General features: G+C 68.6%; 53 protein-coding genes (2 of these 53 running past the window's edge). 18 read left to right on the top strand and 35 right to left on the bottom strand.

The window, feature by feature from the left end; translation table 11 throughout:
* Together NY1_RS11665 and ligA are read right to left on the bottom strand one after the other, a co-directional pair.
* Positions 1-273: the 5' portion of a GNAT family N-acetyltransferase gene (locus tag NY1_RS11665; protein ID WP_067711081.1), read on the bottom strand. The gene continues 225 nt to the left of window position 1, outside the view; 273 of the gene's 498 nt are visible here — the first part of the coding sequence; it begins with the start codon at positions 271-273; its stop codon lies off the left edge, out of view.
* 79 nt (positions 274-352) lie between these two features.
* A complete protein-coding gene (gene ligA / locus NY1_RS11660; protein ID WP_067711078.1) occupies positions 353-2,476 on the bottom strand; it encodes an NAD-dependent DNA ligase LigA in 2,124 nt (707 codons plus the stop codon).
* Positions 2,477-2,624: 148 nt separating this feature from the next.
* Here ligA and NY1_RS11655 point away from each other — a divergent pair, with 148 nt between their 5' ends.
* Positions 2,625-3,044, top strand: coding sequence for a PPOX class F420-dependent oxidoreductase (locus tag NY1_RS11655; RefSeq protein ID WP_067711076.1), 420 nt, complete (start codon positions 2,625-2,627; stop codon positions 3,042-3,044).
* Between the two features lies 1 nt (position 3,045).
* Here the strand turns inward: NY1_RS11655 and NY1_RS11650 are convergent, their stop codons facing one another.
* Entirely contained in the window at positions 3,046-3,837 is a 792-nt protein-coding gene (locus tag NY1_RS11650) for an ArsR/SmtB family transcription factor (RefSeq protein ID WP_067711074.1), read from the bottom strand.
* 165 nt (positions 3,838-4,002) lie between these two features.
* Between NY1_RS11650 and NY1_RS11645 the strand changes: the two genes are divergently transcribed.
* On the top strand, positions 4,003-5,247 hold the full coding sequence (locus NY1_RS11645; RefSeq protein ID WP_067711511.1) for an AAA family ATPase: 1,245 nt from the start codon (positions 4,003-4,005) through the stop codon (positions 5,245-5,247).
* A 56-nt stretch (positions 5,248-5,303) separates the two neighbouring features.
* On the top strand, positions 5,304-5,675 hold the full coding sequence (locus NY1_RS11640) for a hypothetical protein (protein ID WP_174567175.1): 372 nt from the start codon (positions 5,304-5,306) through the stop codon (positions 5,673-5,675).
* On the opposite strand, the gene NY1_RS11635 is transcribed toward NY1_RS11640, so the two are convergent.
* The 4 genes from NY1_RS11635 to NY1_RS11620 form a co-directional block, all read right to left on the bottom strand.
* Positions 5,676-6,725: a methionine synthase gene (locus NY1_RS11635; RefSeq protein WP_233434288.1), complete on the bottom strand. Its 1,050-nt coding sequence runs from the start codon at positions 6,723-6,725 to the stop codon at positions 5,676-5,678.
* 379 nt (positions 6,726-7,104) lie between these two features.
* Positions 7,105-8,226 carry a tRNA 2-thiouridine(34) synthase MnmA gene (gene mnmA / locus NY1_RS11630; protein WP_067711070.1) on the bottom strand — a complete coding sequence of 374 codons (1,122 nt, stop codon included), beginning with the start codon at positions 8,224-8,226 and terminating at the stop codon, positions 7,105-7,107.
* The gene (locus NY1_RS11625; RefSeq protein ID WP_067711068.1) at positions 8,227-9,447 is read right to left on the bottom strand and encodes a cysteine desulfurase family protein; all 1,221 of its coding nucleotides are present in this window, start codon (positions 9,445-9,447) and stop codon (positions 8,227-8,229) included.
* Positions 9,448-9,607: 160 nt separating this feature from the next.
* The gene (locus NY1_RS11620; RefSeq protein WP_067711066.1) at positions 9,608-10,972 is read right to left on the bottom strand and encodes a flavin monoamine oxidase family protein; all 1,365 of its coding nucleotides are present in this window, start codon (positions 10,970-10,972) and stop codon (positions 9,608-9,610) included.
* Between the two features lie 61 nt (positions 10,973-11,033).
* Between NY1_RS11620 and NY1_RS41905 the strand changes: the two genes are divergently transcribed.
* Both NY1_RS41905 and NY1_RS11610 read left to right on the top strand, forming a co-directional pair.
* Entirely contained in the window at positions 11,034-12,653 is a 1,620-nt protein-coding gene (locus NY1_RS41905; RefSeq protein ID WP_369690432.1) for an alpha/beta fold hydrolase, read from the top strand.
* Positions 12,654-12,836: 183 nt separating this feature from the next.
* Positions 12,837-13,724: an SGNH/GDSL hydrolase family protein gene (locus tag NY1_RS11610; protein WP_169815336.1), complete on the top strand. Its 888-nt coding sequence runs from the start codon at positions 12,837-12,839 to the stop codon at positions 13,722-13,724.
* A 40-nt stretch (positions 13,725-13,764) separates the two neighbouring features.
* Here the strand turns inward: NY1_RS11610 and NY1_RS11605 are convergent, their stop codons facing one another.
* Genes NY1_RS11605 through NY1_RS11575 form a run of 7 tightly spaced genes read right to left on the bottom strand, consistent with a single transcriptional unit; the run spans position 13,765 to position 22,395 of the window.
* Positions 13,765-14,916 (bottom strand): glycosyltransferase, encoded by a 1,152-nt coding sequence (locus tag NY1_RS11605; protein WP_067711064.1) that lies wholly within the window; start codon positions 14,914-14,916, stop codon positions 13,765-13,767.
* A 3-nt stretch (positions 14,917-14,919) separates the two neighbouring features.
* Entirely contained in the window at positions 14,920-16,173 is a 1,254-nt protein-coding gene (locus NY1_RS11600) for a glycosyltransferase (RefSeq protein WP_067711063.1), read from the bottom strand.
* Positions 16,170-17,420 (bottom strand): glycosyltransferase, encoded by a 1,251-nt coding sequence (locus tag NY1_RS11595; RefSeq protein ID WP_067711061.1) that lies wholly within the window; start codon positions 17,418-17,420, stop codon positions 16,170-16,172. Before NY1_RS11595 ends, NY1_RS11600 begins: the two co-directional genes overlap by 4 nt.
* The gene (locus tag NY1_RS11590; RefSeq protein ID WP_067711059.1) at positions 17,417-18,688 is read right to left on the bottom strand and encodes a condensation domain-containing protein; all 1,272 of its coding nucleotides are present in this window, start codon (positions 18,686-18,688) and stop codon (positions 17,417-17,419) included. The genes NY1_RS11595 and NY1_RS11590 overlap by 4 nt, the downstream gene beginning before the upstream one ends.
* Before the next feature lie 31 nt (positions 18,689-18,719).
* Positions 18,720-19,931 (bottom strand): GNAT family N-acetyltransferase, encoded by a 1,212-nt coding sequence (locus NY1_RS11585; RefSeq protein WP_067711057.1) that lies wholly within the window; start codon positions 19,929-19,931, stop codon positions 18,720-18,722.
* The gene (locus NY1_RS11580) at positions 19,928-21,211 is read right to left on the bottom strand and encodes a DegT/DnrJ/EryC1/StrS family aminotransferase (protein WP_067711055.1); all 1,284 of its coding nucleotides are present in this window, start codon (positions 21,209-21,211) and stop codon (positions 19,928-19,930) included. Before NY1_RS11580 ends, NY1_RS11585 begins: the two co-directional genes overlap by 4 nt.
* Positions 21,212-21,216: 5 nt before the next feature.
* Entirely contained in the window at positions 21,217-22,395 is a 1,179-nt protein-coding gene (locus NY1_RS11575; protein WP_067711053.1) for a 2-deoxy-scyllo-inosose synthase, read from the bottom strand.
* Between the two features lie 219 nt (positions 22,396-22,614).
* Here NY1_RS11575 and NY1_RS11570 point away from each other — a divergent pair, with 219 nt between their 5' ends.
* Positions 22,615-23,403 (top strand): helix-turn-helix transcriptional regulator, encoded by a 789-nt coding sequence (locus NY1_RS11570; protein WP_067711051.1) that lies wholly within the window; start codon positions 22,615-22,617, stop codon positions 23,401-23,403.
* Here the strand turns inward: NY1_RS11570 and NY1_RS11565 are convergent.
* From NY1_RS11565 to NY1_RS11545, 5 genes are all read right to left on the bottom strand, one after another.
* Positions 23,392-24,183, bottom strand: a complete 792-nt coding sequence (locus NY1_RS11565) for an alpha/beta fold hydrolase (RefSeq protein ID WP_067711047.1) — start codon at positions 24,181-24,183, stop codon at positions 23,392-23,394. The two genes, NY1_RS11570 and NY1_RS11565, sit on opposite strands and share 12 nt — an antisense overlap.
* Before the next feature lie 83 nt (positions 24,184-24,266).
* Positions 24,267-25,001, bottom strand: coding sequence for a respiratory nitrate reductase subunit gamma (gene narI, locus NY1_RS11560; RefSeq protein WP_067711046.1), 735 nt, complete (start codon positions 24,999-25,001; stop codon positions 24,267-24,269).
* Complete coding sequence (gene narJ, locus NY1_RS11555) at positions 24,998-25,636, bottom strand: nitrate reductase molybdenum cofactor assembly chaperone (RefSeq protein WP_067711045.1); 639 nt, start codon at positions 25,634-25,636, stop codon at positions 24,998-25,000. The genes narI and narJ overlap by 4 nt, the downstream gene beginning before the upstream one ends.
* Positions 25,633-27,291: a nitrate reductase subunit beta gene (gene narH / locus NY1_RS11550; RefSeq protein ID WP_067711043.1), complete on the bottom strand. Its 1,659-nt coding sequence runs from the start codon at positions 27,289-27,291 to the stop codon at positions 25,633-25,635. The genes narJ and narH overlap by 4 nt, the downstream gene beginning before the upstream one ends.
* Positions 27,288-30,980, bottom strand: a complete 3,693-nt coding sequence (locus NY1_RS11545; protein ID WP_067711041.1) for a nitrate reductase subunit alpha — start codon at positions 30,978-30,980, stop codon at positions 27,288-27,290. The genes narH and NY1_RS11545 overlap by 4 nt, the downstream gene beginning before the upstream one ends.
* Before the next feature lie 163 nt (positions 30,981-31,143).
* On the opposite strand from NY1_RS11545, the gene NY1_RS11540 reads away from it, so the two are divergent.
* The gene (locus NY1_RS11540; protein WP_067711039.1) at positions 31,144-32,139 is read left to right on the top strand and encodes an MFS transporter; all 996 of its coding nucleotides are present in this window, start codon (positions 31,144-31,146) and stop codon (positions 32,137-32,139) included.
* Positions 32,140-32,224: 85 nt separating this feature from the next.
* Positions 32,225-33,676 carry a flavin-containing monooxygenase gene (locus tag NY1_RS11535; RefSeq protein ID WP_067711038.1) on the top strand — a complete coding sequence of 484 codons (1,452 nt, stop codon included), beginning with the start codon at positions 32,225-32,227 and terminating at the stop codon, positions 33,674-33,676.
* A 60-nt stretch (positions 33,677-33,736) separates the two neighbouring features.
* On the opposite strand, the gene NY1_RS11530 is transcribed toward NY1_RS11535, so the two are convergent.
* The 8 genes from NY1_RS11530 to NY1_RS11495 all read right to left on the bottom strand — a co-directional run bounded on the left by NY1_RS11530 (position 33,737) and on the right by NY1_RS11495 (position 41,717).
* Positions 33,737-34,687, bottom strand: coding sequence for a lysophospholipid acyltransferase family protein (locus NY1_RS11530; RefSeq protein WP_233434286.1), 951 nt, complete (start codon positions 34,685-34,687; stop codon positions 33,737-33,739).
* A gap of 6 nt (positions 34,688-34,693) precedes the next feature.
* Positions 34,694-35,542: a GNAT family N-acetyltransferase gene (locus NY1_RS11525; protein WP_067711037.1), complete on the bottom strand. Its 849-nt coding sequence runs from the start codon at positions 35,540-35,542 to the stop codon at positions 34,694-34,696.
* Positions 35,543-35,800: 258 nt separating this feature from the next.
* Positions 35,801-36,949 carry an S-adenosylmethionine:tRNA ribosyltransferase-isomerase gene (locus tag NY1_RS11520; protein ID WP_067711035.1) on the bottom strand — a complete coding sequence of 383 codons (1,149 nt, stop codon included), beginning with the start codon at positions 36,947-36,949 and terminating at the stop codon, positions 35,801-35,803.
* 124 nt (positions 36,950-37,073) lie between these two features.
* Entirely contained in the window at positions 37,074-37,760 is a 687-nt protein-coding gene (locus NY1_RS11515) for an SDR family NAD(P)-dependent oxidoreductase (protein ID WP_067711034.1), read from the bottom strand.
* A 104-nt stretch (positions 37,761-37,864) separates the two neighbouring features.
* Positions 37,865-38,623: an ABC transporter permease gene (locus NY1_RS11510; protein ID WP_067711032.1), complete on the bottom strand. Its 759-nt coding sequence runs from the start codon at positions 38,621-38,623 to the stop codon at positions 37,865-37,867.
* Positions 38,620-39,642, bottom strand: coding sequence for an ABC transporter ATP-binding protein (locus NY1_RS11505; RefSeq protein ID WP_084534867.1), 1,023 nt, complete (start codon positions 39,640-39,642; stop codon positions 38,620-38,622). The genes NY1_RS11510 and NY1_RS11505 overlap by 4 nt, the downstream gene beginning before the upstream one ends.
* Positions 39,643-39,698: 56 nt before the next feature.
* Positions 39,699-40,316: a PadR family transcriptional regulator gene (locus NY1_RS11500; RefSeq protein WP_067711025.1), complete on the bottom strand. Its 618-nt coding sequence runs from the start codon at positions 40,314-40,316 to the stop codon at positions 39,699-39,701.
* A gap of 108 nt (positions 40,317-40,424) precedes the next feature.
* Positions 40,425-41,717, bottom strand: a complete 1,293-nt coding sequence (locus NY1_RS11495) for an NAD(P)/FAD-dependent oxidoreductase (RefSeq protein ID WP_067711023.1) — start codon at positions 41,715-41,717, stop codon at positions 40,425-40,427.
* Between the two features lie 113 nt (positions 41,718-41,830).
* Between NY1_RS11495 and NY1_RS11490 the strand changes: the two genes are divergently transcribed.
* Both NY1_RS11490 and NY1_RS11485 read left to right on the top strand, forming a co-directional pair.
* The gene (locus NY1_RS11490) at positions 41,831-42,688 is read left to right on the top strand and encodes a LysR family transcriptional regulator (RefSeq protein WP_067711021.1); all 858 of its coding nucleotides are present in this window, start codon (positions 41,831-41,833) and stop codon (positions 42,686-42,688) included.
* Between the two features lie 64 nt (positions 42,689-42,752).
* The gene (locus NY1_RS11485; protein ID WP_067711017.1) at positions 42,753-43,148 is read left to right on the top strand and encodes a DUF1707 domain-containing protein; all 396 of its coding nucleotides are present in this window, start codon (positions 42,753-42,755) and stop codon (positions 43,146-43,148) included.
* Positions 43,149-43,154: 6 nt separating this feature from the next.
* On the opposite strand, the gene NY1_RS11480 is transcribed toward NY1_RS11485, so the two are convergent.
* From NY1_RS11480 to NY1_RS11465, 4 genes are all read right to left on the bottom strand, one after another.
* Entirely contained in the window at positions 43,155-44,096 is a 942-nt protein-coding gene (locus NY1_RS11480) for an aminoglycoside phosphotransferase family protein (protein ID WP_067711015.1), read from the bottom strand.
* Positions 44,097-44,105: 9 nt separating this feature from the next.
* On the bottom strand, positions 44,106-44,507 hold the full coding sequence (locus NY1_RS11475; protein WP_067711013.1) for a hypothetical protein: 402 nt from the start codon (positions 44,505-44,507) through the stop codon (positions 44,106-44,108).
* Positions 44,508-44,650: 143 nt separating this feature from the next.
* A complete protein-coding gene (locus NY1_RS11470) occupies positions 44,651-45,610 on the bottom strand; it encodes an electron transfer flavoprotein subunit alpha/FixB family protein (protein ID WP_067711011.1) in 960 nt (319 codons plus the stop codon).
* A 36-nt stretch (positions 45,611-45,646) separates the two neighbouring features.
* Entirely contained in the window at positions 45,647-46,432 is a 786-nt protein-coding gene (locus NY1_RS11465) for an electron transfer flavoprotein subunit beta/FixA family protein (RefSeq protein ID WP_067711009.1), read from the bottom strand.
* 191 nt (positions 46,433-46,623) lie between these two features.
* Here NY1_RS11465 and NY1_RS11460 point away from each other — a divergent pair, with 191 nt between their 5' ends.
* The 4 genes from NY1_RS11460 (at position 46,624) to NY1_RS11445 (ending at position 51,422) form a co-directional block, all read left to right on the top strand.
* Positions 46,624-47,406 (top strand): class I SAM-dependent methyltransferase, encoded by a 783-nt coding sequence (locus NY1_RS11460; RefSeq protein ID WP_067711007.1) that lies wholly within the window; start codon positions 46,624-46,626, stop codon positions 47,404-47,406.
* Positions 47,403-48,929 (top strand): 1,4-alpha-glucan branching protein domain-containing protein, encoded by a 1,527-nt coding sequence (locus NY1_RS11455; protein WP_067711005.1) that lies wholly within the window; start codon positions 47,403-47,405, stop codon positions 48,927-48,929. The genes NY1_RS11460 and NY1_RS11455 overlap by 4 nt, the downstream gene beginning before the upstream one ends.
* Entirely contained in the window at positions 48,929-50,191 is a 1,263-nt protein-coding gene (locus NY1_RS11450; protein ID WP_067711003.1) for a glycosyltransferase family 4 protein, read from the top strand. Before NY1_RS11455 ends, NY1_RS11450 begins: the two co-directional genes overlap by 1 nt.
* A gap of 76 nt (positions 50,192-50,267) precedes the next feature.
* Positions 50,268-51,422 carry a serine hydrolase domain-containing protein gene (locus tag NY1_RS11445; RefSeq protein ID WP_067711001.1) on the top strand — a complete coding sequence of 385 codons (1,155 nt, stop codon included), beginning with the start codon at positions 50,268-50,270 and terminating at the stop codon, positions 51,420-51,422.
* A 153-nt stretch (positions 51,423-51,575) separates the two neighbouring features.
* Here the strand turns inward: NY1_RS11445 and NY1_RS11440 are convergent, their stop codons facing one another.
* Positions 51,576-51,905 carry a hypothetical protein gene (locus NY1_RS11440; protein WP_067711000.1) on the bottom strand — a complete coding sequence of 110 codons (330 nt, stop codon included), beginning with the start codon at positions 51,903-51,905 and terminating at the stop codon, positions 51,576-51,578.
* A gap of 163 nt (positions 51,906-52,068) precedes the next feature.
* On the opposite strand from NY1_RS11440, the gene NY1_RS11435 reads away from it, so the two are divergent.
* Both NY1_RS11435 and NY1_RS11430 read left to right on the top strand, forming a co-directional pair.
* Positions 52,069-52,971, top strand: coding sequence for a helix-turn-helix domain-containing protein (locus NY1_RS11435; RefSeq protein WP_084534866.1), 903 nt, complete (start codon positions 52,069-52,071; stop codon positions 52,969-52,971).
* Positions 52,972-52,977: 6 nt separating this feature from the next.
* On the top strand, positions 52,978-53,808 hold the full coding sequence (locus tag NY1_RS11430; protein ID WP_067710998.1) for an SAM-dependent methyltransferase: 831 nt from the start codon (positions 52,978-52,980) through the stop codon (positions 53,806-53,808).
* A gap of 4 nt (positions 53,809-53,812) precedes the next feature.
* Here NY1_RS11430 and NY1_RS11425 read toward each other — a convergent pair whose 3' ends face one another.
* Positions 53,813-54,355 carry a DUF1697 domain-containing protein gene (locus tag NY1_RS11425; RefSeq protein ID WP_084534865.1) on the bottom strand — a complete coding sequence of 181 codons (543 nt, stop codon included), beginning with the start codon at positions 54,353-54,355 and terminating at the stop codon, positions 53,813-53,815.
* A 13-nt stretch (positions 54,356-54,368) separates the two neighbouring features.
* Positions 54,369-55,115: an acyltransferase gene (locus NY1_RS11420; protein WP_067710996.1), complete on the bottom strand. Its 747-nt coding sequence runs from the start codon at positions 55,113-55,115 to the stop codon at positions 54,369-54,371.
* Positions 55,116-55,306: 191 nt separating this feature from the next.
* Here NY1_RS11420 and NY1_RS11415 point away from each other — a divergent pair, with 191 nt between their 5' ends.
* On the top strand, positions 55,307-56,599 hold the full coding sequence (locus tag NY1_RS11415) for an outer membrane protein assembly factor BamB family protein (protein WP_067710994.1): 1,293 nt from the start codon (positions 55,307-55,309) through the stop codon (positions 56,597-56,599).
* Positions 56,600-56,642: 43 nt separating this feature from the next.
* Here NY1_RS11415 and NY1_RS11410 read toward each other — a convergent pair whose 3' ends face one another.
* Positions 56,643-57,077 (bottom strand): MarR family winged helix-turn-helix transcriptional regulator, encoded by a 435-nt coding sequence (locus NY1_RS11410; RefSeq protein WP_067710992.1) that lies wholly within the window; start codon positions 57,075-57,077, stop codon positions 56,643-56,645.
* Between the two features lie 68 nt (positions 57,078-57,145).
* On the opposite strand from NY1_RS11410, the gene NY1_RS11405 reads away from it, so the two are divergent.
* Positions 57,146-57,306, top strand: the 5' portion of a protein-coding gene (locus NY1_RS11405; protein WP_233434285.1) for a MarR family winged helix-turn-helix transcriptional regulator. It continues 307 nt past the right edge of the window; only the first 161 of its 468 coding nucleotides appear in the window; it begins with the start codon at positions 57,146-57,148; its stop codon lies off the right edge, out of view.

Genomic DNA, 57,306 nt, shown 5'->3' with positions numbered 1-57,306 from the left:
CGCCAGCATCCGGAACTCCAGCTCCCCGTCCCGCGCGATATCCGCGAACGGCGTCCCCGGCCGCGCCAGCGTCAACGACCCCAGCACCACCCCGTCCCGCACCGCCACCAGCACCTCCGCCGCAGCCGCCCGCGTAGCGGTATCAGCCAGCTCCGCCCCATACGGACTCTCCGGCGAAACGTGCCCCTCCCCCACATACACCTCGACCGTCAACTCCCCGATCGCCGCGAACTCCTCGGCCCGGGCAGCGCGAATCTCGAACTCCTGAACCACAGCAACCTCCGACTTCCGACCATCGCCAAAAAAACCAAACCCCCATCATTCCCATTCCCCGTGGAACGACCGCGGTCGGCTATTCGCTCGATTCCTCGGCGGTGTCGCCGGACGCCGGTGTGACGGCTTCCGGGCCGCCTTCCAGCAGGAGGCGGAAGCCGTCCTCGTCCAGGATCGGGACGCCGAGTTCTTCAGCCTTGTCGGCTTTGGAGCCGGGTGAGTCGCCGATCACTACGAAAGCTGTTTTCTTGGAGACGGATCCGGCCGCTTTGCCGCCTCGGATGAGGATCGCTTCCTTGGCGCCGTCGCGGGTGAAGGTTTGCAGGGAGCCGGTGACGACGATGGAGAGGCCTTCGAGGTTGCGTTCGATGGATTCGTCGCGTTCGTCTTCCATGCGGACGCCGGCCGCGGCCCATTTGTCGACGATGTCGAGATGCCATGGGACGGTGAACCATTCGGCCAGGGATTCGGCGATGGTGGGGCCGACGCCGTCGACGGCGGCGAGTTCCTCGGCGGATGCGGCGCGGATGGCATCCATGCTGCCCAGGGCGGATGCCAGGGCGCGGGCGGCGGTGGGGCCGACGTGGCGGATGGACAGGCCCACCAGGACGCGCCAGAGGGGGCGGTCCTTGGCGGTTTCGAGGTTCTGGAGCAGGCGGCGGGCGTTCTGGGTGAGCTCGCCCTTCTGGTTGGTGAAGAGGGAGGTGGTGAGGAGTTTGTCCTCGTCGAGGGAGAACAGGTCGCCTTCGTCGCCGATGGCGCCGGACTTGAGCAGGTCGACGGCGGCCTCGTAACCGAGGGCTTCGATATCGAAGGAGCCGCGGCCGGCGACGTGAAAGACGCGCTCCCGCAACTGCGCCGGGCAGTACTGCTGGTTCGGGCAGCGGATGTCGGCGTCGCCTTCCTTGGCGGGGGCGAGTTCGGTGCCGCATTCGGGGCAGTGGGTGGGCATGACGAAGGGGCGTTCGGCGCCGGTGCGCGCGTCCACCACGGGGCCGAGCACTTCGGGAATCACGTCACCGGCCTTGCGGATGGTGACGGTGTCGCCGATCAGCACGCCCTTGCGCCGCACCTCGGACGCGTTGTGCAGGGTCGCCATCGCCACCGTGGAGCCCGCGACGGTGACCGGCTGCATGACCGCGAACGGCGTAACCCGGCCGGTGCGACCGACATTCACCTGGATGTCGAGCAGTTTGGTGGTGGCTTCCTCGGGCGGATACTTGTACGCGATGGCCCAGCGCGGCGCGCGCGAGGTTGCGCCGAGCCGCCGTTGCAGCGAGAACTCGTCGACCTTGACCACCTGGCCGTCGATCTCGTGCTCGATATCGTGCCGGTGCTCGCCCCAGTACTTGACCCGATCCACCACCGCGTCCGCGCCCTGCACCCGCACGGTGTGCGCCGACACCGGCAGCCCCCAGGCCGCCAGCGCCCGGTACGCCTCGTACTGCGATTCCGGGTTGAAGCCTTCCAGCCGCCCGAAACCGTGGCAGATCATCCGCAGGCGGCGGCGCGCGGTCACCGCCGGATCCTTCTGCCGCAGCGAACCGGCCGCGGTATTGCGCGGATTCGCGTACGGCGGTTTGCCTTCCGCGACGATGGACGCGTTCAGCGCTTCGAAATCCTCCAGCGTCATGAACGCCTCGCCGCGCACCTCCAGCAGTTTCGGCACCGGGAAGTCGGCACTGGCGCTGAGCTGATGCGGAATGTCCTCGATGGTGCGGGCATTGAGCGTGACGTCCTCGCCGGTGCGGCCGTCGCCACGGGTGGCGCCGCGCACCAGCTTCCCGTCCTCGTACACCAGGTTCAGCGCGACGCCGTCGATCTTGACCTCGCACACGTAGTGGATATCGGTGCCGGCCTCGGCCTCGACGCGGCTGATCCACTGCCGCATCTCGTCCTCGCTGAACACATTGTCCAGCGAGTACATCCGTTCCAGATGGTCCACGGGCTGGAAGTCGGTGGTGAAACCGCCGCCCACCACCTGGGTCGGGGAATCGGGCGTGCGTAGGTCCGGATGCGCTTCCTCGAGCGCGAGAAGGCGATTGAACAGCTCGTCGAATTCGCCGTCGGTGACGATGGGCGCGTCCCGCACGTAGTAGCGGAACTGGTGGTCGCGCACCTCTTCGGCCAGCCGCTGATACTCGACGCGCTGGTCCCCGCTCGCGGCGGCCTGCCCGTCCCCGTCCGTCTGGGTGATGTCCATGCCCGATTCGCTCACCCCAGGAACACTAGTCGAGCCCACCGACACCTTTGCGCGACATTCGCGCACGTCGCGCCATGAATCGCCGAGATTTTCACGATCGCGCGACGGGTCCGGGAACAGCCCTCGCGCGGGCCGGGTTGCAGCACACATGAACCTGGAGACGGCCGTCGAGTTCGCGCGCTCCCACCCCAAATCCGTCCTCGCGACGATCCGCCGCGACACCCGCCCGCAGCTGTCCAATGTGCTGCACTGGGTCGGCCCGGACGGGGTCGTCCGCATCTCCATCACCGCGGACCGCGCCAAGTATCACAATCTGCGCCGCGAACCCTGGGCGGCGCTGAACATCAGCAGCGACGACTTCTGGTCGTACGTGGTGCTGGAGGGCGAGGCCGAGATCTCGCCCGTCGCACAGGATCCCGCCGATGCCACGGTGGACGAACTGGTCGACTACTACCGGGCGCTCAGCGGCGAGCACGAGGACTGGGACGACTATCGCCGCGCCATGGTGGCCGACCGCCGGGCCGTCGTGCGTCTCACGCCGACCCGGGCCTACGGCCTGCTGCGCTGACTCATTCCGCCGGTTCGGGCAGCACCTCTCCGGTCTCGAGCAGGGTCTTGAGGCTGGAGAGGATGGCGGGCCAGCCTTCGGTGATGCCCGCGAGCATGGCGCTGCCCGGGTCGAAGCCGTTGTGCACCACGGTGAGTTTGACCGTCTCCCCCACCGGTTCCAGTTCGAAGGTGACGATGGAGCGGGATTCGGTGGACAGCTGTGCGAAATCCTCGGCGCTGAAACCGAACTGGTCGGCGAACGCCTGATCGACGGTGTGCCAGGTGTAGGACAGGGTGCGGTACGGGTCGGCGGTGACGACCACCTGTTCCGGATCCTTGCTGACCCAGCCCTGCTGCTCCCAGGTCATGGGTGAGCCCGGCCGCCAATCGGTTTCGAAGGTGGCGCCCCAGTAGCGCTTGGTGAAGGCCGGATCGGTCAGGGCCTGCCACAGCTTCTCGGGGGTGGTGCGGATGTAGGTGGTGTAGACGAATTCCTCGCTCATGGTCGCGCTCTCCAATGCGGATTTGAGGTCGGCGAGGGCGTGTACCCGCGCTCGGTCGTATCGATTGATCCAGCGGTCGGCGATGGCATTGACGGGTTCGGCATTGAGATAGTGCAGTTTCTCGCGGCCGCGGCGCACGGTGGTGACCAGGTTGGCCGCTTCCAGCACGGCCAGGTGCTTGCTCACCGCCTGCCTGGTCATGGCCAGGCCGGTGCAGAGTTCGCGCAGGGTCTGACCATTGCGTTCGTTGAGGGCGTCCAGCAGTCTGCGCCGATTCGGGTCGGCCAGCGCCTTGAACACCTCGTCCACCTGGCACCTCACACCATCGCTATAGGCAACCCTTTGGTTGCGTAATCGAGAATAGGCAACCTTTAGGTTGCATGTCAAGGTTTGCCGACCGGTTTCCGCGCCTCGCGGAACATGACCGAAAAGGGCGAGTCGCAATTCCGTGCGCCGACCGGCATGATTTCGCTTGTGTTGCGCAGTTTTCAGGTGACGAATCATCGATCTCTCGCCGAACCGCAGGAATTGCGGCTGACCCGCGGTAGCGGGGCGGTCGCCACGCCCGTCACCGCCGTGTACGGGGCCGCCGCCACGGGCAAGACCGGATTGGTCGACGCCCTGGACCGGATGCGCGACGCCGTGCTGAACTCGGTCACCGGGTGGGATCCCTACTCCGGGCCGGTCCGCACCCCGCACATCGGATTCGCGGATCGCCCTTCGGAATTCGTGGCGCACTTCGTGGCCGAGGGCTGCCCGTACACCTACGGGTTCAAGCTCGACAACGCCGATGTGAAAGCCGAATGGCTGCACTCTCATCCGCACAATCGCAAGCGGGTGGTGTACGAGCGTTCCGGTGACGAGGTGCGCATCGGGCCCATGTTCGAGGCCACCCGTTACGGTCTGGGCGCGGTCGTCCCGCTGGTGCGCCCGAATGCCTTGCTGCTCAGCCTGTCCGGCCAGCTGTACGCCGAACCCCTGGTGCCGGCCTACCGCTGGTTCCAGTCGCTGCTCGAAGTGCAGTGCGGCCAGCCCGATCCCGCCGAGATCGCGCACCGGGTGGGCGCGCACATCTCCCGCTCCACCGATCACGCGGTCCGGCTGCTCACCCTGCTGCGCGCCGCCGACCTCGGCATCACCGATCTGCTGCTGCCGACCGACGACCCCATGTACGCCGACTACCTGCGCGATCTGGACACCGATATCGCCGCCACCACAAAGGAAATCGAGAACTGCACCATCTCGGCGAACTACGCCGAGGAGATGTTCCTCGAACACGGCATCACCGTCACCCTGCTGCAACGCGAACTGGCCAACCTGTACGCCGCCCGCGATGCCCTCTACTCCCGCATGGTGGCGCGCCGCGGCGTCGGCCTCGGCCTGTCCCACGAAGGCATCGAGACCGCCTTCGACATCACCGACGAATCCAGCGCCACCCTCGCCATGCTGCGTCTGCTCCCGCCCATGCTGGACGCCCTGGACACCGGCGGCGTGTTGGCCATCGACGATATCGACGCGCACCTCACCCCCGAGACCGCCGACAGCCTGATCCAGCTGTTCCAGAACCCCGAAACCAATACCCAGGGTGCGCAGCTGGTCTTCACCACCGCCAATCGCACCCTGATCGATCGCGGCAACGGCCGTTCCCAGTCCAAGCGCACCACCGTCTGGCAATTGCGCCGCGCCGAATTCGGCATGTCGGAACTGATGCCCCAATAGCGGCGCGACACCTCAGGGCGGCCGCTCCCCGACGACCTGCGCCTAGCATGGTGCTCATGCTGATGCAGTTCGTGTTCCTACTGCTGATCGGTGGCGCGCTCGCCGCGACCCTCGCCTACTACTTCCGCGCCCGCAAAGGCGGCGGCCCGGTCACGAACGCCGAATCCGGCATCCTGCACGTCACCGGCGTCAGCCCTCGTCCCGACGTCCCCGGCGAACAGTACGTGACCCTCAGCGGCAGCATCTCCGGCCCGACGGTTTTCGCCCACGAGGTCTACGGGCGCTTCGCCTGGGACACCGGCCAGTGGCCGTCGACGGGCGATCAGATCCCGGTCGTCTACCCCGCGGGCAAACCCGACAACTGGCAGCTGGACCATCCGGGCGCCCGCCCGTACTTCGGTTCGAAGCCGCCGCGCGATCCGCGGTAGTCAGTCGAAGTTCAGGGCTTCGGGCTCGTCGGCGTAGGCGTGCGCGGTTTCGGCGGTCAGGGCCAGGGCCGTGCGGGCCCAGGACAGCGAAGCGCCGGAAAGGCCGCAGGCTGGGGTGACCAGGATCTGGTCGGCGAGGCGGCGGCGGGGGAAGCCGAGGCGGTCCATCAGCCGGACGCCGGGTTCGGCGATTTCCTTCCACGTCGGGGGCTTGGCCGGGGCCGTGGTGGGGACCAGGCCCAGGGCCAGGTATTTACCGGCTTCGAGGGCTTCGCCTACCGCGTCCAGGTGCTTGGTGGCGATGGTGGCCAGGTCGAAACCGATTGCGGCGGCACGGGTTTTGCGCAACACGTCCAGGGGTGGGGGTTCGGCGCAGGAGTGGATCAGCACCGGGTGGTCCTGATGGCCGATGAGCGTGTCCAGGACGTGCAGGGCTTCGGGTTCCGGCAGGGCGCGCACGGTGTTCATGACGCTGGGGCCGCGCAGGGAACCCTCGAGGACCGCGTTCAGCAGGGGTTCGTCGAGCTGGATCAGGACGTCGGCGGCCAGGCGTTTGGCGACCTCGGCGGCGTGGTTCGCCAGGCCCTCGGCGAGGGATTCGGAAAGGTCGCGCAGGGCGCCGGCGTCGGTGAGGACGCGGTGGCCGTGCGGGAGTTCCACTTCGGCGGCCAGGGTGAGAGGTCCGCTCACCTGGAGTTTGACGGTGCGGCCGGTATTGGTGAGACCGGCTGTCTCCCAGGCTTCTTCGAGGGCGTCGAGGTCGGTGCGCAGGAGATCGCGGGCCCGGCGGGCCACGGCGCCGGGGCGCGGGGCCAGCCGGTAGCCGCGGGTGGTGCTGTCGAACCGCATATCGACCAGGAGGCCCGAGACGCGGCCGATCATGTCCGCGCCGACGCCGCGGGCCGGCAGTTCCACCAGGTGCGGGAGGTCGCCGAGTTCGCCGACCACGGTCGCCGCGGCTTCGCGGGGGTCGGTGCCGGGCCAGGAGCCGACACCGGTCGCGATGCCGCCGCGCAGGCCGGGCGTGGTCCGTTCGTCGTGATCAACCACGCCACTGCTCACTCGTGCGTCCCCGTTTCGCCGTGCTGTTCCCGCGACGGCTGTTCATCCGATGCGCTCGGCAGCTGATTCCATTGTTCGAGCGGAGGGTCCTGCCATTCCGGATTCCGCCGCGCCCGGGCCTGTTCGGCCGCTTCCCGGCAGCTCACTCCCGGATCGGTGACGGTTCCGGGCAGTATCCGGCGTTTCGGCCGGACCGGCCGTCGTCGAATTCGTGCTCCCATACCAGAATCCGCTGCCCGCACCAGACGGGACGCGAGGGCTACCCGCATCCCCGGTGCGACGAATCGCCGCACATCCACGGCTCCCAAGTTACCCGCGCGCGGCGGCCGAGGTTCGGTGGTCGCCGATCGCAGGCAGCGTTCGGCGCTCACCGGGCGTTATCCGCGACCAGTTCGCTTGCCCGCGTGTGCGGTTCGCGGCCGGTGCCGGAGATGGTGCCGCTGCCGAGCACTTCGTCGCCGGCCGTGTCGGGGCGGTAGAGCACCACGGCCTGGCCCTTGGCGACGCCGGTGAGCGGTTCGCGCAGGTGCACCACCAGGCCGCCGTCCACCGGTTCGGCGACGGCGGGCGCGGTGCCGCCGTGCGCGCGGACCTGCACGATGCATTCGATCGGGCCGTCGGGGGTCTGACCCGAAGTCCAGATGGCGCGGTCGGCGAGCACGGTCCAGACCTCGAGGTCCTGCACCGAACCGACGCTGACCGTGCCGGATTCGGGATCGATGCCGGTGACGTAGCGCGGCTTGCCGTCGGCGGCCGGACCGGGCAGGCCCAGGCCCTTGCGCTGGCCGATGGTGAAACCGTGCACGCCATCGTGATCGCCCAGCTTGGTGCCGTCGGCGTCGACGACCGCGCCCGGGCGGATGCCGATCTTGGCGCCCAGGAAGGCGCGGGTGTCACCGGAGGGGATGAAGCAGATGTCGTGGCTGTCGGGCTTGTCGGCCACGGCCAGCCCGCGCTCGGCGGCTTCGGCGCGGATCTGCGGCTTGGGGGTGTCGCCGACCGGGAACATGGCCCGGGACAGCTGATCCGCGGTCAGCACCGCCAGCACATAGGACTGGTCCTTGTCGGCGTCCACCGCGCGGCGCAGCACGCCGTCCTCGAGGCGCGCGTAATGGCCGGTGACCACGGCGTCGAAGCCGAGCGCCACCGCGCGATCCGCCAGCGCCGAGAACTTGATCTTCTCGTTGCAGCGCAGGCACGGGTTCGGGGTCTCCCCCGCGGCGTAGGCGGCGACGAAATCGTCGATCACGTCTTCCTTGAAGCGGTCCGCGAAATCCCAGACGTAGAACGGGATTCCGAGCACATCGGCGGCGCGGCGGGCGTCGCCGGCGTCCTCCTTGGAGCAGCATCCGCGCGATCCGGTGCGCAGCGTGCCCGGGGACGCCGACAGCGCCAGGTGCACGCCGACCACCTCGTGTCCGGCGTCCACGGCGCGGGCGGCCGCCACCGCGGAATCCACACCACCACTCATCGCGGCAAGTACTCGCATCTAGAAGCCTCCCTTCGCTCCGGCCAGTCCGGCCGCCTTCGCCCGCTCCACCACCTGCGGCAACGCGGCCAGCAGGGCATCGATATCGGCGTCGGTCGAATTGTGTCCCAATGAGAATCGCAAGGATCCGCGCGCCAGCGCCGGTTCCACGCCCATGGCCAGCAGCACATGGGAGGGTCCGGCGACACCGGCATTGCAGGCGGATCCGGTCGAGCATTCGATCCCGGCGGCGTCCAGCAGCATGAGCAGCGAATCGCCTTCGCAACCCGGGAAGGTGAAGTGGGCGTTGCCCGCCAGCCGCCGGTCGCCGGTCGCGCCGTTGAGCACCGCGTCCGGGAACAGGTCCTGGACTCCGGCGATCAGCCGATCGCGCAGCCGCTCGAGTTCCACGGTGCGCGCGGGCAGCCCGGCGACGGTCTCGCGAATGGCAGCGGCCAGTCCGGCCGCGCCCGGTACGTCCGAGGTCCCCGACCGCAGGTCGCGTTCGTGCCCGCCGCCGTGCAGCAACGGCACCACGCCGACCTGCCGGCCCAGCAGCAGCACCCCGACGCCGTGTGGGCCGCCGACCTTGTGCCCCGCGAAGCTCGCGGCGGCCAGCCCGCTGCGCCCGAAGTCGATGGGCAGCTGGGCGGCGGCCTGCACCGCGTCGCTGTGCATGGGCACGTCGAATTCCTGTGCCACCGCCGCCAATTCGGCGATCGGCTGGATGGTGCCCACCTCGTTGTTGGCCCACATGATGCTGACCAGCGCGGTGTCCTCGGCGTGCGCGGCCAGGGCGTCGCGCAGCGTGCGCGGCGAGACGACGCCGTCGGCGTCCACCTCCAGCCACGTCACCTGCGCGCCTTCGTGCTGTTCCAGCCATTCCACGGTGTCCAGCACCGCGTGATGCTCGACCGCGCTCACCAGGATCCGGTTCCGCTTCGGGTCGGCGTCCCGCCGCGCCCAGAAGATCCCCTTGACGGCGAGATTGTCGCTCTCGGTCCCGCCGCTGGTGAAGATCACTTCCGAGGGCCGCGCCCCCAGCCCCGCCGCGATCGACTCCCGCGATTCCTCGAGGCACCGCCGCGCGGCGCGCCCCGACCCGTGCAGCGACGACGCATTGCCCACCTGCCCCAGCGCAGCGCACATCACCTCGATGGCGACCGGGAACATGGGTGTAGTGGCCGCGTGATCGAGGTAGACCGTCTGGGCACCGACCGGACCCGGGAAAGCCGACTTCATGACCGATAAAGCCTATCCCATCGTTGACCTGCGCAACCTTGGGGTATCTCCCCGCAGTACGCGCCGACGCGCGGGCGTGCACGCCCTGTGGGCAACCCACTTGGCGCCGTGCGCATTCCCGGCCGCGCTGTCCGGTGCTACGACGCCGCGGGGCACTCGGCTAGGCCGGGGCGCGTTGCGCCACGATGGCGGCGGCGGCCGAGCGGCCCATGCGGACGGCGCCGTCGACGTGCTGGAATCCGTGGCCGGCCAGGTCCGAGCAGGCGAAGTGCATGGGGCCGACCGGGTCGCGGTGGTCGTGGCCGTAGCGGGTCAGGCCGCCGAGGTCGAAGCTGACGCCGTAGGCGCCGCGGGTCCATTCCTCGGCGCCCCAGTCGGATTCGTAGAAGACGATCGGGTCGGCGGCTTCGGGGCCGAGGTAGCGGACCAGGCAGTCGAGGGCGGTGCGGCGGCGTTCGGCGGGGTCCATGGCGAAGTAGGCGTCGGCCTGTTCGTGGGCGATGAAGCCGACCATGGCGCCGTTGCCCGCGCCGTGATTGGTGTTGTCGTAGACCTCGGAGACCATGTCGGTGTCGCTGAAGCCGGTGCCGGACAGGCCTTTTTCCCGCCAGAACGGGGTCGGGTAGACCGCGTGCACCTTGACCACGAATCCGAACGACATGTGCTGGTACATCTGGTGCCGGCGGCGCGGCAGCGGCGGATCGAAACTGATGGCGGAGTACAGGTTCGGCGGCACCGCGAGCACCAGGCGGTCCGCGCGCACTTCGAGATCGCCGTCGGCGAAGACGGTCACGCCGTCCTCGGACCAGCGCACCCGGCGCACCGGCGATTCGAGATGCACGTCCGCGCCCAGTGACGCGGCCAGTCGCTGCGAGACCTGCTGCATGCCGCCGACCACCCGCTTGTCGAGCATGAAGGTGTCGGTGGCCAGCGCGGTGTAGGAGCCTTGGGCGGCGGCCATGTGCAGGGCCTGCAGCGCGGAGAAGGTGTGCGCGGGTTTGGTCAGCATCGCCCCGGCGACGAAGAAGGACACGGTCTCGCGCGCGTATTCGTTGTCCGAGTGGCGCTCCAGCCAGCTGCTGAACGGCACCGAATCCAGTTCCGCCGCGCGCGGATGCGCCCACGGCGTCTCGGCGCCGACCTCGGCCGCCAGTTCGTCCAGCAATGCCAGCAAGCGGTCGATCTCGGCGGCGGTCTCGGCGGGCGCGGGGAACACGTCGCCGATGAACTGCTGCCGGGTGCCGTCGGCGGCCAGGTACACGGACTCGCCCTCGCGGTAGCGCGAGAAGGTCTTCAGCCCCAGCTCATCCACCAGTTCCAGCGCCGCGGTGTGATGGGGCGAGAGCCACTGCCCGCCGATCTCGATCATGGCGCCGTCGATGTCGCCGGTCCAGGTACGACCGCCGACCCGATCCCGGGCCTCCAGCACGGCCACCGTCAGACCGGCCTTCCGCAATTCCACTGCGGCGGTCAGACCGGACGGCCCCGCGCCCACGATCACGACATCACGAGCAATGGCCACCATGCGAACTCCTCAGCCGCCGATTCGAAGACCCTCCGGATAGCCCGAAGGTAGCGGTATCAGTATGTCCGAGCCCACACCGATCCCGCGCGCGCCATTTCGGCGCACCGGACCACCCGCGAGCGCCATATCGGCGTGGCGGACGTCACCCGAATCGAGTGTCAGGTTCCGCCCGGCCGCGCGGTCAGACGATCGTCACCCGCGAGCAATCGGCTCCGGGGACGGCTATCGGAGAGATATGGGCATGGAGATTCCCCGGATCACCCACGGATTCGCCACGGTCGGCGAGGTACGGGTCTTTTACCGGGAGGCGGGGCCCGCGGATGGGTTGCCGCTGTTGTTACTGCACGGCTTTCCGAGCGCTTCACACCAGTTCAGGCGGTTGATGGATGCACTGGGCACCCGATTCCGGTTGATCGCGCCCGACTATCCGGGATTCGGGCACACCGAGGCGCCTGCCGATTTCGAGTACTCCTTCGATCGGCTGGCCGAGGTCGTCGAAGGCTTCGTGACGGCGCTCGGGCTGCGGCGGTTCGTGTTGTACGCCTTCGATTTCGGTGGGCCGGTGGGGTTGCGGCTGGCGGCGCGGCGGCCGGAAGCGATCGCGGGGCTGATCGTGCAGAACGCCAACGCCTACGCGAAAGGGCTGTCGGAGCTGGCGCGGGAGACCATCGGGGAGCCGGCCGAAGCGCTCGGCGACCTGTTCACGCTGCCGGTCACCCGGAGTCAATACGAAGGCGGGACAACCGATCCCGGCTCGATCTCGCCGGACGGCTGGACCTTGGACCAGCATTTCCTCGAGCTGCCAGGCCGTAAGGAGGCACAGCTGGCGCTGGCCTTGGACTACCGCTCGAACGTCGCTCGCTATCCGGAGTGGCAGGCCTGGCTGCGGGAGCAGCAGCCGCCCACGCTGATCCTGTGGGGCCGCAACGACGCCTTCTTCCCGGAGGCCGGGGCGCGGGCGTACCTGCGGGATCTGCCCGCCGCCGAACTGCACCTGTTCGAGACGGGCCATTTCGCGCTGGAAGAGAAGCTGCCGGAGATCGCGCCGCTGATCGCCGGATTCATGGAAAGGGTCGGCTCGATGAAGCTCGCGGTGATCGGTGCGTCCGGCAATCTCGGCAGTCTGGTGGTGGCCGAGGCGCGCTCTCGCGGCCATGCGGTGACCGCGCTGGACAGTACGGATGTGGATGTCACCGATGCCGTTTCGGTCGAGAAGGCGGTGCGCGGGCACGACGCGGTCGTGGTCGCGGTGAAGGGGCCCGATCATCTGGTGCCCCGCGCGGCGAAGGCTCTGCTGGAAGCGCTGCCGGCGGCGGGCGTGCGGCGGCTGGTGTTCCTCGGTGGCGGCGGCAGCCTGCTGTCCGAGGACGGGACGCCGTTCGTCGAATCCCCGCATTTCCCGGCGCAATACCTGGAGACCGCCCTCGACCAGTCCGAGGCGCTGCGCCTGCTGCGTGCCGCCGACGGGGTGGTCGACTGGTCCTATGCCAGCCCGCCGCCGGTGCATCTGATTCCGGGCGCGAAGACCGGCGGCTATCGGGCCGAGGCCCGGGACACTCCGCTCACCGATGCGGCGGGTGAAAGCCGGATCAGCACCGGCGATTACGCGGCCGCCATCATCGACGCCGTGGAGCGCGGGACGTTCGTGCGCGAACGCTTCACCGCCGCGACCATCGACTGAGGGACGGCGGCGTCACCGTGGGTTCCGGTGACGCCGCCCGCTCGCGGCCGCGCCCCCGAATCCGGGGGTGGAGGAATTGGGGGACGGTGAATGCGGCCGGAGTCGCCCGCGAGCGGGACCGTGGTGCTTAGACTCACGGGCCAGATGAAAGCGTTTCGTTTCAGTTTGTTGGGCGGTTGTGCCATGAGGTCTTGGATCGCGGTGGCGTTGGCGGTCGTGGCGTCCACGATCGGGGCCGGGCCGGTGACGGCCGCGCCAGCCGCAGGCAAAGCGCTTGTGGTGCTGGGGGATTCGTTCAGCGCCAACCAATGGGTGGTGGATTCGCAGGCGGTGGAATGCCGGCACGGGGAGACTTCCTGGCCGACCCGGCTGAGCCGCCTGATGGGGGTCGCGGACAGCGCCGACTATCTGGATATGTCGTGCCCGGGGGCCGCGCTCGACACCCCGCCGAGCCATACCGCCGCGTGGGAGGCCAAGCAGGCCGACGAGAAGGGGGCGTTCGGGCCGCGAACCAAGGTGGTGGCCTTGCAGTTCGGGCTCAACGATCGCTGGGGCGGCAACGAGGCGACGCTGTGGTACGCGCTGCAGCAGTGCGTGCTGGATCTGGTCCGCGGGTGCGGGGCGGATGCCGCGGTGCCGAGCCGCAGCATGGATTCCAGCGACATCACCCCGGAGCGGTATGCCGAGCGGCTGCGGAACGTGATCACGTACGTGAAGTACTACGCGCCGAACGCCCGCATCGTGCTGGTCGGCTATCCGGAACTGTTCCGCGCCGGACAGGATGCGGTGTGCTTCAGCGCTTTCGGCGTGCTGCGGTTCGTGCAGCCGCGCGGGCAGGCGGCCATCGATTCGGTGAATCGGCTCGATCAGGCGCAGCGGGCGGCGGCGCGGCTGCTGGGCGTGGAGTTCTTCGATGCCCGGGCGGCGACCGCGGGCCACGGGCTGTGCTCGGAGCAGTCGTGGATCAACGACTATCAGGATCCGCGCGATCCGGGCGCGATTCCGTTCCATCCGTCCGCGCGCAGCGACGAGGTCGTGGCGAACGGGATCCACGCGCAGGCCGGCCGCTGACAATCCAGCGACCGGCCGTTCACGCCCCTGCCCGGGCAGTTCACCGCAAATAGGCTTCGATGGCTCGCACCGACGCGCCGATACCGTCCTCGGCGTCGATGAGCGCGCCCAGCCGAGCGGCATTGGCGCGCAAGGCCGGATCGGTGACGGCGGCGCGCAGCGCGTCGGCGAGCGCGTCGGCGGTCAGCTCCCGCAACGGGATCGTCCTGGGACTGACCCCGAGGTCGAGCAGCCGCTGCGCCCAGTACGGCTGATCGACGCCGCCGGGTACGGCGACGGCCGGTACGCCCGCGCGCAGACCGGCCGCGGTGGTGCCCGCACCGCAGTGGTGGACCACGGCGGCCATGCGCGGGAACAGCCAGTCGTGCGGCACGCTGTCGACGGTCAGCACATCGGCAATCTCGACATCCAGCTTCAGCCAGCCCGATTGGACGATGCCGCGCACGCCTGCCAGCCGCAATGCCTCGGCGACCACGGCCGACAGGTCCTCGCGCTGATCGGCCCCGTCGGTGGTGCTGCCGAATCCGATGAAGACCGGCGGCGGCCCGGCCGCCAGGAAATCCACCAGTTCGGCGGACGGCTCCCAGCCCAGCGGGCGCGGCGTCCACCAGTAGCCCGCAACCATCCGGTCCGGCGGCCATTCCGGCGGCAATTGCATGACGTGCGTCGAAAAGCCGTGCAGCACGAACTTTTCGGACTCCCGGAACCGTTCCTCGAGTTCCCGGGTGGAGATCTCGGGCAGTCCCAGTTCACGCCGCACCGCGTGCCCGGCCTCGGCGGCTCCGGGATGCATCGGCCCGTTCCCGAAATCGCCGGTGGGAAAGAACCGCAACCCGATGACCGGTATGCCCTTGAATTCGGCGAGCGAGTAGCTCGCGAGCTCCACCGCCATACCGGTCAGCAGGGCGTCGGCGGGCTGATCGCGGACCGCTTCGATCACGCCCTTGCTGAGCACCCGCAGCGTGTACGCGAAGTCCTGCGACGCGGTTTCGTGCAGTATCGGATTGTCCGGGTCGAACTCGAAACCCGAAGCCATGTACAGGTATTCGAGCCCGCATCCGGTGACCAGGCTCTCGAAGAGCGGGTGCGCGGCGAAGGCGACGTCGTGCCCCGCCGCCTGCAAGCCGACCCCGAGCCCGACCAGCGGTGCGACATCCCCGTGGGTGCCGACGGCGATCATGATCAGTCGCATGGGCTAGCCCCTGCCGAGCGCGGCCATATGGGCTTCGATGGCCTTGACCGCGGCTCCCGCACCGTCCTCCTGCGCGATGGCCGCCCCGAGCCGTGCCGCATTGGCCCGGTAGGACTCGTCCTCGGTGAGCGCCCGCAGCGTGCCGACCAGGTGATCGGTCGTCATCTTGCGCAGCGAAATGGTGCCCGGGCTCACCCCGTGATCGATCAGCCGCTGCGCCCAGAACCCCTGATCCGCCTGCCCCGGCACCCCGGCCGCTGGAATCCCCGCGCGCAGACTCGCCGACGCAGTGCCAGCCCCCGCGTGATGGATGGCCGCCGAGATGCGCGGGAACAGCCAGTCGTAGGGCACGGTGCCGATATTGAGCACGTCGTCTCCGGCGATATCGAGTTCCAGCCACCCGGATTGCACCACCGCCCGCCCGCCGAAGCGCCGCAGCGCCGCGTTGACGATGGCCGACATCTCCTCCTTCTTGCCGGAACGTGCGGTGGTGCTGCCGAATCCGATGAACACCGGCGGCGGCCCGGCGGCCAGGAAATCCACCAGGTCGGCGGGCGGCTCCCAGTCGGCGGGCCGGGGCGGCCACCAGTAGCCGGTCACCAGCTCATTGCGCCGCCAGTCGTGCGGGCGCGGTGACACGGCGGGCGAATAACCGTGCAGGATAAGCCAATCCGCCGCGTCTCGCCGCCGCCGTAGCTCCCGCACCGGCACCTTCGGCAGCCCCAGATCGCGGCGCAGATCGGCGATGATATTGCGGAAGATGAAGTCGTAGAGCCCCGCTCCGACCTCGGCGATCCGCCGATTGCCCCAGCCGCCGAGCGAACGCGCGCCACCGCACAGCGCCGGCTGGAACTCGGCGGTCGCCGAGGTCGGGGCCAGTCGCATGCCGATCGCCGGAATCCCCTTGGCCTCGGCCAGTGCGTGTCCCGCCGCCTCGGACATGGGCGTGATGAGCAGGGCGTCCGCGGGTTCGTCGATGAGCGCCTCGATGACGGTCTCGTTGAGGAACCGCTGCCCGCTCGGCCGGGCCAGGGTCTTGGCCTTCTCGTGGTGCAGGAAGTTGGGATCGGCCGGATCGATCTCCAGGTCGGCGCCCATGACCCGCAGGTCGAGTCCCGCGTCCAGGACCATCTCCTTGTAGATGCAGTGCGCCGCCATCACCACCTCGTGGCCCGAATCCCGCAGGCGCAGTGCGACATCCAGCAATGGCGCGAAGTCCCCGCGGGTGCCGATGGGTGCGATGATGAATCTACTCATCCGAGTTCTCCGCTCAGGCGTGCTTCGATGGCCTTGACCGCCTGTCCCGCACCGTCTTCCGTGGCGATGGCGGCGGCGAGCCGGGTGGCGTTGCGGCGCAGGGTCTCGTCGGTGGTCACCCGTTGCAGCGCCGAGGCCAGCCGTCCCGCCGACAGTTTCGGATGCGGGATGGTGGCGGCGCTGACCCCGAGGTCGAGCAGCCGCTGCGCCCAGAACGGCTGATCGGAGTACACCGGGACGCCGATGGCGGGCACTCCGGCGCGCAGTCCGGCCGCGGTGGTGCCCGCGCCGCAGTGGTGCACCACGGCCGCCGCGCGCGGGAACAGCCAGTCGTGCGGCACCTCGCCGATGGTGAGGATGTCGTCGCCGCTGACATCCAGTTGCAGCCAACCGGATTGGACGATGCCGCGCACCCCGGACCGGCGCAGCGCCTGCCCCACCACGTCCGAGATCTCGGCGCTGCGGGTGGCGCTGTCGACCACGCTGCCGAAGCCGATGAAGACCGGCGGCGGCCCGGCGGCCAGGAAGTCGAGGAGTTCGGCGGGCGGCTCCCAGGCGAGGGGTTGCGGCGGCCACCAGTAGCCGGTCACTTCCAGCCCCGGCCGCCAGTCGGCGGGCCGGGGCAGCACCGAGGTCGAGAAACCGTGCAGGATCAGCCATTGCGCGGCGGTGCGCCGGCGCCGCAGTTCCCGGGCGGAGGCCGCGGGCAGCCCGAGTTCCTTCCGGAACGCCGCGACCGGCCCGGCGTAGAACTTGTCGAGCACCCAGCCCCCGAGATCGGCGGCGAGGCGGTTCCCGAGCGGCCCGAACGAGCGCGGTCCCAGGGCGCTGGGCGGGTGCGCGCTGGTCGCGGACATGGGCTGGAATCGCAGGCCGATGGCCGGGATCCCCTTGGCCTCGGCCAGCTGGAAGCCCGCGAGTTCGGTGAGCTGGCCCAGCAGCAGCGCGTCGGCGGGTTCGTCGCGCAGCGCCGCGATCATCCCCTCCCCCATGGCCCGGACCCCGGCGGGCGATCCGAAGGTCCATTCCATCTTGCGTTTGTCGGTGATGTCGGCGCTGGTCATATCGAAGTCGAGATTCGTTGCCATGGGCCGGAATTCGAGCCCGGTGCCGGTGATCAGCTCGGCGAACATGTCGTGCGCGGCCATCACCGCCTCGTGCCCGGCGTCGCGCAATGCCGCACCCAGTCCGAGCAGCGGCGCGATATCGCCGCGGCTGCCGATGGCGGCGATGATCAATCTGCTCAAGACAGCTCCACCGTCTCGAGAATCTCTCGCCAGCGCGTCACGATGGCGTCCACCCGCACCGCGCCCAGCGCCCCCTCGGGCGAATGCACCGAATAGTGCACCTGGTCGGTGCCTTCCGGTTTGCTCGCGCCGAGGAACATGCTCAGGTCGAACATGGTGAGCCGCGCCTGTTCCCGTGAGTGCGCGTCCGGAATCCACACGCCCAGATCACCGAGGAAGTTGAAGTAGAACTTGGGGAAGTTGAATTTCACGAACTCCGGCCAGCTGTCGGGATGATGCCAGCACAGCAGCGTGAAGTCCTCCGGATGCTCGGGGTATCCGGCGATGGAGTCCCGTAGCCGCGCCGCGAGATCGCCGTCGAAAGGCCGCACCAGCCAGGGGTAGTCGTCGGAGAGCCAGGCCACGGTGCGGGCCAGGTCGGTGCCGGGCCGCAGCCGGCTGTAGCGTCCGTGCTTCTGCACCTGGATGGGCCGCGCCACCCCGGTCACGTCCTCGATGGCCAATCCCAGTGCGACGAGCAGGATCCGGGTGTAGGTGGCGTCGAAGGCGGCGGGAAGCGCGGTGAACAGGCGTTCCGCCAGCGCACCGTCGATCACGCCGTCGACGTGCGCGGCGGCCGGAGTCGCTTCCCGCACCGGAAGATTCGGTTCGCTGTCGGTGCTGGCCAGCCAGTACCCGAGTTCGCCCGCCCGGCTGGGGGCGAGCTCGTCGAGGAAGGTCGCCCATTCCGAGCCGGTGGTGGCTTCCGGTTGCAGCGAAATCGGTTCGCCCGCAGCCCATTGCGCGGTGTAGGTGGCGACGTCGTCCCACAGCACCCACATGGCCACGCCGTCGATGGCGATGTGATGCGCGGTCAGCAGCAGAATGCTGACGTCGTAGGAGCGGGTGAACAGCACCGCGGTCACGATCTTGCCGGCGGCGGGGTTCAGGCGCAGATTGTTCTTCGCGCCTTCCTCTTCCATCAACGCCACCAGCTTGTCCGGTGCCAGGCCCTCGATATCGACCTGCCGTACATCGACCCGCTCGAGATCGACCACCCCGCCGGATGCGCCCTCGATCAGGCAGGCGGCGGCTTCCCCGTAGCTGTAGCGGCTGCGCAGGGATTCGTGATTGTCGATGATCGCGTTGACCATCGCCCGCGCATCGTCCACGGTCATGGCCACCGGCACCGGACAGGGAATGGTGATTCCGAAGACGTCGGGGTTGGAATCCCAGACGAGGAATCGTTTGGCGGCGGCGGTGAGCCGCCCGGGACGCAGTTCGGTCATGTCTTTCCTGATCTTTCGAAGGTGCGGCCGGTCAGACCGCGGTGATATTGACGGGCCGCCGGTCGGGCATGAGCGCGTTGTCGAGCGCGGTCACGGCTCCGGCGGTGAGTTCCTGAATCCGTCCGGCCCGCCACAGTTCGAGGGGTGTGTGCGCGCCGAAGTAGGCGCTGGCCAGCTCGACCGGGCCGACCCGCACATCCGGCGGAGTGCCCGCGGGGGCGGGTTCCCAGCGGCCCTCCCCCGCGCTGACGTCGAACTCGAACAGCCCGGAACCCATGCCGTAGGGATCGGTCACCTCGATGACGCCGTGGAAGTCGGCCCGGTAGGCGCGGCGTTCGAAGGCCTTGGGCGCGTTGAGGACGAACATGCGCAGTTCGGCCCCGACCCCGGTGACGGCGGTGACGCGTGGATCCTCGAAGAGCAGCGGGGTCGGGTCGTCGAGCGCGGTCTCGAGCTGGATTTCCGCGTATTCGGTGTGCCCGAGCAGGCAGCGCAGCAGTTCACGATGGGCGGCGGGGGTGACGGCGCAGAAGTCGCGCACCCGCACCACGTCGCCGATCAGGTCGTAGAGCACGTATCCGTCCGGGTGCACGATGACGAAGGATTCGTCGTCGAAGGTCGCCGCCCAGAAATGCGCGCTGCGATCCAGTGCCCCGGGCGTGCCGCGCTGCCAGCGTTCGTAGATCTCCCGGATGAGCGGCCGGGCCGCGCCGGGGCGCGATTCCCGGCACCAGCCCGAATCGTCGGCTCCGGCCAGGAGTTTCGCGCGCCGCCGGTCGATGCGCAGGGAGCGGGTGTGCGCCGCCGGGCCCGCGTAGCCGTAGTGCGCGCCCGGCCCGGGTGCGCCGCCGAACACGTCGGCATCGAATTCCTGGGCGATGTACAGGGTTTCGGCTTGCAGCCGGGCATAGATGCCGCGCTTCTGATGCGTCGGCGCGATCAGCCCCTGCGCGCACACCGCGGCGCGCAGTTGCCCGCCGCCGGGCGCGGTGATCCGCATGCGCAGCACCGCCAGGCTGCCGACCAGGAACGGCGCGTCCGGATCCGAGACGTCCTCGGCGACAGCGATATCGGAGAGCCGGAACTGCCGCCGCCAGCTCGCGACGTCCTTGGCGCGAATGCCGCCGAAGGCCCGGTCGTAGGCATCGTGCAGGGCGTCCCAGTCGTCTTCGCGCGCCCGCCGGACGTGCAAGCCGTCCATGGACACGGTCTGCCATCGGGCCATCAAATCCACCGTGGTCATACGCCAACACCTTTCGTCGTGAGTGAATCGGCGTGGAAGCGCACCTTTTCCAGGGCGGTGAGGATGTCCTCGACCTCGGTGCGCGCCCCGAGCAGCACGCTGTGATGCAGCAGCAGGGTGTGGTCGCGGTAGTGGTCGGCCGCCGGGAAGGCGCGGCCGCCCGCCCGCTCGACGGCGGGATTCCAGAAGCGGGCGAAGCGCGGCTTGGTGTGCGGGCGCAGTAATTCGCTGCGGTGCAGGGGAACCCGGGGCGGATAGACCTTCACGCCCAGTTCGGCGGTCAGCGCGGCGGCCACCGCCTCGATCGAGGCTGCACCGAAAGTCCCTGCCCGGAACCGGATTCCGTACTCGTACACGGCGCGGCGATCCACCTGGGCGGGCACCGGGATCGGGCCCAGCCCCGGGATGGCGGCCAGCCCGGCCTCGAGTTCGGCGGCCCGCAGTTCCCGGTGTTCGTGCTGGGCGTCGAGCCGGGGCAGCTGATCCAGCAGCACCGCCGCGGTCAGTTCGGACATGCAGTAGTTCGCGCCCATGATGTCGCCGCGTTCGACCAGCTCGTATTCACCGGGCACGGGATCGTGTTCGGTGTAGCCGCGAGAGTCCGCGCGCAGCAACAGCATCCGCTGATACAGCTGCCTGCGGTCGGTGATCACCGCGCCGCCTTCCCCGCCCGCGAGGGTCTTGGCCGCGCCGAGGCTGAACACCCCGGCATTGCCGAAGGTGCCGACCATCCGCCCGGCCCACCGGGTGCCGTGCGCCTGCGAGCAGTCCTCGATGAGCGGGATGCCCTCGGTGCAGGTGGCGGCCAGCACGTCGTCCAGATCGACGGCGGTGCAGGCCAGATGCACGGCGATCACCGCGCGGGTCCGGGAAGTCACCGCCGCGCGAATGGATTCCCCGGTGACGCAGCCGGATTCGGCGTCCACGTCCACCAGCACCGGCACCGCGCCGACCCGCAGCACCGCGGTGGCGGGCGCGACCCAGGTGAGCGCCGGGACGATCACCTCGTCGCCGGGGCCGATGCCGAGCGCTTCCAGGGTGATCACCAGCGCGCTGGAACCGTGATCGACGCTCACCCCGTACGCGGCCCCGTTGTAGCGCGCGAATTCCGCGCCGAACAAGCGTTCCCGGGATTTCCCGCCGCGCGGGCTGTACCAGCTGACCGACCAGCGATCCGACCGCAGGGCCGCGAGCACCGCCGCTTCGGTGCGCGCGTCGTGCTGCGGCCAGCGCGGCCACGCCGCCGTACGCACCGGCTTCCCGCCGTCCATCGCCAGCATGATCGCTACCCCGCCGCCGGGAGCGCGGCCGGTCGCCGCGCGAGCACGTCCAGGGCGGCGCGAATCTCACCGTGGGACACCGGAACCAAAGGCAGGTCGCCCGTCATGGCGGGTCGCCCGAGCGCCCGCAGCAGCACGAACGGCACACTGTCCGCGCGCGGCTCGAGGTAGCCCTTCTTGTTGTCGTCGGCGATCACCCGCAGCACGTCGTCCACGCCCACCCGGTCCGGCAGGCCCGGCTGTACGCCCAGCCCGGTCACGATCTCGTAGTGCGTGCGCACCGCGTCGTCGGACAGCCACCCGCGAGCCTGCGAGATGTGCGCCGCCACCAGCATTCCCAGCGCGATGGCCACCCCGTGCGGCAGCCCGTCCGCGCCCCGGGCCCGATGGTCGCACAGCTCGATGGCGTGCCCGGTGGTGTGCCCGTACTCCAGTACCAGCCCGGCCCGCCGCTCGAAGGTGTCGTCCCCGGTGACCGCCGATTTGGCGTCGATGCTGGCGTCGAGGAGCCATTCCAGGGCCCGCGGCGCACCCAGGTCACCGCCCGCGATGACCGCGCGCAGGCCCTCGATCGATTCCGGTCGAATGGCGAGGCAATTCTTGGCCATTTCGCACAGCCCGGAACGCAATTCGCGAATCGGCAGGCTGGTGAAGAAACGCACATCGGTATACACGGCGACGGGTGCGTAATAGGTGCCGAGACCGTTCTTGCCGACCGGACTGTTTATCGCCTGTTTCAGCGACAGCACCGAATCCATGGCGGCGATGGTGGTGGTCGGCACGTGCACCAGTCGCACGCCGCGGAAGAGCAGGCTGGCCATCAAGCCGGCGAGATTGCCCGGCACGCCGCCGCCGAAGGACACCACCACCGACCGCCGGGTGGCACCGGCCGCCAGCGCCGCTTCGAGGTGTTCCGCCAGGCAGGACAGGGTTTTCATGGATTCGCCGGCCGGATGGGTGAGCACCACGGACGGGGTCCGCTCACCCAGCCGCGCCAGCACCCCGGAGTACAGCGCGCGGACCTGATCGTCGGTCACCACCACGAGCAGATCCGCGCCCAGCCCGGCCAGCCCGTCGGCGATTTCACCGACGCAATCGGCCCCGAAGAAATAGGGAAACGATCGGTCACCGATTCGAATGGTGCGCGAATGCAATCCCGAGCGTTCCGGCCACTTCGTATTCACACAGCAAGAATCGAATGCGAAGTCGCACAGGGCAACCGCTCGGATGCCCCAGTCATGACCTCACCTATTGCCCGGTACCACCGCCCGGAACGCCGGGCGCGGCGGTACCACCGGCAGTGGTGGTGCGAGATTCGGCACACCTTCGGAAGTGTCGAACCGGCGGACAGAACCACCCTCGATGCTTATCCTGGCGAATGATCTTGCGAGAAGGGAGATCCGTTGGTAGACAGCACTGTTGGCGGCGATATCCGTGCCGCGCTACGCGCACCGACGCTGGCCGAGTTCGTTCGTGAACGCCGGTCCCGGCCCACCGGCCGCCATCCGGCCGGGCTGACCCGCAAGGAACTCGCCGAGGCCACGCACGCCAGCCTCGGCTATATCGCGAAGATCGAGCAGGGCGAGGCGCTCAATCCCAGTGCCGCCATTCTGGATTCGCTCGCCACCGTGCTGGAGCTGGATACCGCGGCCCGGGTGCACCTGTATCACCTGGCGCAGCAACGTCCTTCGGCGGCGGTGCCGCCCTTGCGCGCGCCCGACAGCGCCATTCGCGCCACCTTGGACGCGCTGCAACCGCATCTGGCGGCGGCGCTGGACAACGGCTGGCGGATCATCGACCACAACAACGCTTTCGGCGACGCGCTACCCGGCCTGACCCCGGGCAGTCATGTGCTGCGCTGGATGTTCACCGATCCGCGCGCCCGCATCGTGGTCGAGGAATGGGAACGCGAGGCCACCCTGCTGGTCGGCCGGTTCCGCTCCTACGCCGCCATGGCGTCCGGCCGCGACGAGGCCGAAGCGGTGCTGCGAGATCTGGAGCGCCAGCCCGACTTCCGGCGCATGTGGGCCGCCGGGCACGTCCGGCTGGGCCGACCCGATCCGGACTTCGCGCTCCGGGATCCGCGCACCGCAACGGTTTCCGAGGTGCGCGTACAGCGCTACCGCGGCACCGCGCCCGGTCCCGCCCACCAGCTCTTCATCGGCCTGACCGGCCCCGCCTCAGCCGGGTAGGTCGGCCAGGAACTTCCGCAGCAGCGCGTTGACCTGTTCCGGATGGGTGAGGTTCGGCGTCATGGCCGCCCCGATGATGGTGTGCGTCTGGACCGGCCCGCCGAATGCCGCCGCCAATTGGTCGGTTTCGAAGGGCCGCGCGGAATGATCGCTGTCGCCGCGGATCACCAGCGCCGGGCAGGTGATCTCCCCCAGCAGCTCCACCACCGAATCCCGGTTGATGGAGCATTCGGCCGCCATCCGCGTCCGCTCCCGATCGCCGGTCAGCCATTTGTCCCGCCACGGCTGCTGATCCTGCGCGGTCCCGCCGATCATCAGCGAGGCCACCATGCGCGCCGTCGCCGCGAACGGCGTGCCGATCGTCCAGGCATCGATCACCTCGGTGTAGCCCACCCGGCGCTGCGCGTCCATGGCGACCGCCGTGGCACTGAGCGTGATCACCCCCTCCACCCGCGGCCGCGCCAGCAACGCCATCCGCAGCGCCGTGAACGCCCCGTGCGAAACCCCGCCCACCACCACCTTTTCCAGCCCCAGCTCGTCCACCACCGCCCAGGCGTCCCGCGCCAGATCCCAGTAACTGAACGGCCCCCCGTCATCCCGGCTGGCCCCGTGCCCCCGCGAATCGATCGTAATCACCCGATACTCCGGCGCCAGCTCCGCCACCTGCGCCGCGAACATCTCCTGATCCATGAACAAGCAGTGCCCCAGCACTATCGCCCGTTCCCCGCCCCCGCTATCGCTGTAACTGACCTGCACGCCCCCGCGCGTGACGAACGGCATCTACCAACTCTCCAGTGTCGCTTGCGGACCCCCACGCTATCTGAAAACGAAAGCTTCCACATGACACCATTATTCGGGTCGAACTAGACCCGCTCCCACCCGCGCCGGGGCGGCGTCGCGCCGAGCGTCCTGGCATCCCGGCTGCGGTACACCACGTACGGGCGGGACAGGTAACCGATGGGGGCGGAGAAGACGTGGACCAGGCGGCTGAAGGGCCAGAAGGCGAAGAGGGCGCAGGCGGCCAGGGCGTGCAGTTGGAAGCCGAGGGGGGCTTCGGCCATGAGTTCGGGTTCGGGCTGGAAATAGAAGATGGAGCGGAACCAGGGGGCGATGTCCGCGCGGTAGTTGTGGGGGTGGCCGGTGAGGTTGCCGTAAAGGGTGGCGCCGAGGCCGAGGGCCAGGGTGAGGCCGAGCAGGACGTACATGATCTTGTCGTTGCGGGTGGTGGCGGAGAAGACGGGGCCTACGGTGCGGCGGCGGTAGATGAGGATGAGCAGGCCGAGGACGGTGGCTATTCCGGCGATCGCGCCGAGGCTGAAAGAGGCGGCGTGGTAGACGGATTCGCTGATGCCGATCTTCTCGGTCCAGGATTCAGGGATGACCAGGCCGATGACGTGGCCGAAGAAGACGAAGACGATGCCGTAGTGGAAGAGCGGGCTGCCCAGACGGAGCAGGCGGTTCTCGTAGAGCTGGGAGGAGCGGGTGGTCCAGCCGAACTTGTCGTAGCGGTAGCGCCAGATCAGGCCGACGACGCAGACGGCCAGCGCCACGTAGGGTACGGCGACCCAGAGCAGATAGTCCCTGGCGCTCAATGTCATCGACGTCCTCCGCTGATTTCGGGCATGTAGGTGGGCGGGGCGAACGGTTCCAGGCCGACGTCCTCGCCCTGTGGGCCGGCGGCGATGAGCTTCGCGACGGCCTCGCGGTCGGTGCCGCGCAGTGGGGACAAGCTGGCGCTGACCGAGTCGAGGACGCCGGTCCAAGGGGAATCGTTCTCACGCAGCGCCATTCGCATGACTTCGATGCCGGCGCGATGCTCTTCGAGGAGTTCGCGGCCGGGGACCGGGTGGGCAGCGGCGAATTCGAGCACGACGGCGAGGTGATCGGACAGCTCGCCGTCGTCGAGCGCCAGCCCGGCCGCCTTGTAGACCTGTTTGAACCGCAGCAGGGCCATGCCGCGTTTGCGGGTGTCGCCGTACAGGAACCAGGTCAGGTATGGGCTGAACCTTTTGCGATGGTCGAAGGTGTCGACGTATTCCGTTGTGACCGTGATCGATTCACCGGAATCCAGGTATTCGACCACCGGTCGCAGGGGCGCGCCGATCGGCTCCGGCAGCGCGTCCGCCACCCGCCGCAGCATCGGCAGCATGGCCCGCAACGCCTCGTCGGGATAGCCGAGCAGCAGCGATTGCGCCTGCCATGCCGCCGCCCGGTCGGCCTCGTTCACTTTCATTTGCGATGCCTGCCACCGGTTTTGCGCGGCATGAGCCCGTCGGGATTGCCGCGCCCGTCCCAGTTGAGCAGGTTCACCCGTCCGCTGCCGCGCACCGGGACCGGTTCGTCGGCCGTCTGCCGGTCCCGCAACATGCGGAAGTTCTCCACCGCCACCGGCGTCGGCGCGCCGGAGCTCTCGCCGAACGGGCCGTTCATGCCGGGCCCGCCGTCGTAGTCCAGGCTGCACTCGGTGGCGAGCTCTTCCAGCCCGTGCGCCTGTTCCTCGTGCGCGGACGGAATCACATAGCGCTGTTCGTATTTGGCGATGGCCAGCAGCCGGTACATGTCGTAGATCTCCTCCTCGGTCATACCGACCCGGGCGGGGATCTCGGGGCGGGTGGCGCGGCCGAGATTGATATCGCGCATGTAACTGCGCATGGCGGCCAGCCGGCGCAGCACGTCGTTGACCGGCGCCACGTCACCGGCGGTGAACAATTCCGCCAGATACTCCACCGGAATCCGCAGCGCCTCGATGGCGGCGAAGAGATTGCCGTGATCCTCCGCGTCGTGCCCGGTATCGCGCAGCGCGTCCACCACCGGCGACAGCGGCGGGATGTACCAGACCATCGGCACCGTGCGGTATTCCGGATGCAGCGGCAGCGCCACCCGGTACTTGCGGATGAGCGCGTACACCGGGGACTGCTGGGCGGCCAGCACCCAGTCGCGCGGCATCCCGGCGCGCTCGCAGGCCGCGATCACCTCCGGATCGAACGGATCCAGGAACGCATCCCGTTGCGCCGCATACAGATCCCGCTCGTCCGGGGTCGCGGCGACCTCGGCCACCGTGTCGGCGTCGTAGAGCATGACGCCGATATAGCGCAGCCGCCCGACGCAGGTCTCCGCGCACACCGTCGGCAGTCCGACCTCCAGGCGCGGGAAGCAGAAGGTGCATTTCTCGGCCTTGCCGGTGCGGTGATTGAAGAACACCTTCTTGTACGGGCAGCCCGATACGCACATCCGCCAGCCGCGGCATTTGTCCTGATCCACCAGCACGATCCCGTCCTCGGACCGCTTGTAGATGGCACCGGACGGGCAGGCCGCGGCGCAGGCCGGATTCAGGCAGTGCTCGCAGATGCGCGGCAGATAGAACATGAAGGTGTGCTCGAACTCGAACTTCACCTTGTCGCCGAGCTTCCGGACGATCGGATCCTGCGCGGCCAGTTCGGGCGCACCGGCCAGATCGTCGTCCCAGTTGGCCGACCAGGTGACCTTCGTATCCTCGCCGGTGATCAGCGATTTCGGCCGCGCCACCGGGGTGTGCTGCTGCACCGGCGCGGTGGTCAGCGTTTCGTAGTCGTAGGTCCAGGGCTCGTAATAGTCCGACAGTTCGGGCAGCAGCGGATTGTCGAAGATGGTGAACAGCTTCTTGAACCGCCCGCCGCCGCGCAGCCGCAACCGGCCCTTGCGATCGAGCGTCCAGCCGCCGCGCCATTTCCGCTGATCCTCGTAGGTACGCGGATAGCCTTGCCCCGGACGGGTTTCCACATTGTTGAACCACACGTACTCGACCCCGGCCCGATTGGTCCAGGTCTGTTTGCAGGTCACCGAGCAGGTGTGACAGCCGATGCATTTGTCGAGGTTCATCACCATCGCCAGCTGCGCCATGGGTTTCATCGGTACCGAACCTCCTGGCCGCGACGGCGGATGACCGTCACTTCATCGCGTTGATTACCGGTCGGGCCGAGATAGTTGAAGGCGAAGGACAATTGGGCGTAGCCGCCGATCAGATGGGTCGGCTTGATGAGCAGCCGGGTCAGCGAATTGTGGATGCCGCCGCGTTTGCCCGAGGTCTCCGAGAGCGGGACGTCGATGAGCCGGTCCTGGGCGTGATGCATGTACACCGTGCCCTGCGGCATGCGCGAGGACACCACCGCGCGCGCCACCACCACGCCGTTGCGATTGACGGCCTCGATCCAATCATTGTCCGCGACACCGAGTTTCGCGGCATCGAGGTCGGACATCCAGATGGTCGGGCCACCACGCGAGAGGCTCAGCATGAACAGGTTGTCCTGGTATTCGGAGTGGATGGACCATTTCGAATGCGGGGTGAGATAGCGCAGGGTCAGGCCCGCCTCGCCGTGCTCGCCCAGCGGCGGTTCGGCGAACAACGCCGTCATGTTCAGCGGCGGGCGATAGATCGGCAGCTGCTCGCCGACCTCGGCCATCCAATCGTGGTCGAGATAGAAGTGCTGGCGTCCGGTCAGCGTATGCCAGGGCTTGTTCCGCTCCACGTTCACCGTGAACGGGGAGTAGCGCCGGCCGCCGGTCTCCGAGCCGGACCATTCCGGCGAGGTGATCACCGGCACCGGCGCGATCTGGGTGTCGGCGAAGGTGATCTGCTTGCCCTCGTGCTCGGCCGCCAGATCCGCCAGCTGGGTGCCGGTGCGCTGTTCCAAGGTGCGGAAGCCCTGGGTCGCCAGGTGACCGTTGGTGGTTCCCGACAGCGCCAGGATCGCCTCGCAGGCATCGATATCGCGGACCAGCGACGGCCGCCCGTCCGCCGGGCCGCCGCGCACCACGCCGTTCTTGCGGGCCAGATAGTCGATCTCCCGCTCGACGTTGTAGGTGATGCCCTTGGTGGTCGCGCCCAGCGAGTCCAGCAGCGGGCCCAGCGCGCTCATCTTGGCGTAGACAGCGGTGTAGTCGCGTTCCACCACCGTGAGCCGGGGCATGGTCTTGCCCGGAATCGGTTCGCACTCACCGGCTTTCCAGTCCCTGACCACCCCGTGCGGATTCGCCATCTCGTCGGGGGTGTCGTGCAGCAGCGGCGTCGCCACCAGATCCCGGCGCACCCCCAGATGCCCGCGCGCCAGCTTCGAGAACTCCTTGCCGATGGTCATGAAGGCATCCCAGTCGGTACGGGTCTGCCACGGCGGGGCGATGGCCGGGCTGAAGGAGTGCACGTACGGGTGCATATCGGTGGAGGACAGGTCGTGCTTCTCGTACCAGGTCGCCGCGGGCAGCACCACATCGGAGAAGACGGTGGTGCTGGTCATGCGGAAGTCCAGGGTCAGCAGCAGATCCAGCTTGCCGACCGGCGCTTTCGCGTGCCACACCACGTCTTTCGGCCGGCGGCCCGGCTCGGCTTCCTCGGCGCGCAGTGAATTGGTCGCGCCCAGCAGGTGTTCGAGGAAGTACTCGTCGCCCTTCGCCGAGGAGCCCAGCAGGTTCGACCGCCAGATGGTGAGCAGGCGCGGGAAATTGCGCGGCTCGTCGGGATCCTCGCAGGCGAACCGCAACTCGCCCGACTTCAGTTGGGACACCACGTAATCCGCCGGTTCGAGATCGCGGGCGCGGGCCTCCTCGGTGATCTCCAGGGGATTGCGATCGAAGGTCGGGAAGGACGGCATCCAGCCCATCCGCGCCGATTGCGCCACCACATCCGCGGTGGTCATGCCCGCGAACCGGCCGGTGCCGGTGGTGGTGGTGGTGAGCTGGTCGGCGGTGAACGGGTCGTAGCGGAACTGGTCGGTGTGCAGGTACCAGTAGGCGGTCTGGATCATCTGCCGCGGCGGGCGCGACCAGTCCAGCGCATTGGCCACCTGCGCCCATCCGGTCACCGGACGGCATTTCTCCTGGCCCACGTAATGCGCCCAGCCGCCGCCGTTCACGCCCTGACAGCCGGTCAGCGTGGTCAAGGCCAGGAAGGCGCGGTAGATGGTGTCGGAGTGGAACCAGTGATTGGTGCCCGCGCCGAGCAGGATCATCGACCGGCCGCCGGATTCCTCGGCATTGGCGGCGAATTCGCGGCCGATGCGGGCGGCCTTGTCGGCGGGCACGCCGGTGATCAGCTCCTGCCAGGCGGGCGTGCCGGGCTGGCTGGAATCGGCGTAACCGAGCGGCCATTCGCCCGGCATGCCCGGCCGCGCCACCCCGTACTGGGCGAGCAGCAGATCGAACACCGTGGTCACCAGATGGCCGCCGATGGTGCGGGCCGGGACGCCGCGCTTCAGCTCTGCGGCCGCACCGTCACGAGTGTCGAAGCGCGGCAACGACACCGCCACCGCGCCCTGGCCGTCGACGGAGAGCAGTGGTTCGATATCGCCCAGCTCCAGATTCCACCGGCCCGGGTCCGCCTCCCCGAACCGGAAGCCCAGGGAACCGCCCGGCACCACCGGATTTCCGTGCTGATCCAGCAGCACCGTCTTGAAATCGGCGTTCGGTTCGTGCGCGTGCTCGGGCAGATCGGCGGCGGTGAGGAACTTGCCGGGCCGGAATCCGTTCTCCGCCTTGTCCAATCGGACCAGGAACGGCAGATCGCTGTACTTGCGCACGTAGTCCTGGAAGTACGGCACCTGCCGTTCCACGAAGAATTCGCGCAGGATCACATGCCCCATGGCCAGGGCCAGCGCGCCGTCGGTGCCCGGATGCGGGGCCAGCCATTCGTCGGCGAATTTCACATTGTCGGCGTAGTCCGGGGCGATCGACACCACCTTCTGCCCCCGGTAGCGCGCCTCTGCCATCCAGTGCGCGTCGGGGGTGCGGGTGACCGGCACGTTCGAACCCCACATGATCAGATAGCCCGCGTCCCACCAGTCCCCGGACTCCGGCACGTCGGTCTGATCGCCGAACACCTGTGGCGAGGCCACCGGCAGGTCGGCGTAGAAGTCGTAGAAGGAGAGCATGCAGCCGCCGAGCAGCGAGATGAAGCGGGAACCCGCCGCGAACGAGGCCATGGACATGGCCGGGATGGGAGAGAAGCCCGCCACCCGATCCGGGCCGTAGGTTTTGATGGTGTGCACGTGCGCGGCGGCGATCAGCTCGACCGCTTCCTCCCAGGTGGCCCGCACCAATCCGCCGCGCCCGCGCAGGCTCTTGTATTTGCGCGCCTGCTCCGGATCCTCCACGATCGATGCCCACGCCAGTACCGGATCATTGGTGCGCGCCTTGGCTTCTCGATACATCTGCAACAGCACCGCGCGGATGTACGGGTAGCGCACCCGGGTCGGCGAATAGGTGTACCAGGAGAACGCGGCGCCGCGCGGGCAGCCGCGCGGTTCGTACTCCGGGCGGTCGGGGCCGGTGCTCGGATAGTCGGTGGCCTGGGTCTCCCAGGTGATGATGCCGTCCTTGACGAACACCTTCCACGAGCACGATCCGGTGCAGTTCACCCCGTGCGTGGAGCGCACCACCTTGTCGTGCGACCAGCGGTCCCGGTAGAAGTCGTCGGCCTGGCGGCCGCCGCGCAGGTATTCGCTGCGCAGGTCCGGGGCGACGTCGGCGCGGGTGAAGAATCTGCGGGCCCGGATGAGCGATGCGGTCAGCTCCCCGTCCACCAGCCCGCGCGCGCCATTGCGTGCCATCACCCCTGCCTCTCCGTAACGAGAAACCAAGCAGTACGAAGTACCGGCTCAGTATGGGCAAACATGGCGGGCCAGCCGGGACGCGACACGGTACGGCAGCCTTCGGGGCGCGCCGAAACGCCGACTCGAATCTATTCACCAGTGCTTCTGCTAGAAAAAGCGCATGAACGCGAGAAACTTGACGCTCGCTACCGCAGCCTTCGCGCTCACCTTCTGGGCCTGGAATCTGATAGGTCCGCTATCAAGCAGTTACACCAAGGATCTGGGACTCTCCCCCGGGCAGACCTCCCTGCTGGTCGCCACCCCGGTCCTGGTCGGCTCGCTCGGCCGCATCCCCGCCGGCGTGCTCACCGACAAGTTCGGCGGGCGGCTCATGTTCGCGATCATCTGCTTCCTGTCGATCGTCCCCACCTTGCTGGTCGGCTGGTCCGATTCCTATGGGGCGCTGATCCTCTGGGGCTTCTTCCTCGGCATCGCGGGCACCTCGTTCGCGGTCGGCATCCCGTTCGTGAACGGCTGGTACGAGCCCGCCCGGCGCGGCTTCGCCACCGGCGTCTTCGGCGCGGGCATGGGCGGCACCGCGCTCTCGGCCCTGCTCACCCCGCGCCTGGTCGACCACCTGGGCCGGGCGCAGACCCACATCCTGATGGCGGTGGCGCTGGCGAACATGGGCGTCGTCATGCTCGCGTTCGCCCGCAATGCCCCCGGCTGGCGGCCCGCCACCGAACCGGCGCTGCCGCGCATCCGGGATGCCTTGCGGCTCAAGGCGACCTGGCAGGGCGCGCTGCTGTACGCGGTGGCGTTCGCCGGCACCGCCGTCATGGCCGTGGTGCTCGGTTTCGAACCGCCCCCGGAGATCCCGGCCGGCCTCAGCCTGATCGTGATGGCCTTCTTCCTCGGCCTGGGCACCGGCGGCGTGTTCGCGCTCATCGCCGAGCTGGTGGATCCGGCCCAGGTGGGCACCGTGACCGGTCTGGTCGGCGTGGCGGGCGGGCTCGGCGGCTATTTCCCGCCGCTGGTCATGGGCCTGGTCTACAGCTCGCGCGGCGACTACACGGTCGGCTATCTGCTGCTCGCCCTCACCGCGGCCGCGGCGCTCCTCTATACCTTGAAGGTCGGCCGCGAATTGCCGGCCAAGGGCACGTCACCGGTGGGTTGACCGCCGCTCGCGGCATTGACAGACCGCGACCTCGGCAATACCGTCAGCATTCAAATACCGACGGTATCTGACGAGGAGGTCAGGCATGCGCAGTCCGCGTATCGTGATCATCGGCGCCGGGGTGTCCGGCATCGCGAGCGCGGTCACCTTGCAGCGCAACGGATTCCACGATTTCGTGATCCTGGAGAAGGGATCCGATGTGGGCGGGGTGTGGCATTGGAACCGCTACCCCGGACTGACCTGCGATGTGCCCTCGCAGTTGTATCAGTTCGGGTTCGCGCCCAAGCCGGATTGGTCGCATGTGTTCGCGCCCGGCGCGGAGATCCAGGAATATCTGTCCGACGTGGTGGATCGGTTCGAATTGCGGCCGCACGTGCGGGTGAATTCCGAAGTGGTGCGGACGGAATTCACCGGGGCGGGCTGGGAGGTGGAGACCGCCGCCGGGGAGGTGCACGCGGCGGACTTCGTCATCGCGGCCACCGGCGTGCTGCATCATCCGGCGTGGCCGGAGATTCCGGGGCTGGAGGAGTTCACCGGCGATATCGTGCACACCGCGCGCTGGGACGAATCGCTGCGCACCGAGGGCCGGCGCATCGCGGTCATCGGCACCGGATCGACGGGCGTGCAGGTGGTTTCGGCATTGCAGCGCAAGGCCGAGCATCTCACGCATTTCGTGCGCAGCCCGCAGTGGGTGATCTGGGCGCCCATGCAATTGCCGCAGCCGGCGGTCGTGGGCGCGGTGCTGGATCGGCTGCCCATGGTCAATCAGGCGCTCTATCGGGCGGGTATGACCGGCGCGAAACTGTTCACCGATGTGGTCACCCGGCCCAGCTGGCGGCGGCGCGTGGTGCAGGAGTACGCCAAGCTGAGCTTGCGGGCGCAGGTGCTCGATTCGGAGCTACGGGAACAGCTGACGCCCGACTATCAGCCGCTGTGCAAGCGACAGGTGTTGTCGGGCACCTACTATCGCGCGCTGCGGGCTCGCAATGCCGAACTGGTGAACACCCGGATCGAGGCAGTCACCCCGACCGGCATCCGCACCGCCGACGGGCGTGAGCATCCGGTGGACCTGATCGTGTTCGCCACCGGATTCCGGGCGCACGATTACATGCGGCCGATGAATCTGACCGGGCGCGAAGGGATTTCGATCGACGACGCCTGGGCGAAGGGGCCGCGCGCCTACCGCATGACGGCGATTCCGGGGTTCCCGAACTTCTTCACGGTGCTCGGGCCCAACTCCCCCACCGGATCCATTCCGCTGCACCACGCCGCCGAAGTCACCGCGCGGTACATCACGGCATGGATCAAGCGTTGGAGCGCCGGCGAATTCGATACGGTCGAGGTCACCGAGGCGGCCACCGATCGCTTCGGGGCGGAGGTCGCCGAGGCGCTGGGGCCGACGGTGTGGAATACCGGCTGCAATTCCTGGTACTTCACCGACGGCGGCACTATCGACCTGCTGCCGTTCGACCGGCGCACCATGGAGGAGATGCTCGCCGCGCCGGACGACGCGGACTTCCGGCTCAGCCGCCGGTAGCGCGCGCACGGTTGTACCCGGCCCTGGATCAGGGCCGGGCACAACGTTTTTCAGGTGGATTCAGGCGTGCACCGGGTGCTGTACGGCGGTGGCGTGCCGGACCGCGCCGGAGCCGATGGCCTCGACCTGGTCCGCGCCGTCGATGACATCGGTGAAGGCGCGGTCCATGCGATCGCCGTCGAGGGCGCGCCGGCAGCGCCGGGCCAGTTCGTGGCGGCCACCGGCCGGGAATTCCAGTGGCAGCAAGGTGATTTCGGCCGTGACGCCGCGCGAACCGAGAATGCGGCGGATGGAATCGGCCATGGAATCGGTGCCCACGAAGCCGGGCACGGTGGACAGTTCGCCGTGCCGGTCCACATAGCGGATGCGGATGGGCTGCACCGGAACGCCGGTGTCGATGGACGCCTGGAACAGGGCGGGCCGCAGGCTGCCGTGCGCGCGGCCGCACCAGGTGGTGCCCTCGGGGAAGAAGGCGATGCGCTCGCCGGCGGTCAGGCGGGCGGTCATGTTCGCGATGACGTCCGGGAGGGTGCGCAGGCGTTCGCGATCGATCGGGATGACCCGCACGGCCTTGGCGACATTGCCGAGCATCGGCCAGTCGACCAGGTCGGCGCGGGCCACGAAACCCATCGATTCGAAGGCGGAGAGGGCGACCACATCGGTCCAGCCGACATGGCGGGCCGCCACCAGGACACCGCCCGCGACCGGCTCCGGGCCGCGCTCGTCGATGATCCGGACGCCGATGCCCAAGCAGCCCAGGAAGTTCCGGGCGTAGCGGCGGTTCATGGCGGCGCGGTAGCGGCTCGGGGTGGCCAGGCGGGCGAACGGGAAACTGAGCAGGACCCCGGCCACGCCCAGCACGCGGGCGGTCACCCGCAGCGCGCCGGCCTCGGCGGGGACATCGACGCACGACGAGCCGCAGGGGCTCGCGGGCATCCAGGCGTGGGCGCTAGTCGCGGCGGGGGGACACGGCAGCGCGACCGCGTCCGGGGAGAGGAAGGCGGGCATCATGATTCATCACCGGGCGTCCATGGTGGCGGCAGCGCCCTGCAGGCGCTCCAGGTAACGGGTATTGATGGTCGAAAGGCCGAGCAGCGCAACGAAATCCGCGACCGCGAAGTCCGGGTCGTGGGCGGGTTCGCCGCAGATCTCGGCGCCCAGGCGCAGGTAGCCGTTGAGCAGCGGGGGCAGCTTCGGGCGGCCGGAGAACTCCAGCTCGTCGAGCGTGCGCCCCTCCACCACCACCGGGTTGTACGGGCGCACATGGCGTTCCGCGTCCAGAGCGTGCTTGGACAGCAGCAGGTCGCGCACGCCGCGCACGTTCACACCGGGGGCGTCGGCGGGCGTCATCCGCATGGGCACGGACACGCAGCCCATCACCCACTCGTAGCCGGTGAGCTGGATGTAGTGCAGGATGCCGGCCCACATGAGGGTCAGCACCGAGCCGTTGCGGTGCTCGGGGACCACGCACGCCCGGCCCATCTCCACGATCCGGTTGCCGGTGGGATCCATTCCCGCCAGGTCGAATTCGGTGGCGGTGTAGTAGCCGCCCGCGGCGGCCACCTTGTCCGGCGGCAGCATCCGGTAGCAGCCGACGAACTGTTCGGTGAGCTCGTCGCGCACCAGCAGGTGATCGCAGTGGTCGTCGAAACGGTCGGCATCCAGACCGGCTTCGTTCGCCGGAATGTTGAAGCCGGGCTCATTGGCGAACACCTGGTAGCGCAGGCGCTGCGCCGCCTCGCGATGCTCGGCATCGGACGAGACGACCAGGGAGTACTGGGACTTCCCGGTGGTGCGGGGCGGTTCCGGGGCGACATATGACGCGGGGGCGAGCAGGTTTGCACTCGACACTGCCGTGGTGGTCATAACGATGATCAAGCCAGCCGCAGACTGCCTCGGCGCAACCGCCAGATTGCCACTCGATGCCAGTCCGGTGAACGCGATCTGGACCGCACCCGGAGTTCATCCGAGCGCCCCCAAACGTTCCCTACCAGGACAAACGCTCGTATCCCGTCTGGGTACCGGGGCCTCGCGCGAGTGCCCTCGCCGCCCCGGCGGAGTGGAAAAAGTCAGCCTAGAACACGCCCCGCGAGCCGTCGACGCGGGGGTTGTCCATAGGGCTTGTCACCGCGAACCCGCACGGAACAACAACGCCGTATCCCCGAATTCGTGCCAGAGATAACCGGAGTCGAGCGCCGCCCGGTCCGCGGCCCGCACGGTCCCCGCCCCCGCCACCGATTCCAGCAGATGCAGATGCGAAGCCCCCGGCGCATGCCACCCGGTAATGAGCCCGTCCACCGCGCGCGCCGGGCGGCAGCCGTCCAACACCAGATCCGTCCAGCCCGCTGCCGCCCGCACCGATCCGTCTGCATCGGTGGCGGATTCGAGCGCCCGGGTCACCGTCGTCCCCACCGCCACCACCCGCCCACCGGCCGCATGGGTCGCATTCACCAGCCGCGCCGTCATCTCCGGCACCTCGAACCGCTCCGGACTCGGCGGCTCCCCCGCCTCCGGCGACGACACCCCGGTATGCAACGTGATCGGCGCCAACCCCACCCCACCCGCCACCAACTCGGTAACCAGCGCCTCGGTGAAAGGCCGCCCCGCACTGGGCATCTCCGCACTGCCCGGCCGCAAACCGAAAACAGTGCGGTAGTACGAGGCCGACCAGCGCTCGGGCACATAGGAATACGTAATGGGCCGCCCGTGCCGAACAAGCAGCTCCGCCACCACCGAATCAGGCGCGGCCGCACCGATGCCCCACCGGCCGCCACCACCGCTGGTCATCGCCCCGCCCGCGGGGCGCGCAGGCGACGGCGGCGGGTTCGAGGGGCGCGGCGGTTCGATGTTCGCGACCCAGAGGCGGTTCGAGCGAGACAGCCACGGGTTGCGCAGCTGCGCGCGGACGCCGTCCGGAAGCTCCACCGTGGCATCGTGTTCCGGTGCCGGGCCGGCCCACGGCGTTCCTCCGGGGTCACGTATTTCGACCACCCACTCGCCGCTGTCCAGGCGGGTCGAGAAGTGCAGGACGGCGGGCCGGTCGCGGTAGCGCGCGTCGACGGCGGCCGAGAGCATGGCGGAGTTGTTGACCACCACCAGGTCGCCGGGGCGTAGGTAGGCCGGCAATTCGCGAAACCGGGCGTGTGTCACGGTCCCGCCGTCGCACACCAGCATTCGCACCTCGTCGCGCGCCAGCCCGCGTGCCTCCGGCGGACGGGTCGCCGACAACTCCTCCGGCAGCGTGAATTCGATTCGCTCGAGTTCGATCGTCATCACGCCGCCGTTCCGGTGACGGCCATCGGCGGCGCCTCGTAATTCATCGGCACGTGCGTTTCGAACGGCCGGGCAGCCCGGAATGCCAAGGGCAGCGCAGAGCCTCGACGTCGCCGATGCGCTGTCATGACGTCACTCCGAGTGCCGAGGCAATGTATCTGCCGCTGGGCGGGCGGGTTTCGAGGAGGTGGAGGAGGGCGGGGACGACGGTTTCCGGGTCCGGGCGGTCGGAGATGTCTTCGCCGGGGAAGGCTGCCTGGTGCATTTCGGTGCGCATGTCGCCGGGGTCGAAGGCGTAGATGCGGAGGTGTGGTTGTTCGGCGGCCAGCACATTGGTGAGCTGATCGAGTGCGGCTTTGGATGCGCCGTAGCCGCCCCAGCCTTCGTAGGCGCCGAGGGCGGCGTCGGAGCTGATGTTCACGACGGTGCCGCCGGTGGCTCGGAGGGTGGGGAGGGTGGCTTGCAATACCGCCAGTGGTGCAACGACATTCGTCTCGAGGACGGTTACCAGGTCGGCGAGGGGATACCGCTCCAGCGGGGGCAGCGGGCTCGGGCCGAGAGCGCTGGCGTTGTTGACCACGAGGTCCAGGCGGCCGGTGCCGGCTATGCGGGCGAGTTCGGCGCGATGCCCGGGGTCTGCGATGTCTCCGGTCAGGGCGGTCGCGCCGGTGTCGGCGCGTACCTGTTCCAGGCGCTCGCCGCCGCGGGCGGTGATGATCAAATCCCAGCCGCGGGCCGCCAGCGCGAGGGCGAGCGCCCGGCCGAAACCGGCTGATGCCCCGGTGATCAGGGCTCTGCTGTTCGCTGTCATGTTCCCAGCGTGAAACCTGAACCTCACTTCAGGTCAAGCGATTCGCGGCGGTTCCGCCCAGAGCGAATCGCCCCGACCCCACGGCGGGGCGATTCGCCCCGTGCTCACGCGTTCTCGCGGGCGAACCCGCGCGCTCCGATCACCATCAGGACCAGCGCCAGCGCCAGCGTGACGGCGGTACCCACGTACACGTCCGAACCGCTGAACTCGCCACGGAAGAAGGCCCGGGCCGCATCCACGGTGTGCGAGAGCGGGTTCGCCTTGGCGATGTTCTGCAACCAGGCCGGCCCGACCGTCATCGGCAGCAGGATGCCGGACAGCAGCATGACCGGCACGGATACCGAGTTCAGCACCGAGGCCAGGGTGCCTTCCTCTTTCGCCCACAGGCCCAGCGCATAGGACGCCGAAGCCAGTCCGGCCGCCATCACCGAGATGAGCAGGACCGCGAGCACCAGGCCCAGGGGATCCGGGCGTAATCCGAAGGCCGCCATGGCCACGCCGACCAGCACCAGCGCCTGCACCACGAGCAGGGTCATGTCCTTGAGCACCCGGCCCAGCAGCAGCGCGCCCCGGGAAGCGGGCGTGACGCGCTGACGTTCGATGACGCCCGCCCGCGCTTCGGAGACGATGGCGAAACCGGCGAACAGCGAACCGAACAGGGCGATCTGGATGACCAGCGCCGGCGTGAGGATCTTGTAGGAGTCGCCCGAGCCCAGCGCCGGGGAGATGCCCTTGACCAAGGGGCCGAACAACACCAGGTACAGGATCGGCTGCATCAAGCCGATGATCACCCAGACCGGATTGCGCAGGTTGGCGCGCAGCTGCGCCCAATAGATCAGCCCGGTTTCCCGCAGGAAAGTCATGACCGGTCTCCTTCCCGGAGCGAACGCCCCGTGAGCGTGAGGAACACGTCGTCGAGGCTGGGACGTTTGACGGTGAGCGCGCCCGGCCGGATACCGCGCTCGCCGAGAGCGGCCAGCAGCGGAACCACCGCGGCGTCACCGTGTTCCACGGTCAGATGCACGAGCGCCTTTCCGGCATGGCCGTTCTCGTGCCCTTCGGTGCGCAGCCGCTGCCGCACCTCGAGCACCTCCGACGCCACGTCCATGGCGAGATCCGCACTGCTGGCCTCGATTTCGAGGCTGATCACATCGCCGGAGATGCGCCGTTTCAGCTCGTCCGGCGAGCCGGTGGCCACGATGCCGCCGTGATCCATCACCAGGATGCGATCGCACAGCGCGTCGGCTTCCTCGAGATAGTGCGTGGTCAGCACGACGGTCGTGCCCTCGTCGCGCAGCCGCCGGATGTGCTCCCACAGGTTGGCGCGGCTCTGCGGATCGAGTCCGGTGGTCGGCTCGTCCAAATAGATGAGCGTCGGCCGGTGCACCAGCCCGAGCGCGATATCGACGCGCCGGCGCTGACCACCGGAGAGCTGCCCGCACTTGCGGCGCTCCAGGCCGTCGAGTTCGAGCGCCTCGAGCAGTTCCCCCGAACTCGCCGTGGCATCGGCCTTCGACAGACCGAAAAGCCGTGCCTGCAAAATCAATTCGTCCTCGACCAGCTCCAGTTCGTTGGTCGATCCGCCCTGCGGAACGTAACCGATGCGCGAGCGCACCGTCCGAGCCTGGGTGCGCAGGTCCGCACCGACGACGGTGGCTTCCCCCGCGGTGGGTTGCAGCAGGGTCGAGATCATCCGCAGGGTGGTGGTCTTGCCCGCGCCGTTGGGCCCGAGCAGACCGATGATCTCACCGTAGTGAACGTCGAAGTCGATACCGGTAACCGCTTGCACGGCACCGGTTTTGGCGGTGAACGTACGCGCGAGTCCGCGAACCCGGATGACCGGATCGGTGGGCTGATCGCGCACGACTGAAGTCGTTTCCACCTCACTTACGGTAGAAACGACTTTTCAAATAGTCAAGCTTGACTATTAAAACTTGATTACCGAACCGGCGGCGGCACCACCGAGCTGCCCATGGTCCCCGACCACACGTCCAATTCCCCCGCTTCGATGCGTCCCAGGGTCCGGCGCGTCCACTCCAGATCCGCCCGCAGATGGTCGGCCTGCAGCCGCATGGCATCGGCCACGTGATGCGGTTCGATCTCCGCGGGATCGCCGCTGCCCGCCAGAATCCGCTCCTGCTCGCGCTCCAGGAACAGCAGATCCGCCTCGAACTTCAGCAGCCGCGCCCGCAGCGCGGCCACCACATCCGCCTTCGGCGCGGACGGAAACAGCGCCACCGGAACCACATACGGATGCTTGACCTGCTCGGCCGAGAACAGCGCCGTTCGCAGCATCTCCCCGAATTCCTTCTCCCCCTCCGCGGTCAGCCGATAGGTGACGCGCTCAGGCCGCGCCCCGTCCCGCTCGGTGCCCTCGGCGCTGATCAGGCCATCGCGCTGCAAGGTGTTCAAGGCCCCGTACACCGAACCGGGCTTGATGTTCGCCCAGTCCTCGGCATGCCACGACAGCAGTTCGCGGCGGACGTCGTACCCGTGCACCGGTTGCAGCAGTCGCACCACCGCCAGCACCAGCAATCGCGTTGTAGGAACAGCCATATTCGCAGGCTACGCGGCGGCCGGGGCGAATCCGGCAGGGGTGCGCCGGGCCCGGAAAACACACGAGCCGCCCGGAGAGGACACCGGGCGGCTCGGAGGAAGCAGCGGTCAGGCCGCGCGCTGTTGCGCGAGAGCCTTGGGCTGCGTGGTCTTTTCGACCTCGTCGAAGCCGGGGCGGCCGGTGCCGATGAAGGCGATCAGCCAGGAGAAGACGGCGGCGAAGCGATTACGGAAGCCCACCAGGTAGAACAGGTGGACGGCCAGCCAGATGAACCAGGCGATGGTGCCGCGGAAGGTGACCTTCTCGGTCAGCTTGGTGACCGCGGCGAACCGGCTGATCACCGCCATGGAACCCTTGTCCCAGTACTCGAATTCGGTGGCCGCCCGCTTCTTGCCGCGAATGATGTCGGCGACGTGGCGGCCCTCCTGCATGGCCACCGGCGACTGGCCCGGGTAGCCCTTGAGCGAGGTCATATCGCCGATGGCGTAGATGTCGGCGTGCCCGCCCACGGTGCAGTCCGGATTGATGAGCAGCCGTCCGGCACGGTCGGTTTCGCAGCCGGTGGCCTCGGCCAGGATCTCGGCGAAACCGCCGGCCTGCACGCCCGCCGACCACACCACGGTCTCGGCGGCGACGCCGCGCTCCACGCCGTCCTTGCTCTTGACGGTGACCTTGCCGGCCTCGATATCGGTGACGAAGGTGTCGACCAGCACCTCCACGCCGCTCTTCTCCAGCGAGCGCTTCGCGTACTCCGACAGCCCGCCGCCGAACGGGGGCAGCACCACGCCCGCGCCCTCGACCAGGGTGACGGTGTCCTCCAGGTGGTAGTGGCGCTTGGCGAGTTCCTTGAGCTGGCCCGCCACCTCGACGCCGGTCGCGCCCGCGCCCACCACGACGAAACTCAAAAGCCGACGCCGGGTTTCCGGGTCGGCGGTCTTGGCCTCGGTGAAGACTCGATCGATCTGCGCGCGTAGTCGTCTGGCGTCGTCGATGGTCTTGAGCGAATAGGTCTTGTCCGCGAAATCGTCACGCCCGAAATAGGACTGGCTGGCGCCGGTGGCGGCGATGAGCGAGCCGTAGCGGATCTTGCGGAGCCCCTCGGGGGTCTCGTAGGTCAGTACCGCGTTCTCCGCGTCGAGGGCGACGGCCTTGCCGACGCGGGCCTCGCCGTGCTCGTGATGCTTGACGATATCGGCGATGGAAGGGGCGATCTCGTGGGAGGCCAGCACACCCGTCGCTACTTGATACAGCAGGGGCTGGAAAAGATGCTCGGGGGTGGCGGAGATCAGGACATAGCCGACCCCCGACTTGTTCAATTGCTTCGCGGCAGCGAGCCCGCCGAAGCCCGAACCTACGATGACGACCTCTGCGGTTTCGATTCCCGCATCCACGTGTTGCATGACAGCTCCCTTCTGTCATGACTAACCGTGATTCGGAACGCGAATGTTCCAGGGGTCAGGGCGCATAATCAAGATGACTCTTATCTAGCTTGATCATGAATGGGAGAGGTGCCGTGGAGCTGCGCCAACTGGCCTACTTCGTAGCGGTCTGCGAGGAGCTCAGCTTCAGCCGTGCCGCCAATCGCTGCTACATATCGCAATCGGCGATCAGTCATCAGATCGCCAGACTCGAACGCGACTTGGGGATACCCCTCTTCGAGCGCTCCACCCGCTCGGTCGTACCCACCGACGCGACCACCCGGCTACTTCCGCTTGCGAAGCAAATGCTGAGCCTGGAATCGGCCATTCGCGCAGCTGTACGGGCTTCCGGACCACGGATTCGCCTGGCAGCCAATATGAGCTTCGCAACAAGATCGCTCTCGGCCATCGCCGGAGCACGCGAGGCGCATCCCGGCGCGGAGATCGAATTCGTCATCAAGCCCTTCCGCCAGCGCATACAGGCGGTGGCGGACGGTGACTGTGATCTTGCTCTCATCCGGGGCAGCGTGGATCAGCCCGGGCTGGTGGTGGAGAAGCTCTGGGTGGAGGACTTGGTCATCGCCACCTCCACCGCGCATCCGCTCGCCGGGCGCGAGAATGTGACGCTGTCGGAGCTGAGCGCGTACCCGCTGCTGCTGCCGCCGGAGTCGGATCAGGTGCTGTTGCACAACGTGGTGCGGGCCGCGTTCGCGGATCTGCCGACCGGTCCTTCCTTCGGGCCGCCGATTCCCCTGGACCACACCGCGACCATGGAGCTGATCAACCGGCCCGACGCGTGGACCATCCTCTACGCCGACAGTCAGACCGAGGGCATCGCCACCCTGCACCTGGCCGGAAACCCGCTGCGCGTCCCCGTTTCCGCGGTGCTGCGCGCCGACGCCCGCCGCTCCCCCATCCTCGACACCCTCCTGGCGGCCCTGCACTGCTCCTAGCTTCACCCCGCGGACCGGACAATTGGGGCAGCGCGGCTGCGGTGCGGGACCTACGCTGACACTCGTGAGCCAGGAGAACATGCGGGCCTCCGATGCCGACCGCGAGCAGATCATCACCAAACTGCGGACGGCCATGGACGAGGGCAGGATCAGCCTGCACGAATTCGACGAGCGCCTGCAGCAGGTGTACGCGGCCAAGACCTACGGCGAACTGGTGCCGGTGCTGTCCGACCTGCCCGCGCAACGCAATTCGCGCCCCGGGGCGCCCGCGAAGAAGGGCGGCATTCCCACCTGGGTGATCATCATGTGGATCCCGTGGGTGTTCGTGAACCTGCTGGTGCTGGCCATCTATCTGGCCACCGGCGCGGGCTACTTCTGGCCGTTCTGGGTCGAAGTGCCGTGGGGCCTGGCGCTTCTCATCCCCACGACCATCGGCATCGTCGTCAACCGCGACAAATAACCGGGGCTAGGCCAGCGCCGCCGCCACCGCCAGATGGAGCCGGAGATCCTCCGGCTCTTCGTCTTCCACCGCCCACACGACCTCTTCCATGGCGCGCATGAAGGCCCAGGCGCGCGCCCGGTCCGCGGCGACCCCGAGCGCGGCGGCCGTGCGCTCGACCACGGCGCGTGCGTGTTCCGGCTCCGGGGCGCTCTGCACCTGGATCATCACCAGGAATCCCGCGTCGAACGCCGCCTCGCCCAGATACCCCTTCGGGTCGATGAGCAGCCACGGTTCCCGCTCCGCCGCAACGATATTGCCCAGATGGGTGTCCCGGTTCACCACCAGCAGCGGTCCGTCCGGCACCGCCAGTTCCGCGCAGCGCTCCAGCGCCCGCTCGCGCAATCGCTCCGGAAGATGCTCGGCCACAACGGCTTCCGGTTCGGTGAACATCTCCACCCATTCCGCCACCATCCCCGCGGCGGGCGGCAGCGGCGGCAATCCGTCCGGCAGCGTCCCGGGCTCCCGCCGCAGCCGCCGGTACAGCACACAGGCCTGCTCGACCTTCCCGATGTGCTCCGCCCGCCCCTCCAGACTCGGAAACCCCGGCTGATACAGCAATTCCGTCCCCGGCCGCGCCCACTCCAGCAGCATGGCGTGGCTCTCGGCATCGAACTCGAACAACCGCACCGCACCGTCCCCGCCGTAACAGTGCAACGCCGCCGCTTCCCCCAGATTCTCCGGATCCACCACCGGAACCTTCAGCACCGCGACCGACCCATCGGCCCGCTCCACCGGCGCCACGAACGAATGCGTCCCACCCCCGAACGCCTTACCGATGACCCGCAACCCCCAAGCCCCGCACCGCTCTTCGATCACCCCCGGCAGCTCCGCCAGCCACCGCCGTCCCCGCTCCTCGAACACCTCGGCAATATTCTCGGCGACATCCTCCGGCAGCAGATTCGGCATGCGACCACCCTATCCAGCCGCCTCCGGCGCATTCGTCTCGTGCACCGTCCGCCATCGATAGGTCCGCCCGTCGGTCACGATCACCGCCGTCACCCACCGCTTCACCCGCGCCTCCCCCAGCACGTTCTCCGCCGCGAACCGCACCACGATCAGGTTCCCGCTCCGCGCGATCTCCTGGATCTCCGACACCTCGATCTCCATGCCCGGCTGCGCATTCCGCGCCGACCACAACCCCGCCAGCAAGGTCTCCCGATCGACGGCCTGCCCGGTGGTCACCACCGACGTGAACTGCTCGTCCAGGGCCACGGAAATCCGGTCGAACACCTTGGGCAACGCATCGGAGCCCAGCCATTCGGCGAGGTCCCAGTGCAACGCGGCGACCACATCCGGCAGGTCGGGATTCGAAGGCATACCGGCAATCTAGAGGGCGGTAGCCGAATTCGGACACACGAGCCCGGACAAGATCGTGGCGGATGCTGCCGGAAACGCCGATGACCCCCGGCCGTTCCCGGCCGGGGGTCATCGAATGTACTACTGCCGCAACGGCGAGGCTCTTAACCCTTGTGGGCCTTGACCGCCTCGGTCAGCTGCGGGGCGACGTTGAACAGGTCGCCGACGATGCCGTAGTCGCTGATCTCGAAGATCGGGGCTTCTTCGTCCTTGTTGACGGCCACGATGGTCTTCGAGGTCTGCATGCCGGCGCGGTGCTGGATGGCGCCGGAGATGCCGAGGGCGATGTACAGCTGGGGGGAGACCGTCTTGCCGGTCTGGCCCACCTGGAACTGGCCCGGGTAGTAGCCGGAGTCGACGGCGGCGCGGGAAGCGCCGACGGCGGCACCGAGGGCGTCGGCCAGCGGCTCGACGACCTTGCCGAAGTTGTCGGCCGAGCCGACGCCGCGGCCACCGGAGACCACGATGGCGGCCTCGGTGAGCTCGGGGCGGTCGCCGCCGACGTTCGCCTCACGGGAGACGACCTTGACGACGCCCTCTTCCTGGGCGGGCAGCTCGACGGCGACCTTCTCGCCGGCCGCGGCCTGCGGGGCGGCCTCGATGGCGCCGGGGCGCACCGAGATGACCGGGACGTCGCCGGTGGCCTTGGCATCGACGGTGAACGCGCCACCGAAGATGGAGTGCTGGGCCGAGCCGTCGGCGTTCACCGCGATGACGTCGATGAGCAGACCGGAACCGATGCGGGCGGCCAGGCGACCCGACACCTCCTTGCCCTCCGCGGTGGCGGCGACCAGGATCGCGGCCGGGGCGGCGGACTCGGACAGGCCGGCGAGGACGTCGACCTTCGGGGTCACCAGGAAGCCCTCGGCGTCGTCGGACTCGGCGACGTAGATCTTCTCGGCGCCGGCGGCGGCCAGCGCGTCACCCAGCTTGTCGGCGGTGCCGGGGGCGGCGACCACGACGGCGGCCGGGGTGCCCAGCGAGCGGGCGGCGGTGAGGAGTTCGGTGGTGACCTTCTTGGGGGCACCTTCGGCGTGCTCCACGAGCACGAGTACTTCTGCCATTGTTCTTTCTCCTGAAGTTCGTTCGGCTCGGGGGCTTTAGATGATCTTCTGACCGACGAGGTAGGTGGCGATCTGGTTGCCGCCCTCGCCCTCGTCGACGATCTTCTCGCCCGCCGTGCGCGCCGGCTTCGGGGTCACACCGGTCACCTGGGTGCCGGCGTTCGCAACGCCCACGGTCTCCGGGTCCACGCCCAGGTCGGCCAGGGTGAAGGTCTGAACTTCCTTCTTCTTGGCGGCCATGATGCCCTTGAAGGACGGGAAGCGCGGCTCGTTGATCTTCTCGGTGACCGAGACGATGGCCGGGAGGGTGGCCTCGAGCTTGAAGACGCCTTCGTCGGTCTCCCGCTCGCCGGCGATGCGCTCACCGTCGACGGTGAGCTTGCGCAGGTGGGTCAGCTGCGGCAGACCCAGGTACTCGGCCACGATGGCCGGCACCGCACCGGCGCGACCGTCGGTGGCCTCGTTGCCCGCGATGACCAGCTCGACGCCCTCGATCTGGCCGAGAGCGGCGGCCAGGATGTAGGCGGTCTGCACGGCATCGGAGCCGTGGATGGCGTCATCCTTGATGTGGATGGCCTTGTCGGCGCCCATGGACAGCGCCTTCCGGATGGCCTCGGTGGCACGCTCCGGACCGGCGGCCAGCACGGTGACCTCGCCGCCCTGCGCCTCCTTGATCAACAGCGCCTCCTCGACGGCGCGCTCGTTGATCTCATCCAGGATGGCGTCGGCGGCCTCGCGGTCGAGGGTGTAGTCACCGCTGGTCAGCTTGCGCTCGGACCAGGTATCGGGAACCTGCTTGATCAGTACGACGATGTTCGGCATTGGTCTTCGTCGACCTCCTGTTCTGGTGGCACTGGGTGTGGCGGTCGCACGATGGTTGGCCGTACGTCCACATGTAGCTCGTTCGGGAGATTACCCTACGTTAAGTTACTCGTGGGTAACTTAGCGTGTGATGTTCTCCATGGCCTGATCCGGTGGTCGCTGTGATATGGCTAACCGCTAACGTCGGAGCCATGAGCGAGGCCGTGACACCAGTCGAAAACCCTGCCGATCCCCTGCCTTTGACCGGCGAGCGGACGGTGCCCGGCATCCCCGAGGAGAACTACTGGTTCCGCCGCCACGAGATCGCCTACACCGAACTGCTCGAGCAGTGCCGCGACAAGGTCGTACTGGAGGCCGGCAGCGGAGAAGGCTACGGCGCCAACATGATTGCCGGGGTCGCCGCCAAGGTGATCGGCCTGGACTACGACGACAGCGCGGTCGCGCACGTGCGCGCCAAGTACCCGCGGGTCGAGATGATCCAGGGCAATCTCGCGGACCTGCCGCTGGAGCCCGGCTCCGTCGACATCGTGGTGAATTTCCAAGTCATCGAACACCTTTGGGATCAGGCCCAGTTCCTGCGCGAATGCCTGCGGGTACTGAAGCCGGGCGGCAAGCTGCTGATCAGCACGCCCAACCGGATCACCTTCTCCCCCGGCCGCGACACGCCGTTGAACCCCTTCCACACCAGGGAACTCAATGCCGCCGAGATGGACGAACTGCTTGTCGAGGCCGGTTTCCAGGTCGAGCTGATGGCGGGCATCTTCCACGGCCCGGGCGTGGTCGCGCTGGACGAGAAGTGGGGCGGGTCCATCATCGACGCGCAGATCGAGCGCGCACTGAAGGGTGAGCCGTGGCCCGCCGACCTGGCCGCCGATGTGGCCGCGGTGCGCACCGAGGACTTCCTGCTGCTGGCCGACAAGGACGCCGATATCGACGCCAGCCTCGACCTGGTCGCCATCGCGGTGAAGCCGTGAGCCCGAAAGACGCTGTCCCGGGCCAGTTCACGCTGGTCCTGCACTCGCATCTGCCGTGGCTGGCCCATCACGGGCGCTGGCCGGTGGGTGAGGAATGGCTGTACCAGTCCTGGGCGGCCTCCTACCTGCCCGTGGCGAAGGTGCTGAGAACCCTTGCGGCCGAGGGTCGTTCGCATCTACTGAGCCTGGGCATCACGCCGGTACTGGCGGCGCAGCTGGACGATCCGCATTCGCTGCGCGGTATGCATCACTGGCTGGGCAATTGGAAGCTGCGCGCCGACGAAGCCTCCATGGCGGGCAATACCGCCCTCGGCGCGCACGAACACCGGCTCGCCACCGAAGCTTTGGCCGATTTCGAAGAACGCTGGATGCACGGCGCGTCGCCGGTGTGGCGTTCGCTGATCGATGCCGAGGCCATCGAATTGCTCGGCGGTCCGCTGGCGCATCCGTTCCAGCCGCTGCTCGATCAGCGCCTGCGCGCCTACCAGCTGAGCGAGGGCCTGGCCGACGCGCAGCACCGCTGGGGGCACACCCCGGTCGGCATCTGGGCGCCGGAATGCGGTTTCACACCCGGTATGGAGAAGGACTACCAAGCCGCGGGCATCGGGCATTTCATGACCGACGGTCCCGCCCTGCGCGGCGACACCACCCTCGGCCGTCCCGTGTGGGACTCGGACGTGGTGGCCTTCGGGCGCGATCTCACGGTGAGCTACCGCGTCTGGTCACCCAAATCCGGCTACCCGGGTCAGCCCTACTACCGTGATTTTCATCACTACGATCACGCCACCGGGCTCAAGCCCGCGCGGGTCACCGGCAAGACCGTCGCCGGGCCCGACAAAGCGCCATACGATCCGGAACTCGCTGCGGCGGCCGTCACACGCGATGTCGAGGACTTCGTGGCGACCGTGCGGGAACGGCTCCTCACCGAGTCCGCGCGCATCGGCCGGCCCGCGCTCGTGGTGGCCGCGTTCGACACCGAACTGTTCGGCCACTGGTGGCACGAGGGCCCGCAATGGCTCGAGCAGGTGCTGCGCGCGCTGCCCGAAGCCGGCGTCACCGTCGGCACGCTCGCCGATGCCCGGGCCCGCGGCTACGTGGGCGAACCCGTCGAATTGGCCGATTCCTCATGGGGTTCGGGCAAGGACTGGCGGGTGTGGGCCGGGGACCAGGTGGCCGATCTGGTCGAGCTCAACGCCGACATCGTCCGGCACACCCTCGACACCCTGGACAAGGCCCGGGTGGACGCCGACGGCCTGCGCGATCCGGTCGCCGACCAGTTGCTGCGCGAGGCCATCCTGACCATCTCCAGCGACTGGGCGTTCATGGTCTCCAAGGATTCGGCGGCCGGCTACGCACGCGACCGCGCCCATGAACACGCGCACGCCGTGCGCGAACTCGCAGCCGCCTTGACGAGCGGGCAACTCGCCAAAGCACGGCAGTTGGCGGCAGGATGGAACGCGGCCGACGGACTCTTCCCCGCGCTCGACGCGCGCAGGCTCGGCCCTGCCCCAGAAGGACCCTAATGAAGATTTTGATGGTGTCGTGGGAGTACCCACCCGTCGTTGTCGGCGGATTGGGCCGCCATGTGCACCACCTGGCGGTCGAACTCGCCACCGCCGGGCACGAGGTCGTGGTGCTGGCGCGCCGGCCCATGGGCACCGACGCCACCACCCACCCGACGCACTCCTTCATCGAGGAGGGCGTGCTCGTGGTCGCCGTCGCCGAGGACCCGCCGGCCTTCGACTTCGGCGAGGACATGCTGGCGTGGACGCTGGCCATGGGGCACGCCATGGTGCGCGCCGGGATCGCCCTGGACAAGCCGGGCATCGGCGAGGGCTGGGCGCCCGATGTGGTGCACGCGCACGACTGGCTGGTCGCGCACCCCGCCATCACGCTGGCCGAGTACTACGACGTGCCGCTGGTTTCCACCATTCACGCCACCGAGGCCGGGCGGCACAGCGGCTGGGTGTCCGGGCGGGTGAACCGTCAGGTGCATTCGGTGGAGTGGTGGCTGGCGCACGAGTCCGATGCGCTCATCACCTGCTCGGAGTCGATGAAGGACGAGGTCGAGCGGCTGTATCACCCGGAGCGGGTGCCGATCACGGTGATTCGCAATGGCATCGACGTGGGGTCGTGGACGTTCCGGGAGCGCGCGCCGCGTTCGGGCCCGCCGCGGCTGCTGTACGTCGGGCGACTGGAATACGAGAAGGGCATCCAGGACGCCATCGCCGCGCTGCCGCGCATCCGGAAGGCGCATCCCGGAACGACTTTGACCGTCGCGGGCATCGGCACCCAGTTCGATTGGCTGCGGGAGCGGGCGCGGGCGCACCGGGTCGCGCGGGCAGTGAATTTCGTCGGGCGGCTCGATCACACCGATCTGCTGGGCTGGCTGCACAGCGCCGACGCGATCGTGCTGCCCAGCCGGTACGAGCCGTTCGGCATCGTGGCCCTGGAAGCCGCCGCCGCGGGCACCCCGCTGGTCACCTCGAACGCGGGCGGTCTCGGTGATCTGGTCACCGACGGCGTCACCGGTCGCTCGTTCGAACCGGCCGATGTGAGCGGCGTGGCCGAAGCGGTCTGCGCAGTGCTCGACGATCCCGCCGCCGCGCAGGATCGCGCCTGGTCCGCGCGCGAACGGCTGACCGCCGACTTCGCCTGGGACGTGGTGGCGCAGGAGACCGCGCTGGTCTACCAGTCCGCCAAGCGCCGGGTGCGCACCCCGATCGGGCGGCCGGTGATCGCGGAACGGCCACTGCCGGAACGGGATCCGAACCAGCCGTACTGACTCCGACACGCCGGGACCGCTCGGAATCACCGGGACACCCTTTTGCCTTGAATTAGAACGTGTTCTAATTCAAGGCGTGACAGGGCAGGTGTCCGGGCAGGTCGATCCGGCGTTCCAGGGCGTACGCGAGGTGTTCGAGGCGAGTTTCGCCGACGGGCAGAATCTGGGCGCGGGCGTCGCGGTGTACGTCGACGGCGAACCGGTGGTGGATCTGTGGGGCGGTGTCGCCGATCCGCACACGGGCCGGGCCTGGGAACGTGAGACGCCCGTCGTCGCCTTCTCGTGCACCAAGGCGATCACCGCGACCGCGGCCCTGCGGGTGATGGCCGACGCGGGTCTCTCCGCCGAGGCTCCGGTGTCGTCCTGGTGGCCCGAATATGCCTGCGCCGGAAAGGAATCCACCACGACGGCGGATTTCTTCACACACCGCGCGGGCCTGCCGGTCATCGATCGCACCGTCACCGCCGCCGAGGCCGCCGATCCGGAACTCATGGCGAAATACCTGGCCGCGCAATCGCCACTGTGGGAGCCCGGCACCCGGCACGGCTATCACGCGCTCACCTACGGCTGGCTCACCGGCGAGATCGTGCGGCGGCACACCGGCCTGTCCGTCGGCGACTACACCCGCCGCCACCTCTCCCCCGACCTGCATGTCGGCGCACCGGCCGCACTGTTGGAACAGATTGCGCGACTGAGCTTTCCGCCCCTCGAAGAGCAGAAGTGGACGGGCGATCCCGCGCCGATCGACGCCGCCAGCGTCGGCCGGATGGTCGCGGCCTTCCGCGATCCGGAATCGCTGATCATGCGCTCGGCCACCAATCCGCGAACCGCGTTCGGCAAGCCGGAGGTGGTCACCGGCGGCTGGCCCGCCGTCGGACTGGTCGCCACACCGCGCGCCCTGGCATCGTTCTACCGCGACCTCATCGCCGGAAAACTCCTGCCGGAGCCGATCCTGCATGATGCGATCCGCGAACGGGTACGCGGCGTCGACGAAGTGCTCGGCAACATCTCCGCCTACGGCCTCGGCTACACCCGGGCCTCCCACAACATGATCGTCCCGGAAGCCGCCCGCCCCAACGCTTTCGGGCATCCGGGCGCAGGCGGATCGATCGGCCTCGGGGATATCGAGAATCGGGTGGCGTTCGCGTTCATCCCGAACCTGCGCCGCGATTGGCTGGCCGGAGACCGGCGCGCGTACCAACTCCTCGAAGCCGTCTACGCGGCCCTCTGACCAGTTAGTTTGCCACACCCTAGCCTTGCGAGCCGCACCCGGACAGGGCCGTGGTGGAGCCGTGACCGAATCCGAATTCCAACCCGGGAACACCGATTTCGACGCCGTCTACCGTGGTGACGGCCCCGGTGGACGCCCGCGCGGGCGGTGCCGTCATTGACCGCCGATGAGCTGCGTGCGGGTTTCGCCGAGGGCTGGGTGGCAGAAGCGCTCGCCGAGACCGAGTTTCGGGTGCGGCTGCCCGTCGGGCCGGGCCCCGTCGACGTGCCCGGCTGGCTGGCCCGGTTCCGCCGTGTGTGAGGGTGCGCCGGGCACGGCCAGTTCGTGTTCGATAGCCTTTGCGGCGTAATGCATTCCGGTGATGCGCAGCCGCTCGATGCGGCGCATCACCGTTTCCATGCCGTAGGCCAGGACGACCTCGGCCATTCCGATCCGGTCCCGGCGTTCGCGGTCGGCGATCCGGGCGGTGTGCTGACTGTTCATGGCGGCCCCCAACAGAGATCCGGGCTGCTCCCGGTGGCGCTGATCTCCGCGGTAAGGATACCGTGCTGCACGTGCATCGGCACGTGCAAGATTTCAGCGGGTGCGACGTAATGGGTTGTGGCACACTCTGGTACGCGAAGGGCGGGGGAATCAGGAGTGGCAAGTGATCGAGAACCTGGCGGTCGCCGGCGGTGGCGCCGGCGCGGGTGATCGCGCGGCGGATCCGGCCCTGGTGCGGCGTGTCCTCGGGGTGCGTTTGCGCCGGTTGCGGGAAGCGGCCGGAATCAGCGGCGAGACCGCGGGACTGGCCATCCGCGCCTCGCATTCCAAGATCAGCCGCCTGGAGGCCGGGCGGGTCGGTTTCCGGGCCATGGACATCGATGATCTGCTCACCCTCTACGGCGTGCACGACCCCGAGACCCGCGCCGAATACCTGGGGCTGGCCGAGCGCGCCAATGCGGTCGGGCAGTGGCAGGGCGGCGCGGATCTCACCACGGCGCGGCCCGACACCTATCTCGCACTGGAGGACGCCGCCGCGCTGATCCGTTGTTACGCACCGGGTTTGCTGCCCGAGCTGGTGTGGACGCCCTCCTACGCGCACACCGCGTTCGCGCTCGCGGGCAGCGATCCGGCGGCCGAGATCCAGCGCCGGGTGGAACTGCTGGTGCGGCGCCAGCGCCTGCTCACCCGCGCCGATCCGCCCCGGGTGTGGTTCGTGGTGGAGGAGGCGGCGCTGCGGCGGCCGCTCGGCGGGCCCGAGGTGCAGCAGGCGCAGCTCGACCATCTCGCCGCGCTCACCGAGCAGCCCAATGTGACCGTGCAGATCCTGCCCGACCACGTCGGCGGCCCCGCCATCAGCGAGACCGCTTTCACCCTCTTGCGTTTCGCCGCACCGGAATTGGGCGATATCGCACACCTGCGTCACCCCATCGGCGCGCAATTCCTGGACCGCACCGGCGAACTGGATCGGCTCAATGCCATCTGGGATCGGCTGTGCGTGTGCGCCGCCCCGCCCGAACGGACCGCCGGCTTCATCGCCGCGCTCCGGCCCATCGAACAGAACTGAGCACCCATGTCCGAGAGCACCGCCGGCACGCCCCTGCCGATCGAGATCGACACCACCGTCCCGCACGAGGCCCGCGTCTACGACTACTGGCTGGGCGGCAAGGAGAACTATCCCGCCGACCGCGCTCTCGGCGACGCCATCGCCCAGCACGTGCCCACCATCAAGACCATGGCCCGCGCCAACCGCGCCTTCCTGACCCGCGCCGTCCGCTACCTGGTCGCCGAGGCCGGCATCAAACAGTTCCTCGACATCGGCACCGGCATCCCCACCGCCGGCAACACCCACGAGGTGGCGCAGGACCTGGACCCCAACACCCGCGTCGTCTACGTCGACAAGGACCCCATCGTCCTGGCCCACGCCCGCGCCCTCATGGCCAGCACCCCGCAGGGCCGCACCCGCTTCATCCACGCCGACCTGCACGACCCGGCCTCGATCCTGGACAATCCCGATCTCACCGGCACCCTCGACCTGAACGAACCGGTGGCCATCATGCTGGTCGCCATCATGATGTACTTCCGCGACGAGGATCAGCCCCTGGAGATCATCACGCGCCTGCTGGACGCCGTCCCCAGCGGCAGCTACCTCGTGATCACCCACCCCACAGCCGATTTCGCCCCGGAAGCCATGGCGGGTGTGAAAGCCGCCGCCGAATCCTCCGGCATCGTCTTCCACCCGCGCAGCAAATCCGACACCGGTGACCTGTTCACCGGCACCACCCTGGTAGACCCCGGCCTCGTCCCCGTGGCCACCTGGCGGCCCGAACTCACCGATCGCCCCACCGCGGTCGCCGACGCCGAAAGCGCTTGGTACTGGGCGGGTATCGGCCGCAAGCCCTGAGGCTTCAGGACTCCAGCTTCTTCAGCGCCTTCTGGACGGTGAGGAAGGTGCGGGTGGTGATGTCCTTGCCGTAGAACTTCTCGACCACCGCCATGAAATTGGTGGTGGACGGGTTGGTGTTGTCGATGACGCTGAGCAGGGCGGCGGCGTCGCGGTCGAAGCCGACGAGGCGGATGGCGTCCATCTTGCCGGCCACCTCGTCGGGCACGCCGGCGGCGGGATCGCGGACGAAGGTGACGGTCAGATAGGTTTCGCGGCAGTGGGTGAGGCCGGCGAAGGGATCGGAATCGACCAGGTCGCGGAGTTGCTCGCGGGTGCGGATCAGGGTGCCGCCGGGGATGCCCAGTTCGGCGTTGAGGGCCCGCTGGATGCGCGATTCCAGGTCGGGGACATCGGATTCGGGGCTGTGGAAGGTGACATTGCCGCTGGAGAGCAGGGTGTTCACCCGCTCGAAGCCGAGGCCCTCGAACACGCCGCGCAGCTTCTCGTTACGCATGTTCGGGTTCGAGGGCATGATGCCGCGCAGGAACGCCGCGTAGCCGTTCACGACGACCGGCCCGTCACGACGCGACCGCGCCGTTCTTCTTGCGTTCGATGTCCGCCAGGGCGGCAAGGTATTCGGCGCGCTGGTCCGCGGCGGCGTCCCAGGCGTCCTTGCGGTTCTTGACGGCGCGGGCGGGGGCGCCGACGCAGATGCTGTAGTCGGGGTAATCGCCCTTGACCACGGCGTGCGCGCCCAGCACGCAGCCGCGGCCGACGCGGGTGGAGCGCAGCACGGTGACCTTGGCGGCGATCCAGGTGTCGGGGCCGATGCGCACCGGGGACTTCACGATGCCCTGATCCTTGATGGGCATATTGATGTCGTCGGTGACATGGTCGAAATCGCAGATGTAGCACCAGTCGGCGACCAGGGTGGATTCGCCGATCTCGATATCGAGGTAGGTGTTGACGACATTGTCCTTGCCGAACACCACCTTGTCGCCGATGCGCAGCGAACCCTCGTGGCAGCGGATGGCATTGCCGTCGCCGATGTGCACCCAGCGGCCGATCTCCAGGCGCGCGAACTCCGGCGTCGCGTGCACCTCGACGTTCTTGCCGAGGAAGACCATGCCGCGCAGCACGATGTGCGGGTTGGCCATCTTGAACTTCCAGAGCCGGTAGTACCGGACCAGATACCAGGGGGTGTAGGCGCGGTTCGCGAGCACCCATTTGAGCGAGGCCACGGTCAGGAAGCGGGCCTGCTCGGGATCCCGGCGACGCGAACCCTTCCACCGCGAGCGCAACGGTGCGCCCCACATGCTCGTCACGAACTTGCTCCTACAGTCCTCGGGCCGTTTAGACGAGGGTATCGGTCCCCGCCTCGGGGCACGAACGTAGGCTATGCCCCGGCTGTGTGAGCTCGAGTGTGACCATCCCGTCCGGCCGCGCGTGAACACCGCACCAGCCCGAGAGCAAACCACAGACTCCGTACTGGCAGAAGGGACATCGGCAAGTGCGAATGGGGAGCGGTATCCGGGCATTGGCGATCGCCGCCGCGGGAGTGTTCGCGGCGAGCGCCTGCGGTAGCACCACGGTCGACGATATCCGGGTCGGGCCGGGGGACGGCTGGCCGCTCGCCATGCACGATGCGCGCAACAGCGGCAGCAGCCCGGTGACCGGGTCGCGGGCGCTGGCCCTGAACTGGCAGCGGCCGATCGGCGGGCCGGTGGCCGCGCCGGTGACGGTCGGGCCGGACGGGCAGCTGTTCGTCACCACGCGCACCGGATCCTGCAATATCTTCTCCTTCCAGATGCCGACCGGGCGCAAACGCTTCTGTAACCCGATGGGGTACAACGCCATCGACGGCGGGGCGGCCGTGGACGGGGCCACCAATGTGTATGTCGGCGACGACGGCGGGGTGAACGCCTACAACGCGCTCGGGCAGCCGCGCTGGCGCACCCAGGCGGCGGGGGTGCCGGTGTCGGTGCAGTTCACCGGCGACGGGAACGTGCTGTCGGTGACCCAGCTCGGGCAGGTGGACGTGCTGAGCCGGCAGACCGGCGAGCGGCGGGTGTCGAGCTTCCAGCTGCTCGGCGAACCGGACTTCATGGCCAATCCGGGATTGAACCGGCCGCCGGACGGGCAGGGGCTCGAGGACTGCGCCGAGGGCGGGCCGCAGTGCCCGGTGGCGAATGTGTCGGCGGTCGACGAGAAGTCCGGGCGGTTCTACGCGACGGTGTGGCGGCCGGGTCAGGGCACGGCCGAGCTGGTCGCGCTGACCTACGACGGCAAGGAGATTCGCCGGGACTGGAGCGCGCAGATGCTCAACGGCGGCAGTGCTACCTCCCCGGCTCTGTCCAAGGACGGGTCCACGCTCTACGTGGGCGACAACAGCAATCAGCTGCTGGCGGTCGATACCTCCGACGGGCGCACCAAATGGGTGCAGAAACTGGACTTCGCGCCGCGCGGAGCCATCTCGGTCACCGACGGCATGCTGATTCCCGCCGGTGACGACGGGCATCTGATGGCGATTCACGATCGCGGCGACAAGGCCGAGATCGCTTGGGAGCGCAAGGATCTCGCGCTACGCGGGCGGCCGGTGCAGACCGGCGGCAATACCGGTTACACGGTCGCCCCGATCGGCGACGGCCTGACCCTGGTCACCTTCGACACCCGTTCCGGCGCGACCGTCGACTCCGATGACATGCCGGGCGCGGAAGGCACCACGGTCGGCACCGCGATCAGCAAGGACGGGGATGTCGTGGTGACGACCCGCATCGGCGAACTGTTCGTCTTCAAACCGGAGAAGTAGCAACAACTCTCGCAGCTGTCAGAGGCTTCGCCGCCGGCGGTGATTACTGCCGGGCGGCGGCGATGGCGTCCACGTTGGTGGCGATGCGGCGGAGCTGGTCGATCAGGGTGTCGTAATCGGCGCGGGTCAAGCCTTCGATGGTGGCGGCGCGTTCGGTGTCGATTCGTTCGGCGAGGCCGGTGTATTCGGTGCGGCCGAGGTCGGTGAGAGCGTAGGCGCCTGTGGGGTCGAGGACCAACCAGCCGCGGGCCGCCAGGGGGTCGAGCAGGCCGGCGACGGTGGGGGTATCGGCGTCGAGGAACGGGGCCAGTGCGTGGTCGAGGTCTGGCAGGTGGAGGGGGCCGCGGGCGAGCGTGTTCATGATCTGCCATTGGCGGCGTACCACGCCCTTCGATTCGAGGAGGGCGGCGAAGTTGGCTTCGAGGCCGTTGTGGATGTGGATCAGCCAGTAGCCCAGGGGTTTCGGGGTGTCGGTCATGACCGTGCTCCAATACTTGTCAAATTACATTTATATGTAGTTTAGCAAGTACTTGTAGGATGACAAGGGTGAGCGATCCCGCCATCGAAGCCATCGAGCGCGCCATGGTGGCCGTGCGCCGCAATCAGACTCGCCGGGCGCTCAATCGGATCGGCGCGCAGACCGGTGGGCCGGGCATCGACCCCACGCTCTTCGCGGTGCTCGATGCCGTCGAGGCGCGGTCCGAGGA

It is taken from the genome of Nocardia yamanashiensis NBRC 100130 (assembly GCF_001613325.1).
GTDB lineage: Bacteria > Actinomycetota > Actinomycetes > Mycobacteriales > Mycobacteriaceae > Nocardia > Nocardia yamanashiensis.
This window is presented reverse-complemented; position numbering and strand designations above follow the sequence as displayed.

Coding starts and splice junctions, on each gene's coding strand:
- ligA (WP_067711078.1), bottom strand. CDS start 2,476: ATGGACATCACCCAGACGGACGGGGACGGGCAGGCCGCCGCGAGCGGG.
- NY1_RS11655 (WP_067711076.1), top strand. CDS start 2,625: ATGAACCTGGAGACGGCCGTCGAGTTCGCGCGCTCCCACCCCAAATCC.
- NY1_RS11640 (WP_174567175.1), top strand. CDS start 5,304: ATGCTGATGCAGTTCGTGTTCCTACTGCTGATCGGTGGCGCGCTCGCC.
- mnmA (WP_067711070.1), bottom strand. CDS start 8,226: ATGCGAGTACTTGCCGCGATGAGTGGTGGTGTGGATTCCGCGGTGGCG.
- NY1_RS11625 (WP_067711068.1), bottom strand. CDS start 9,447: ATGAAGTCGGCTTTCCCGGGTCCGGTCGGTGCCCAGACGGTCTACCTC.
- NY1_RS11620 (WP_067711066.1), bottom strand. CDS start 10,972: ATGGTGGCCATTGCTCGTGATGTCGTGATCGTGGGCGCGGGGCCGTCC.
- NY1_RS41905 (WP_369690432.1), top strand. CDS start 11,034: ATGTCCGAGCCCACACCGATCCCGCGCGCGCCATTTCGGCGCACCGGA.
- NY1_RS11610 (WP_169815336.1), top strand. CDS start 12,837: ATGAGGTCTTGGATCGCGGTGGCGTTGGCGGTCGTGGCGTCCACGATC.
- NY1_RS11605 (WP_067711064.1), bottom strand. CDS start 14,916: ATGCGACTGATCATGATCGCCGTCGGCACCCACGGGGATGTCGCACCG.
- NY1_RS11600 (WP_067711063.1), bottom strand. CDS start 16,173: ATGAGTAGATTCATCATCGCACCCATCGGCACCCGCGGGGACTTCGCG.
- NY1_RS11590 (WP_067711059.1), bottom strand. CDS start 18,688: ATGACCGAACTGCGTCCCGGGCGGCTCACCGCCGCCGCCAAACGATTC.
- NY1_RS11585 (WP_067711057.1), bottom strand. CDS start 19,931: ATGACCACGGTGGATTTGATGGCCCGATGGCAGACCGTGTCCATGGAC.
- NY1_RS11580 (WP_067711055.1), bottom strand. CDS start 21,211: ATGCTGGCGATGGACGGCGGGAAGCCGGTGCGTACGGCGGCGTGGCCG.
- NY1_RS11565 (WP_067711047.1), bottom strand. CDS start 24,183: ATGCCGTTCGTCACGCGCGGGGGCGTGCAGGTCAGTTACAGCGATAGC.
- narI (WP_067711046.1), bottom strand. CDS start 25,001: ATGACATTGAGCGCCAGGGACTATCTGCTCTGGGTCGCCGTACCCTAC.
- narJ (WP_067711045.1), bottom strand. CDS start 25,636: ATGAAAGTGAACGAGGCCGACCGGGCGGCGGCATGGCAGGCGCAATCG.
- narH (WP_067711043.1), bottom strand. CDS start 27,291: ATGAAACCCATGGCGCAGCTGGCGATGGTGATGAACCTCGACAAATGC.
- NY1_RS11545 (WP_067711041.1), bottom strand. CDS start 30,980: ATGGCACGCAATGGCGCGCGCGGGCTGGTGGACGGGGAGCTGACCGCA.
- NY1_RS11540 (WP_067711039.1), top strand. CDS start 31,144: ATGAACGCGAGAAACTTGACGCTCGCTACCGCAGCCTTCGCGCTCACC.
- NY1_RS11535 (WP_067711038.1), top strand. CDS start 32,225: ATGCGCAGTCCGCGTATCGTGATCATCGGCGCCGGGGTGTCCGGCATC.
- NY1_RS11530 (WP_233434286.1), bottom strand. CDS start 34,687: ATGATGCCCGCCTTCCTCTCCCCGGACGCGGTCGCGCTGCCGTGTCCC.
- NY1_RS11525 (WP_067711037.1), bottom strand. CDS start 35,542: ATGACCACCACGGCAGTGTCGAGTGCAAACCTGCTCGCCCCCGCGTCA.
- NY1_RS11520 (WP_067711035.1), bottom strand. CDS start 36,949: ATGACGATCGAACTCGAGCGAATCGAATTCACGCTGCCGGAGGAGTTG.
- NY1_RS11515 (WP_067711034.1), bottom strand. CDS start 37,760: ATGACAGCGAACAGCAGAGCCCTGATCACCGGGGCATCAGCCGGTTTC.
- NY1_RS11510 (WP_067711032.1), bottom strand. CDS start 38,623: ATGACTTTCCTGCGGGAAACCGGGCTGATCTATTGGGCGCAGCTGCGC.
- NY1_RS11500 (WP_067711025.1), bottom strand. CDS start 40,316: ATGGCTGTTCCTACAACGCGATTGCTGGTGCTGGCGGTGGTGCGACTG.
- NY1_RS11495 (WP_067711023.1), bottom strand. CDS start 41,717: ATGCAACACGTGGATGCGGGAATCGAAACCGCAGAGGTCGTCATCGTA.
- NY1_RS11480 (WP_067711015.1), bottom strand. CDS start 44,096: ATGCCGAATCTGCTGCCGGAGGATGTCGCCGAGAATATTGCCGAGGTG.
- NY1_RS11475 (WP_067711013.1), bottom strand. CDS start 44,507: ATGCCTTCGAATCCCGACCTGCCGGATGTGGTCGCCGCGTTGCACTGG.
- NY1_RS11470 (WP_067711011.1), bottom strand. CDS start 45,610: ATGGCAGAAGTACTCGTGCTCGTGGAGCACGCCGAAGGTGCCCCCAAG.
- NY1_RS11465 (WP_067711009.1), bottom strand. CDS start 46,432: ATGCCGAACATCGTCGTACTGATCAAGCAGGTTCCCGATACCTGGTCC.
- NY1_RS11460 (WP_067711007.1), top strand. CDS start 46,624: ATGAGCGAGGCCGTGACACCAGTCGAAAACCCTGCCGATCCCCTGCCT.
- NY1_RS11450 (WP_067711003.1), top strand. CDS start 48,929: ATGAAGATTTTGATGGTGTCGTGGGAGTACCCACCCGTCGTTGTCGGC.
- NY1_RS11440 (WP_067711000.1), bottom strand. CDS start 51,905: ATGAACAGTCAGCACACCGCCCGGATCGCCGACCGCGAACGCCGGGAC.
- NY1_RS11430 (WP_067710998.1), top strand. CDS start 52,978: ATGTCCGAGAGCACCGCCGGCACGCCCCTGCCGATCGAGATCGACACC.
- NY1_RS11415 (WP_067710994.1), top strand. CDS start 55,307: ATGGGGAGCGGTATCCGGGCATTGGCGATCGCCGCCGCGGGAGTGTTC.
- NY1_RS11410 (WP_067710992.1), bottom strand. CDS start 57,077: ATGACCGACACCCCGAAACCCCTGGGCTACTGGCTGATCCACATCCAC.